At 42.3% G+C, this 43,493-nt stretch carries 40 protein-coding genes, 3 pseudogenes and 1 riboswitch; of the genes and pseudogenes, 26 read left to right on the plus strand and 17 right to left on the minus strand.

Annotation, left to right across the window (positions count from 1 at the left end):
• Together HT687_RS09700 and treR are read right to left on the minus strand one after the other, a co-directional pair.
• Positions 1 to 1,227: pseudogene (locus HT687_RS09700) on the minus strand (transposase); the annotation flags it as partial.
• 154 nt (positions 1,228 to 1,381) lie between these two features.
• Positions 1,382 to 2,092, minus strand: a complete 711-nt coding sequence (gene treR, locus HT687_RS09705) for a trehalose operon repressor (RefSeq protein WP_023936305.1) — start codon at positions 2,090 to 2,092, stop codon at positions 1,382 to 1,384.
• 297 nt (positions 2,093 to 2,389) lie between these two features.
• Here treR and treP point away from each other — a divergent pair, with 297 nt between their 5' ends.
• The 3 genes from treP to tig all read left to right on the plus strand — a co-directional run bounded on the left by treP (position 2,390) and on the right by tig (position 7,993).
• Entirely contained in the window at positions 2,390 to 4,357 is a 1,968-nt protein-coding gene (gene treP, locus HT687_RS09710) for a PTS system trehalose-specific EIIBC component (RefSeq protein ID WP_172924181.1), read from the plus strand.
• Positions 4,358 to 4,534: 177 nt separating this feature from the next.
• Complete coding sequence (gene treC, locus HT687_RS09715) at positions 4,535 to 6,160, plus strand: alpha,alpha-phosphotrehalase (protein WP_023936310.1); 1,626 nt, start codon at positions 4,535 to 4,537, stop codon at positions 6,158 to 6,160.
• A 549-nt stretch (positions 6,161 to 6,709) separates the two neighbouring features.
• A complete protein-coding gene (gene tig / locus HT687_RS09720) occupies positions 6,710 to 7,993 on the plus strand; it encodes a trigger factor (protein WP_023933102.1) in 1,284 nt (427 codons plus the stop codon).
• A gap of 153 nt (positions 7,994 to 8,146) precedes the next feature.
• Here the strand turns inward: tig and HT687_RS09725 are convergent, their stop codons facing one another.
• From HT687_RS09725 to rnhC, 3 genes are all read right to left on the minus strand, one after another.
• Positions 8,147 to 10,513, minus strand: coding sequence for an ATP-dependent RecD-like DNA helicase (locus tag HT687_RS09725; protein WP_023936312.1), 2,367 nt, complete (start codon positions 10,511 to 10,513; stop codon positions 8,147 to 8,149).
• A gap of 259 nt (positions 10,514 to 10,772) precedes the next feature.
• Complete coding sequence (gene lepB, locus HT687_RS09730) at positions 10,773 to 11,387, minus strand: signal peptidase I (RefSeq protein WP_001083986.1); 615 nt, start codon at positions 11,385 to 11,387, stop codon at positions 10,773 to 10,775.
• Between the two features lie 3 nt (positions 11,388 to 11,390).
• Positions 11,391 to 12,272, minus strand: coding sequence for a ribonuclease HIII (rnhC, locus tag HT687_RS09735; protein ID WP_023936314.1), 882 nt, complete (start codon positions 12,270 to 12,272; stop codon positions 11,391 to 11,393).
• 86 nt (positions 12,273 to 12,358) lie between these two features.
• Between rnhC and zapA the strand changes: the two genes are divergently transcribed.
• From zapA to HT687_RS09750, 3 genes are all read left to right on the plus strand, one after another.
• The gene (zapA, locus tag HT687_RS09740) at positions 12,359 to 12,661 is read left to right on the plus strand and encodes a cell division protein ZapA (protein ID WP_031222907.1); all 303 of its coding nucleotides are present in this window, start codon (positions 12,359 to 12,361) and stop codon (positions 12,659 to 12,661) included.
• Positions 12,658 to 13,206 carry a CvpA family protein gene (locus HT687_RS09745; protein ID WP_023936318.1) on the plus strand — a complete coding sequence of 183 codons (549 nt, stop codon included), beginning with the start codon at positions 12,658 to 12,660 and terminating at the stop codon, positions 13,204 to 13,206. The genes zapA and HT687_RS09745 overlap by 4 nt, the downstream gene beginning before the upstream one ends.
• A 103-nt stretch (positions 13,207 to 13,309) precedes the next feature.
• Positions 13,310 to 15,646 (plus strand): endonuclease MutS2, encoded by a 2,337-nt coding sequence (locus HT687_RS09750; RefSeq protein WP_054388009.1) that lies wholly within the window; start codon positions 13,310 to 13,312, stop codon positions 15,644 to 15,646.
• 287 nt (positions 15,647 to 15,933) lie between these two features.
• Here the strand turns inward: HT687_RS09750 and HT687_RS09755 are convergent, their stop codons facing one another.
• Positions 15,934 to 17,100 carry an IS30 family transposase gene (locus HT687_RS09755; protein WP_054388008.1) on the minus strand — a complete coding sequence of 389 codons (1,167 nt, stop codon included), beginning with the start codon at positions 17,098 to 17,100 and terminating at the stop codon, positions 15,934 to 15,936.
• 254 nt (positions 17,101 to 17,354) lie between these two features.
• A riboswitch (glycine riboswitch) is annotated at positions 17,355 to 17,443 on the plus strand.
• A 90-nt stretch (positions 17,444 to 17,533) separates the two neighbouring features.
• Between HT687_RS09755 and HT687_RS09760 the strand changes: the two genes are divergently transcribed.
• From HT687_RS09760 to HT687_RS09770, 3 genes are all read left to right on the plus strand, one after another.
• Positions 17,534 to 18,856, plus strand: a complete 1,323-nt coding sequence (locus tag HT687_RS09760; RefSeq protein ID WP_054388007.1) for a sodium:alanine symporter family protein — start codon at positions 17,534 to 17,536, stop codon at positions 18,854 to 18,856.
• Between the two features lie 322 nt (positions 18,857 to 19,178).
• Positions 19,179 to 19,727: a carboxymuconolactone decarboxylase family protein gene (locus HT687_RS09765; RefSeq protein ID WP_023933115.1), complete on the plus strand. Its 549-nt coding sequence runs from the start codon at positions 19,179 to 19,181 to the stop codon at positions 19,725 to 19,727.
• A gap of 110 nt (positions 19,728 to 19,837) precedes the next feature.
• Entirely contained in the window at positions 19,838 to 20,737 is a 900-nt protein-coding gene (locus tag HT687_RS09770) for a TDT family transporter (RefSeq protein ID WP_023933117.1), read from the plus strand.
• A gap of 24 nt (positions 20,738 to 20,761) precedes the next feature.
• Here the strand turns inward: HT687_RS09770 and serS are convergent, their stop codons facing one another.
• The 3 genes from serS to HT687_RS09785 form a co-directional block, all read right to left on the minus strand.
• Positions 20,762 to 22,036, minus strand: a complete 1,275-nt coding sequence (gene serS / locus HT687_RS09775; RefSeq protein WP_023933119.1) for a serine--tRNA ligase — start codon at positions 22,034 to 22,036, stop codon at positions 20,762 to 20,764.
• Between the two features lie 213 nt (positions 22,037 to 22,249).
• Positions 22,250 to 22,621, minus strand: coding sequence for a DUF956 family protein (locus HT687_RS09780; RefSeq protein WP_000079356.1), 372 nt, complete (start codon positions 22,619 to 22,621; stop codon positions 22,250 to 22,252).
• Between the two features lie 2 nt (positions 22,622 to 22,623).
• Positions 22,624 to 23,988, minus strand: a complete 1,365-nt coding sequence (locus HT687_RS09785) for an aspartate kinase (protein ID WP_023936333.1) — start codon at positions 23,986 to 23,988, stop codon at positions 22,624 to 22,626.
• Between the two features lie 187 nt (positions 23,989 to 24,175).
• On the opposite strand from HT687_RS09785, the gene HT687_RS12235 reads away from it, so the two are divergent.
• From HT687_RS12235 to HT687_RS09850, 14 genes are all read left to right on the plus strand, one after another.
• Positions 24,176 to 24,298 carry a hypothetical protein gene (locus HT687_RS12235; protein WP_001839798.1) on the plus strand — a complete coding sequence of 41 codons (123 nt, stop codon included), beginning with the start codon at positions 24,176 to 24,178 and terminating at the stop codon, positions 24,296 to 24,298.
• A 59-nt stretch (positions 24,299 to 24,357) separates the two neighbouring features.
• Positions 24,358 to 25,143: an enoyl-CoA hydratase gene (locus HT687_RS09790; protein ID WP_000400065.1), complete on the plus strand. Its 786-nt coding sequence runs from the start codon at positions 24,358 to 24,360 to the stop codon at positions 25,141 to 25,143.
• 93 nt (positions 25,144 to 25,236) lie between these two features.
• Positions 25,237 to 25,671 (plus strand): MarR family transcriptional regulator, encoded by a 435-nt coding sequence (locus HT687_RS09795; protein WP_000386348.1) that lies wholly within the window; start codon positions 25,237 to 25,239, stop codon positions 25,669 to 25,671.
• Positions 25,671 to 26,645: a beta-ketoacyl-ACP synthase III gene (locus HT687_RS09800; protein WP_000852944.1), complete on the plus strand. Its 975-nt coding sequence runs from the start codon at positions 25,671 to 25,673 to the stop codon at positions 26,643 to 26,645. Before HT687_RS09795 ends, HT687_RS09800 begins: the two co-directional genes overlap by 1 nt.
• 58 nt (positions 26,646 to 26,703) lie before the next feature.
• Positions 26,704 to 26,928: an acyl carrier protein gene (locus HT687_RS09805; protein WP_000257838.1), complete on the plus strand. Its 225-nt coding sequence runs from the start codon at positions 26,704 to 26,706 to the stop codon at positions 26,926 to 26,928.
• 222 nt (positions 26,929 to 27,150) lie between these two features.
• Entirely contained in the window at positions 27,151 to 28,125 is a 975-nt protein-coding gene (gene fabK / locus HT687_RS09810) for an enoyl-[acyl-carrier-protein] reductase FabK (protein WP_023936336.1), read from the plus strand.
• Positions 28,118 to 29,038, plus strand: coding sequence for an ACP S-malonyltransferase (gene fabD / locus HT687_RS09815; protein ID WP_023933124.1), 921 nt, complete (start codon positions 28,118 to 28,120; stop codon positions 29,036 to 29,038). Before fabK ends, fabD begins: the two co-directional genes overlap by 8 nt.
• A 33-nt stretch (positions 29,039 to 29,071) precedes the next feature.
• Positions 29,072 to 29,803 carry a 3-oxoacyl-[acyl-carrier-protein] reductase gene (gene fabG, locus HT687_RS09820; protein ID WP_023933126.1) on the plus strand — a complete coding sequence of 244 codons (732 nt, stop codon included), beginning with the start codon at positions 29,072 to 29,074 and terminating at the stop codon, positions 29,801 to 29,803.
• 21 nt (positions 29,804 to 29,824) lie between these two features.
• Positions 29,825 to 31,060 (plus strand): beta-ketoacyl-ACP synthase II, encoded by a 1,236-nt coding sequence (gene fabF, locus HT687_RS09825; protein ID WP_000774063.1) that lies wholly within the window; start codon positions 29,825 to 29,827, stop codon positions 31,058 to 31,060.
• 2 nt (positions 31,061 to 31,062) lie between these two features.
• Positions 31,063 to 31,548, plus strand: a complete 486-nt coding sequence (gene accB, locus HT687_RS09830) for an acetyl-CoA carboxylase biotin carboxyl carrier protein (RefSeq protein WP_023936338.1) — start codon at positions 31,063 to 31,065, stop codon at positions 31,546 to 31,548.
• Complete coding sequence (gene fabZ, locus HT687_RS09835) at positions 31,545 to 31,967, plus strand: 3-hydroxyacyl-ACP dehydratase FabZ (protein WP_031233589.1); 423 nt, start codon at positions 31,545 to 31,547, stop codon at positions 31,965 to 31,967. The genes accB and fabZ overlap by 4 nt, the downstream gene beginning before the upstream one ends.
• Before the next feature lie 11 nt (positions 31,968 to 31,978).
• Positions 31,979 to 33,346 carry an acetyl-CoA carboxylase biotin carboxylase subunit gene (accC, locus tag HT687_RS09840; RefSeq protein WP_023933130.1) on the plus strand — a complete coding sequence of 456 codons (1,368 nt, stop codon included), beginning with the start codon at positions 31,979 to 31,981 and terminating at the stop codon, positions 33,344 to 33,346.
• Between the two features lie 36 nt (positions 33,347 to 33,382).
• Entirely contained in the window at positions 33,383 to 34,249 is an 867-nt protein-coding gene (accD, locus tag HT687_RS09845) for an acetyl-CoA carboxylase, carboxyltransferase subunit beta (protein WP_023933131.1), read from the plus strand.
• Positions 34,246 to 35,013, plus strand: coding sequence for an acetyl-CoA carboxylase carboxyl transferase subunit alpha (locus tag HT687_RS09850; protein WP_001017397.1), 768 nt, complete (start codon positions 34,246 to 34,248; stop codon positions 35,011 to 35,013). The genes accD and HT687_RS09850 overlap by 4 nt, the downstream gene beginning before the upstream one ends.
• Positions 35,014 to 35,126: 113 nt before the next feature.
• Here HT687_RS09850 and nusB read toward each other — a convergent pair whose 3' ends face one another.
• The 6 genes from nusB to gatC all read right to left on the minus strand — a co-directional run bounded on the left by nusB (position 35,127) and on the right by gatC (position 39,857).
• On the minus strand, positions 35,127 to 35,552 hold the full coding sequence (nusB, locus tag HT687_RS09855; protein WP_000203649.1) for a transcription antitermination factor NusB: 426 nt from the start codon (positions 35,550 to 35,552) through the stop codon (positions 35,127 to 35,129).
• The gene (locus HT687_RS09860; RefSeq protein ID WP_000510572.1) at positions 35,545 to 35,934 is read right to left on the minus strand and encodes an Asp23/Gls24 family envelope stress response protein; all 390 of its coding nucleotides are present in this window, start codon (positions 35,932 to 35,934) and stop codon (positions 35,545 to 35,547) included. The genes nusB and HT687_RS09860 overlap by 8 nt, the downstream gene beginning before the upstream one ends.
• A 21-nt stretch (positions 35,935 to 35,955) precedes the next feature.
• A complete protein-coding gene (efp, locus tag HT687_RS09865; RefSeq protein ID WP_000568643.1) occupies positions 35,956 to 36,516 on the minus strand; it encodes an elongation factor P in 561 nt (186 codons plus the stop codon).
• A 130-nt stretch (positions 36,517 to 36,646) separates the two neighbouring features.
• On the minus strand, positions 36,647 to 38,089 hold the full coding sequence (gene gatB / locus HT687_RS09870; protein ID WP_023936344.1) for an Asp-tRNA(Asn)/Glu-tRNA(Gln) amidotransferase subunit GatB: 1,443 nt from the start codon (positions 38,087 to 38,089) through the stop codon (positions 36,647 to 36,649).
• Entirely contained in the window at positions 38,089 to 39,555 is a 1,467-nt protein-coding gene (gatA, locus tag HT687_RS09875; protein ID WP_023936346.1) for an Asp-tRNA(Asn)/Glu-tRNA(Gln) amidotransferase subunit GatA, read from the minus strand. Before gatA ends, gatB begins: the two co-directional genes overlap by 1 nt.
• Positions 39,555 to 39,857, minus strand: a complete 303-nt coding sequence (gene gatC, locus HT687_RS09880; RefSeq protein ID WP_023936348.1) for an Asp-tRNA(Asn)/Glu-tRNA(Gln) amidotransferase subunit GatC — start codon at positions 39,855 to 39,857, stop codon at positions 39,555 to 39,557. Before gatC ends, gatA begins: the two co-directional genes overlap by 1 nt.
• 212 nt (positions 39,858 to 40,069) lie before the next feature.
• Between gatC and HT687_RS09885 the strand changes: the two genes are divergently transcribed.
• From HT687_RS09885 to HT687_RS09895, 3 genes are all read left to right on the plus strand, one after another.
• A complete protein-coding gene (locus HT687_RS09885) occupies positions 40,070 to 41,614 on the plus strand; it encodes a peptide chain release factor 3 (protein WP_001025442.1) in 1,545 nt (514 codons plus the stop codon).
• 753 nt (positions 41,615 to 42,367) lie between these two features.
• Positions 42,368 to 42,565 carry a glycosyl transferase family 8 gene (locus HT687_RS09890; RefSeq protein ID WP_031233590.1) on the plus strand — a complete coding sequence of 66 codons (198 nt, stop codon included), beginning with the start codon at positions 42,368 to 42,370 and terminating at the stop codon, positions 42,563 to 42,565.
• Between the two features lie 110 nt (positions 42,566 to 42,675).
• A complete protein-coding gene (locus HT687_RS09895) occupies positions 42,676 to 42,852 on the plus strand; it encodes a glycosyltransferase (RefSeq protein WP_001816247.1) in 177 nt (58 codons plus the stop codon).
• A gap of 26 nt (positions 42,853 to 42,878) precedes the next feature.
• Here the strand turns inward: HT687_RS09895 and HT687_RS09900 are convergent.
• Both HT687_RS09900 and HT687_RS09905 read right to left on the minus strand, forming a co-directional pair.
• A pseudogene (locus HT687_RS09900) lies at positions 42,879 to 43,019 on the minus strand (helix-turn-helix domain-containing protein); the annotation flags it as partial.
• Between the two features lie 10 nt (positions 43,020 to 43,029).
• Positions 43,030 to 43,493 (minus strand): annotated as a pseudogene (locus tag HT687_RS09905) (transposase); the annotation flags it as partial.

The following is a 43,493-nucleotide window of genomic DNA, read 5'->3' on the forward strand; positions in this document are numbered from 1 at the left end:
TTGCGCTTGATAAGTTTGATGAGATTATTGGTTGCTTCTAATTTGGCGTTAGAATAGTGTAGTTGAAGGGCGTTGACAATCTTTTCTTTATCCTTGAGGAAGGTTTTAAAAACAGTCTGAAAAAGAGGATGAACCTGCTTTAGATTGTCCTCAATGAGTCCGAAAAATTTGTCAGGCTCTTTATTCTGGAAGTGAAAAAGTAAGAGCCGATAGAGATTATAGTGGTGTTTCAAGTCTTCTGAATAGCTCAAAAGCTTGTCAAGAATCTCTTTATTGGTCAAGTGAATACGAAAAGTAGGGCGATAAAAACGTTTATCACTCAATTTACGACTATCCTGTTGAATGAGCTTCCAGTAGCGCTTGATAGCCTTGTATTCATGAGATTTTCTATCGAATTGGTTCATGATTTGGACACGCACACGACTCATAGCACGGCTAAGATGTTGTACAATATGAAAGCGATCTAGAACGATTTTAGCATTCGGGAGTGAAACAGTCTGGGAGACTGTTTCAGCCTGAGCCTAGAAATTTGAAAGCGAATCTGTTTAGCTAAGTCATAATAAGGACTAAACATATCCATAGTAATAATTTTCACTCGACATCGGACGACCCTATCATATTTAAGAAAGTGATCTCGAATGACGGCTTATGTTCTACCTTCAAGAACAGTGATGATATTGAGCTTATCAAAATCTTGCGCAATGAAACTCATCTCCATCTCCCGATTGAAACAGTCACTCCCTGGACTGTTTCAACGTCCCAAGACATAATCTCAGGCAGATGTTTAAAATTACACTCAAAGTGGAAGTCATTGAGCTTTCGAATGACAGTTGAAGTTGAAATGGCCAGCTGATGAGCAATATCGGTCATAGAAGTCTTTTCAATCAACTTTTGCGCAATTTTTTGGTTGATAATACGAGGAATTTGGTGATTTTTCTTGACGATAGAAGTTTCAGCGACCATCATTTTTGAACAGTGATAGCACTTGAATCGACGCTTTCTAAGGAGAATTCTAGTAGGCATACCAGTCGTTTCGAGGTAAGGAATTTTCGACGGTTTTTGAAAGTCATATTTCTTCATTTGACTTCCGCACTCAGGGCAAGATGGGGCGTCGTAGTCCAGTTTGGCGATGATTTCCTTGTATGTATCCTTATTAATGATGTCTAAAATCTGGATATTAGGGTCTTTAATGTCTAGTAATTTTGTGATAAAATGTAATTGTTCCATATGATTCTTTCTAATGAGTTGTTTTGTCGCTTTTCATTATAGATCTTATGGGACTTTTTTTCTACAATAAAATAGGCTCCATAATATCTATAGGGGGGTACCCACTACAAATATTATAGAGCCGAAAAAGGCTGAGATCTAGTGTCTCAGTCTTTTATTTCTTGCGCTTTGCAAAATCTACAAAGTGAAATTTTTCTAATTTATGGCGACTTTCGGTAAACTGAAATTGGCGTCCGTCTTGGAGATAGACTTTTGATTTAATCGAAACGACATAAGGGTCTTTGCCAATGTCCATGAGAATCTTGTCTCTGTCATTTGAGTGGTCAATGGTTATTTCCTTTTGAGCATAATCAATAAGGAGTTTGAGGTCGTCCTCTATATAAGAATAGATGGACTGCTCAGCAATTTGGCGAGTGATATTTGGGATTAGTTCCATATCCAGATAGTCCGTATCCAGAACGGATACCAGATCATCCACCACACGCTGGCGGACCACCTTCCAAACCATACGAAATTCTGGGAAGCCAGTTATTAGTGAGGATTTTTTATCAATAATAATCTTGTCCAGACTGACCACGTTGGTTTTAGAGCGCAGTCCAAGTTCTTGAACTAGTTCTTGGTAGCTGGTTAGGTTGGATACAGGGAAATTGACGGTTTCTTCTTTGACGACTTGAGAACCTTGCCCTCTTATCTTTTTGATCAATCCTTCCTCTTGGAGGAGAGACAGAGCCTTTCGGACGGTATCACGACTCACTTGATATTGCTCCATGAGGTCATGCTCGCTAGGAAGGAACTCTCCGACAGCGTAAGTCTCGTTTTGAATGGTTTCGTTGATTTGCTTAAATAGTTGTTGATATTTCTTCATTTGGCTTCCTTATACTCTTCGAAAATCTCTTCAAACCACGTCAGCTCTATCTGCAACCTCAAAACAGTGTTTTGAGCAACCTACGGCTAGCTTCCTAGTTTGCTCTTTGATTTTCATTGAGTATTAAATGGCTTTTTAGTCTAGTTCAATGAACACCTGTATCTATTTTACCATACAAGTGCTAGAAAAATGACAAAAAATCCTCTTTTTACATCAAACAAGTTGCAGACAAGTTTGGTATCGTTTACAATATTCTTATCAAATCAAACTTGCTTTGACAAGTATAAGGAGAATCAAATGGGAAAATTTGAACAAGAAGCCAAGAATCTGCTTCAGGCAATTGGAGGCAAGGAAAATGTGACTGCCGTAACCCACTGTGCGACACGGATGCGGTTTGTTTTAGGAGATGATAAGAAGGCTAATGTCAAGGCTATCGAATCAATTCCAGCTGTTAAAGGAACTTTTACAAATGCAGGTCAATTTCAGGTGATTATTGGGAATGACGTGCCCATTTTTTATAATGATTTTACAGCTGTTTCAGGCATTGAGGGTGCTTCCAAAGAAGCAGCCAAGTCTGCAGCTAAGAGTAATCAAAACGTGGTCCAACGTGTCATGACCACTCTGGCGGAAATCTTTACTCCGATTATTCCAGCCTTGATTGTTGGTGGATTGATTCTTGGTTTTCGTAATGTCTTGGAAGGTGTGCATTGGTCTATGTTGGATGGCAAGACCATCACAGAATCCTCTCAGTTTTGGGCAGGGGTTAATCACTTCCTCTGGTTGCCTGGTGAAGCTATCTTCCAGTTCTTACCAGTAGGGATTACTTGGTCTGTTTCTCGTAAGATGGGAACCAGCCAAATTTTGGGAATTGTTCTCGGAATCTGTTTGGTATCGCCTCAGTTGCTCAATGCCTATGCGGTTGCTTCAACGCTAGCAGCTGATATCGCAGCAAACTGGGTTTGGAATTTTGGTTATTTTACTGTTAATCGTATTGGTTACCAAGCCCAAGTTATCCCAGCCTTGCTTGCAGGTTTGAGTCTGTCTTATCTTGAAATTTTCTGGCGCAAACATATCCCAGAAGTCATTTCCATGATTTTTGTACCTTTTTTGTCATTGATTCCAGCCTTGATTTTGGCTCATACTGTTTTGGGACCAATCGGTTGGACAATTGGACAAGGACTTTCATCAGTTGTCTTGGCAGGTTTAACTGGTCCAGTTAAATGGCTCTTCGGTGCAATTTTTGGTGCCCTCTACGCTCCATTTGTCATCACAGGTCTGCACCATATGACCAATGCCATTGATACACAATTGATTGCGGATGCTGGTGGCACTGCCCTATGGCCAATGATTGCTCTTTCTAATATTGCTCAAGGCTCAGCCGTGTTTGCCTATTATTTCATGCATCGCCATGATGAGCGTGAGGCTCAGGTTTCACTTCCTGCAACCATTTCGGCCTATCTCGGTGTTACAGAACCAGCTCTTTTTGGAGTTAACGTAAAATATATTTATCCATTTGTTGCTGGGATGACTGGTTCAGCCCTTGCAGGCATGTTATCCGTTACTTTTAATGTAACTGCGGCTTCTATTGGTATCGGTGGTTTGCCAGGTATTCTCTCTATTCAATCTCAATACATGCTGCCATTTGCAGGAACTATGCTAGTTGCGATTGTTGTTCCAATGCTCTTGACTTTCTTCTTCCGCAAGGCTGGTCTCTTTACAAAAACAGAGGACGATACGGACTTGCAGGCAGAATTCGTTGCTCAAGAAGAAGCAGAATTTGTGAGTCATGAACCAGTAGAACTTACTCCAGTAGAAATTGTTAGCCCGCTGACTGGCCAAGTGAAAGAACTAAGTCAAGCAACGGATCCAGTCTTTGCTTCAGGTGTCATGGGGCAAGGTCTGGTCATTGAACCAAGCCAAGGTGAGTTGACTTCTCCAGTCAATGGGACAGTGACGGTTCTTTTTCCTACCAAGCATGCCATTGGTATTGTCTCTGACGAGGGGGTGGAATTGCTCATCCACATCGGTATGGATACAGTAGGTCTTGATGGCAAAGGATTTGAAAGTCTTGTAGCCCAAGGAGACCATGTCACAGTTGGTCAGCAACTGATTCGTTTTGATATGGATGTCATTAAGGCTGCAGGTCTGGTGACAGAAACTCCTGTTATCATCACCAACCAAGATGCTTATACAGCGACTATTCCCGGAACTTATCCGACAACGATCCAAGCTGGAGCATCTCTCATGGTCGCTACACGAATCTAATACTCTTCGAAAATCTCTTCAAACCACGTCAGCTCTATCTGCAACCTCAAAATAGTGTTTTGAGCAACCTGTGGCTAGCTTCCTAGTTTGTTCTTTGATTTTCATTGAGTATAATTGAAATAGCACAAATAGGGACGGAAGACTGCTTCCTCCCTTTTATCAGAAAAGGAGAAACAGATGACACTTGATAAAGGAAAAGTAGTCTATCAAATCTATCCAAAATCTTACAAAGACACCACTGGCAATGGTATTGGGGACTTCCGTGGAATTATTGAAAAAATTCCCTATTTAGCCAAACTAGGTGTGGATATGGTCTGGCTCAATCCATTCTATCCAAGCCCTCAACGGGATAATGGTTACGATATTTCAGATTATATGGCAGTAGATCCTCTTTTTGGTGATATGGCTGATTTTGAGGAAATGGTGCGTGTCGGTCAAGAGCACAAGATTGACTTTATGCTGGACATGGTACTCAATCATTGTTCGACAGAGCATGAATGGTTTCAGAAAGCCTTAGCTGGGGACAAGTATTATCAAGACTTTTTCTTCATCCAAGACCAACCAACAGATTGGCAGTCTAAGTTTGGTGGCTCTGCATGGGCGCCCTTTGGGAATACAGGGAAATACTACCTTCACCTCTTTGATGATACCCAGGCTGACCTTAACTGGCGCAATCCCAATGTCCGTAAGGAGCTTTTCAAGGTTGTTAATTTCTGGCGCGACAAGGGTGTCAAAGGTTTCCGATTTGATGTGATCAATTTGATTGGCAAGGATGAAGTCTTAGTGGATTGTCCTGAAAATGAAGGAAAGCCAGCTTACACAGACAAGCCCATCGTTCATGACTATTTGCGTATGATGAATCAAGCCACTTTTGGATCAGACGATAGTTTTATGACAGTTGGGGAAATGTCCTCAACCACCATGGGAAATTGTGTCCTTTATTCGTCGCCTGACCGTCAGGAATTATCCATGACCTTTAATTTTCATCATCTCAAGGTGGACTATAAGGATGGACAAAAGTGGACCTTGGCTCCCTTTGATTTTGAAGAGTTGAAGAGTCTTTACCATAGCTGGGGCAAGGAAATGAGTGATAAAGGTGGTTGGAGTGCTCTCTTCTGGAACAATCACGACCAACCACGCGCTTTAAACCGTTTTGTTGATATTCAAAACTTCCGCAAGGAAGGAGCTACCATGCTAGCGGCCAGTATTCACCTTTCACGTGGGACACCTTATATCTATATGGGCGAGGAAATCGGGATGATTGACCCAGACTATGATTCTATTGCTGATTATGTGGATGTCGAATCGCTCAATGCCTATCAGATGCTCTTAGAGGAAGGGAAGAGTCAGGAAAAAGCCTTCCAGATTATTCAAGCTAAGTCGCGTGATAATTCACGAATTCCTATGCAGTGGGATGCTTCTGAAAATGCAGGCTTCACAGTAGGGACTCCTTGGCTCAATGCAGGAAAATCCTACCCTCACATCAATGTAGAAAATGAAATCCAAGGTCCGATTTTCACCTTCTACCAAGACTTGATTCGACTGCGTAAGGAAATGCCTATCATCTCAGAAGGAAGTTACAAACCAGCCTTTGAAGATAGCAAGCAAGTCTATGCTTTTGAACGTCAGTATGAGGCTGAAAAGTTACTTGTGCTCAATAATTTTTATGCCACAGAAGTGGAAATCGATTTGCCAGTAGCCTACCAAAATGGACAAATTTTGATTTCAAACTATGAAGACGCAGAAGTGTCTGAGAAAATTCTACTCAAACCCTATCAAACACTGGCTATTTATGTAAATTAATACTCTTCGAAAATCTCTTCAAACCGTGTCAGTTTTATCTGCAAACTCAAAGCGGTGCTTTGAGCAACCTGTGGCTAGCTTCCTAGTTTGCTCTTTGATTTTCATTGAGTATAAACTTAGCAAGAAGACCTCTTTTTCAGAAAAGCAGGGTTCTTTTTGATGTCTATTCCATCCTTGAAAGTGTAGAACAAACTGTCAATCGAAAGTGATTATGTCCCAAAAAAATGGTGAGATTGAGGGCAATTATTTTGCTTTCATTTGACAAGAGGAACCCTTGAAGCAGTTTTGTCAGCTAAACCAAGGCTAATCTTAGCCTTGGCTTGTCAGCCTAACAGCATCAAGCATCTTATCAAATGAAATAGAGGGCTAGCTATCAGCTAGTTAAAACATCTAATTTTTAGGAGGGCTGGGTGACTAACTTCATTATAGAACTTTCATTTAGTTAGCAAAAAGGCTTGTTGTCTATAATTGTCTGCATTAGTCTAGATTTTATTTATAGAAAATGTTATAATAGACTGTATTTAAAAAATTTTAAGGAGAAATGACAGAATGTCTGTATCATTTGAAAACAAAGAAACAAACCGTGGTGTCTTGACTTTCACTATCTCTCAAGACCAAATCAAACCAGAATTGGACCGTGTCTTCAACTCAGTGAAGAAATCTCTTAATGTTCCAGGTTTCCGTAAAGGTCACCTTCCACGTCCTATCTTCGACAAAAAATTTGGTGAAGAGTCACTTTATCAAGACGTTATGAACGCTCTTTTGCCAAATGCTTATGAAGCAGCTGTAAAAGAAGCTGGTCTTGAAGTGGTTGCTCAACCAAAAATTGACGTAACTTCAATGGAAAAAGGTCAAGACTGGGTTATCACAGCTGAAGTCGTGACAAAACCTGAAGTTAAATTGGGTGACTACAAAAACCTTGAAGTATCAGTTGATCTAGAAAAAGAAGTAACTGACGCTGACGTTGAAGAGCGTATTGAACGCGAACGCAACAACTTGGCTGAATTGGTTATCAAAGAAGCTGCTGCTGAAAACGGCGATACTGTTGTTATTGACTTTGTTGGTTCTATCGATGGTGTTGAATTTGATGGCGGAAAAGGTGAAAACTTCTCACTTGGACTTGGTTCAGGTCAATTCATCCCTGGTTTTGAAGACCAATTGGTAGGTCACTCAGCTGGCGAAACTGTTGATGTAGTTGTAACATTCCCAGAAGACTACCAAGCAGAAGACCTTGCAGGTAAAGAAGCTAAATTCGTAACAACTATCCACGAAGTAAAAGCTAAAGAAGTTCCAGCTCTTGATGATGAGCTTGCAAAAGACATCGACGAAGAAGTTGAAACACTTGCTGAATTGAAAGAAAAATACCGCAAGGAATTGGCTGCTGCTAAAGAAGAAGCTTACAAAGATGCAGTTGAAGGTGCAGCAATCGATAAAGCTGTAGAAAACGCTGAAATCGTAGAACTTCCAGAAGAAATGATTCACGAAGAAGTTCACCGCTCAGTAAATGAATTCCTTGGAAACTTGCAACGTCAAGGTATCAACCCTGACATGTACTTCCAAATCACTGGAACTACTCAAGAAGACCTTCACAATCAATACCAAGCAGAAGCTGAGTCACGTACTAAGACTAACCTTGTTATCGAAGCAGTTGCCAAAGCTGAAGGATTTGACGCTTCAGAAGAAGAAATCCAAAAAGAAATCGAGCAATTGGCAACAGACTACAACATGGAAGTTGCTCAAGTACAAAGCTTGCTTTCAGCTGATATGTTGAAACATGATATCACAATCAAAAAAGCTGTTGAATTGATTACAAGCACAGCAACAGTTAAATAATCTTATACTCTTCGAAAATCAAATTCAAACCACGTCATCGTCGCCTTACCGTACTCAAGTACAGCTTACGGCTATCTTCCTAGTTTGCTCTTTGATTTTCATTGAGTATTCATAAACAAAAATCCCACCTGAATTGGTGGGTTTTCTTGTGCACTATTTTCCAAAAATCTCTTTGAGATCTGCATCTGTAATCCCAATCATGGCCGGGATGCTGTCCCAGTTTTCTTCGGTTAGGATGTAGGATTGTTCAGAGGTACTTGATGTGGCTGTTTCAGAGACAGCTGGTTGCTTTTCTTCAACATTCTCCAATAAATCACTGAAGCGTTCAATCAGATAGGTTTTTCGGGCAGTTCCGATATGTTGAGTAGCATAGTCGAAGGCCTGTAATTCGCCTAGTAAGATAAGCTTGCTTTTGGCGCGTGTAATGGCTGTATAGATGAGATTGCGCTCCAGCATACGCCTACTAGCACTGGTGATCGGTAGGATGACAACAGGGAACTCACTTCCCTGTGATTTATGGATGCTCATGGCATAGGCCAGGCGAATCTTGTACCATTCGTTACGTGGGTAAGAGACTTCATTGCCATCAAAATCAATAACAATCTCGTCTTGTTTCGACTCGGTGTATTTACCAGGAATCAGGTCTGTGATGGCTCCTAAATCTCCATTAAAGACATTGATTTCAGCATCGTTGACCAAGTGAATGACCTTATCTCCCTTACGATAGTGGCACTGGGGAGCTTCAAAACTGAGTTGGTCTTTTTGTGGTGGGTTCAGGAGGTCTTGCATGAGTTGGTTGATGGCATCAATCCCTGCCGTCCCTCGGTACATGGGAGCCAGAACTTGGATATCACGGGCAGGAATGCCACTTCTGAGGGCAGCGCCTAAGATTTTCTCAATCGTAGCAGGAATATGGCCACTAGCAATTTCAAAGTAGGAACGGTCAGCTTTTTTCTGGGTGAAATCGGCTGGCAAGATGCCCTGTCGGATTTGACTAGCTAGGGTGACGATGGTTGATTCTTCGCTTTGCCGATAAATTTTTTCCAAGCGAGTCTGAGGAATTAAAGGAATATGAAGGAGGTCAGCTAGAACTTGTCCAGGGCTGACAGACGGTAGCTGATCGCTATCTCCCACGATGAGAATCTTACTGTTAGAAGAGATGTTGGAGAAGAGTTGATTGGCCAGCCAAGTATCCACCATGGAAAATTCATCCACGATAATAAAGTCAGCATCCAGATAATCTTCCAGATGACTAGTATCATCGTCACCTGTCATTCCCAAGTGGCGATGTATGGTCGCGCTAGGCAAACCTGTCAATTCATTCATGCGACGAGCAGCTCGACCAGTTGGAGCAGCAAGAAGAATGGGCAGATTGCTTTTCTTCCTGAAGTCAAGTCCTTCTAAAAGGGCATAAACAGCGATGATTCCATTGATAACAGTTGTCTTACCAGTACCAGGCCCACCTGTCAGGATAAAGACCTTGTTCTGGATAGCGTCACAAATAGCTTGTTTTTGAATGTTATCATACTCAATCCCCAGTTCTTGCTCGACAGTAGTGATATGCTTTTGAATAGTTTCTAAATCTTGTCTCTTCTGTTCTCCTTTTTCAAGGATACGAATCAAGTGACTGCGGATACCTTCCTCAGCGAAAAAGAGGCTGTTGTCAAAGATCTTGGTATCAATCTGCTGAACCTTGTCTTCTTCAATCAGGTAGGAGAGCTCTTGGGCAACTTGGCTGGGGTCTAGTTCCACGGGACGGGAAGACTCAAGGAGAGTAAGGGTTTGTTCCAGCAAATCCCGTGCTTCAACATAGGTGTCCCCTGTTTCCATACAGGCCTGAAAAAGACTGTGAACTAGACCGGCGCGGAAGCGTTCAGGAGCCTGACTTTCGATGCCTAGTTCCTCAGCTAGTTGGTCAGCAATGGTAAAGCCCAAACCCTTGATATCCTCAACTAGCTGGTAGGGATAATTTTCAACCACATCAAGGGTTTCTTCCTTGTAAAAGTCTTGAATCTGAAAGGCTAGTTTGTTGGGAATGCCGTAGTTGGCCAGTTTGGCCAAAACCATCTCCGTTCCGTAGTTGAGACGAAGAGTGGAGACGAAAGCCTCGCGATTTTTGGCAGATAGTCCTGCGATGCCTTCTAACTTTTCTGGGTGTTGCAGAATTTCGTCAATGGTATTGTCGCCGTAGGTATCCACAATTTTCTGAGCTGTCTTGAGACCAATCCCCTTGAAATGACTACTTGAAAAGTACTTGACCAATCCCTTGCTAGTTGGTTTTGCACGTTCATATCGGCTGATTTGCAGTTGTTCTCCATACTTGGAGTGCTGGACAATTTGCCCCCAAAAAGTATAGTCTTCGCCCTCAATTACATCAGCCATGGTTCCTGTGACAATGATTTCAAAGTCATCAAAATCCTCTGCGTCCGTATCGTCGATTTCTAGGAGGAGGATGCGATAAAAATTGCTGGGATTTTCAAAAATAATCCGTTCAATGGTTCCTGAAAAATAAACTTCCATAAAATTCCTTTGCATGAATAGGTGAGAGTTGGGATTGTTTTTATTTTATACTCTTCGAAAATATCTTCAAACCACGTCAGCTTCCATCTGCAACCTCAAAACACTGTTTTGAGCAACCTGCGGCTAGCTTCCTAGTTTGCTCTTTGATTTTCATTGAGTATAACTTTGTTTCTATCTTAATCAAACTGAGTAGTAAATAATCATCTTCTCACGATAGAAGAAGAGGCTGAGATTGGTGACTCTCGGCCTCTTCGATTTCTTAAAATGTTCCGATACGGGTGATTGGCCAGAAGCGGAATTTAGCTTCTCCTGTGATATCTTTTGCTTTGAAAGTACCTACGTGGCGGCTGTCGCTCGAAACCAAGCGGTCGTCTCCGAGGAGAAGGTATTCTCCTTCTGGAACAGTAAAGCTAAAGTTGGTGTTATAGTTGACATCAACTGTGAAAGCTTGGGCTTTTTGAGCGATACTTCTAAAGAAAGTGCCTTTATTTCCTTCAAATCCCTTGCCTGAGTAAGTGCTTTGGAGTTTGTCATCCTTGAAACGTTTGATGTAGTCAGCTAGGTAAGGTTCGTCCGTCTCTTTATCATTGATGTAAAGTTTATCGTTTTCGTAACGGATAGTGTCGCCAGGCATTCCAATCACGCGCTTGACGATGTCCTTATTGCCATCTTCCTCATGGGCAACCACGATATCAAATCGGTCAATAGGGAGGTGCTTAACGACAAAGAGAATTTCGCCATCCGCTAGGGTAGGATCCATGGAGTGTCCTTCTACGCGGACATTACTCCAAAAAAAGATACGACTTAAAGCTAGTAATGACAGAATCAGGAGGAACAATCCCCACTCTTTTAAGAAATTTTTAAATGAATTCATAATTTACCTTTCTAAGCGTTTTTTCGCTTTTTCAGTATTTTTAAAGTGCAGTTTGGCGCAGAAATTGAGTCCCTGCATACCATAGGCTTGTAAAATCTGGCTAGCTACCTTATCAGAAGCCGTTCCAGCTCCACTTGGAAGTTGATAGCCCAGTTCTCGTCCTAGATTTTCTAGATTTTCCAGAAAGAGATCACGCGCAATGATAGAAGAAACTGCGACAGCCAAGTATTTTCCCTCAGCCTTTTCTTCTAAGCTGATAGGATTGCTGAAACGATTGGCCTCTTGTGCCAAGTACTTGTCATAATTTTTAGCACTGGTAAAGGCATCAATCACAATTTTCTCAGGCTGAACACCTTTTTGAAGGAGGAGATAAATAGCCTGATTATGGAGGGCAACCTTAACAGAAACAGCATTGTAGCGTTCTCCGATGACCTCGTTGTACTTGCTGGGTGAGAGAAGCAGTGCCTGGTGCTGGATTTTTTCTTTGAGGATAGGGGCAATCTGACGAATCTTTTGGTCGGTCAGAGTCTTAGAATCCCCCACACCGAGTTTTCGTAAGAAGTCGTGCTGGTCTGGTGTGACAAAGGAAGCCACAACTGCAAGCCCACCAAAGTAGGAACCATTTCCCACCTCATCTGTCCCAATCAAAGGGAAATTTTGTCCGCTGGTTTCTTCTACCATTTGATAGCCAAAGAAACGAGCGTATTTCTCGGCTCCCTCACCCTGAAGCAAGACCTTTCCAGAAGTATAGATAGAAACCGTTGCTTGAGGTAGTCGCAAAAAGTAGCGAATATAGGGATTCTTGCTGGGAGCTAGACTGCTTTGATAGTGTTCAAGAAAAGCCTGAATCTCCTTTTCGCTTGGTGTGAGTGTTATACTTGCCATAGTTTCTATTGTACCATAAAAGCAGGCAAATTTGTAAAAACTGACAAAATTAGCGAATTTTGGTATAATATCGTGAGGTGAATTTTATGGCAAATCTAAATCGATTCAAATTTACATTCGGGAAAAAATCATTAACCTTGACAAGCGAGCATGATAACCTTTTTATGGAGGAAATCGCCAAGGTTGCGACAGAAAAATACCAAGCAATTAAAGAACAAATGCCTAGTGCAGACGATGAAACCATCGCTCTTTTGTTGGCAGTCAACTGTTTGTCAACTCAACTCAGCCGTGAGATTGAATTTGACGATAAGGAGCAAGAGATAGAAGAACTCCGCCACAAGCTTGTGACTTGCAAGCAAGAACAGAGCAAGATTGAGGACTCCTTATGATTTCGCTCCTTCTTCTATTGGTCTTGGCTTGGGGATTTTATATCGGCTATCGGAGAGGCCTGCTCTTACAGGTTTATTACCTGATTTCAGCTATGGCATCTGCTTTTATGGCTGGTCAGTTTTACAAGGGGCTTGGCGAGCAGTTTCACTTATTGCTCCCTTATGCAAATCCGCAGGAAGGTCAGGGAACTTTCTTTTTCCCATCGGATCAACTCTTTCAGTTGGATAAGGTTTTTTATGCAGGTATCGGCTACTTGCTTGTATTTGGGATTGTCTATAGCATCGGTCGTTTACTTGGTCTTCTCTTACACTTGATTCCTAGTAAAAAACTGGGTGGTAAGTTGTTTCAAGTTTCAGCAGGGATCTTGTCCATGTTGGTGACCTTATTTGTCTTGCAAATGACCTTGACCATACTAGCAACCATTCCCATGGCAGCTATACAAAATCCTCTTGAAAAGAGTATTGTCGCAAAACACATCATCCAGAGCATACCAGTAACAACCAGTTGGCTCAAACAAATCTGGGTGACAAATTTAATCGGATAAAAAGGGCAGGAATTTTCCTAGCCCTTTGTTTACAGATTTGACTCGAATCTATCAGAATGTAAAAAGCTACCACACCTAGACATTCAAAGACAAGGAAATAACGATGAACAAGAAAATATTAGAGACATTAGAGTTCAATAAGGTTAAGGCCTTGTTTGAACCCCATTTGTTGACCGAGCAGGGCTTGGAGCAATTGAGACAGCTGACTCCGACTGCCAAAGCAGATAAAATCAAACAGACTTTTGCTGAGATGAAGGAAATGCAGGCTCTTTTCGTTGAGCAACCGCATTTTACCATTCTCGCAACCAAGGAAATTGCAGGAGTCTGCAAACGGCTGGAGATGGGGGCAGACCTCAATATTGAGGAGTTCCTACTCTTGAAGCGCGTGCTTCTTTCTAGCAGAGAACTGCAAAGTTTTTATGCCAATCTGGAAAATGTCAGCTTGGAAGAATTAGCCCTTTGGTTTGAGAAATTACATGATTTTCCGCAATTACAAGGAAATCTCCAAGCCTTTAATGATGCAGGTTTCATTGAAAATTTTGCCAGTGAAGAATTGGCGCGCATCCGTCGAAAAATCCATGATAGCGAGAGTCAGGTACGCGATGTTTTACAAGACCTGCTCAAGCAAAAAGGGCAGATGTTGACAGAAGGGATTGTTGCCAGCAGAAATGGCCGTCAGGTTTTACCTGTCAAAAACACCTACCGCAATAAGATTGCAGGTGTCGTTCATGATATTTCTGCTAGTGGAAATACCGTCTATATCGAACCCCGTGAGGTGGTCAAACTGAGCGAAGAAATTGCCAGTTTACGAGCAGATGAGCGCTATGAAATGCTTCGCATTCTCCAAGAAATTTCTGAGCGTGTTCGCCCTCATGCGGCTGAGATTGCTAATGACGCTTGGATTATCGGTCATCTGGACTTGATTCGTGCTAAGGTTCGCTTTATCCAAGAAAGGCAAGCAGTCGTTCCTCAGCTATCAGAAAATCAAGAAATTCAACTGCTCCATGTCTGCCATCCTTTGGTCAAAAATGCCGTTGCAAATGATGTCCATTTTGGACAAGATTTAACAGCTATTGTCATTACAGGTCCCAATACTGGTGGTAAGACCATCATGCTTAAAACTCTGGGCTTGACGCAGGTCATGGCTCAGTCTGGTTTGCCGATTTTAGCAGACAAGGGAAGTCGTGTTGGTATTTTTGAAGAAATCTTTGCCGATATTGGAGATGAGCAGTCTATTGAGCAGAGCTTGTCTACCTTCTCTAGTCACATGACCAATATCGTGGATATTCTTGGCAAGGTTAACCAACATTCACTCTTACTCTTGGATGAGTTGGGGGCTGGTACTGATCCCCAAGAGGGAGCAGCCCTTGCCATGGCTATTCTGGAGGACCTTCGCCTGCGTCAGGTCAAGACCATGGCGACCACCCACTATCCAGAACTCAAGGCCTACGGTATTGAGACAGCCTTTGTGCAAAATGCCAGCATGGAGTTTGATACTGCAACTCTTCGCCCAACCTATCGCTTTATGCAGGGTGTGCCTGGCCGAAGCAATGCCTTTGAAATTGCCAAACGTCTAGGTCTATCTGAAGTTATCGTAGGGGATGCCAGCCAGCAGGTCGATCAGGACAATGATGTCAATCGGATTATTGAGCAGCTGGAAGAGCAGACGCTAGAGAGCCGCAAACGCTTGGACAATATCCGTGAGGTGGAGCAAGAAAATCTCAAGATGAACCGTGCTCTCAAAAAACTTTACAACGAACTCAATCGTGAAAAGGAAACCGAGCTTAATAAGGCGCGTGAACAGGCCGCTGAGATTGTGGACATGGCTCTAAGTGAGAGTGACCAGATTCTTAAAAATCTCCACAGCAAATCTCAACTTAAACCCCACGAAATCATTGAAGCCAAGGCCAAGCTGAAAAAATTGGCTCCTGAAAAAGTAGATTTGTCCAAAAATAAGGTTCTTCAAAAGGCTAAGAAAAAACGAGCTCCAAAGGTGGGCGATAATATCGTAGTTCTTAGTTATGGCCAGCGTGGTACCTTGACCAGTCAACTCAAGGACGGCCGTTGGGAAGCACAAGTCGGCTTGATTAAGATGACTTTGGAAGAGAAAGAGTTTGACCTTATTCAAGCCCAGCAAGAAAAGCAAGTCAAGAAGAAACAGGTCAATGTCGTGAAACGAACCTCTGGTCGTGGCCCACAAGCCAGACTGGACCTTCGAGGCAAACGCTATGAAGAGGCTATGAATGAGCTAGATGCCTTTATCGACCAAGCCCTGCTTAACAATATGGCGCAAGTTGATATCATCCATGGTATCGGAACAGGAGTCATCCGAGAAGGTGTCACCAAATACCTACAAAGAAATAAGCATGTCAAGAGTTTCGGCTATGCCCCACAAAATGCTGGAGGGAGTGGCGCAACTATTGTGACTTTTAGAGGATAAGAAATATTTCGGAATTCATAAAGTAAAAACTGTTGGGTAAATTCCCAAACTAAGTTCCACCGCTAATCCAAGTGGAAGTTAGTCTGATAAAAATCCTAAAAACCAGTGGAAATCCGTGTCAGGGTAAGTTCCACTGGTTTTACTCATGCTTGATTTCATCGCTTTTGTAGCCAAAATGAATCGAAAAAAAGAGCGCACAAAATCCCCTCATCTGAAAGCGTTTCAGATTAAGTTCCGCTATGGTGGAAGTTAGTGTGAGACGTTTGAATGCGGTTAAAGATTAGTTTTTAGAACTTATGTTGGAGTAATTTAGACGACTGGCAGACGTCTTCTGCAGGTATTTTAGAAATGCCGAGAAGCTTAGGAATCTCTTCTCCATAGGTAAATGCAAAGAGTTCATAGGCTGACTCTCCATTCAAAGCAGCACGTTTGACGCTGTTGACATGCGAACAGACGAGATTGATGTCCTCTTGAGTTAAATTGTCAAAAGAAGTTCCCTTAGGTAGAATGTCGCGAATCAGCGTGTGATTTTTCTCAATTCTGCCTTTCTGGTCAGAGCGATTAGGGTCACAAAAGAATAGCTTACTCTCTCCTCGCACATCCATTTCGATATCATCAACCCTGGCAAACTCTCCACCATTATCTGTCAGGATGACAGGAAAGAGTTGGAAGAAATCTTTGGCAGCTTGGTGAAGAGTGTTCTTGATGTCATAGAGGTGTTTGGTAACCTCAAGGGTAGTTTTATTATCCAGAAGTCTAGCGAAGATAAAGTTACAGAAAGAGAGATTGAAGGTGAGTAGGACTTTACCTCCCATCCTCCCCATAACTGTATCCATTTCCAGCCAAGAGTCTAGTTGATTCAGTGCTAAATAGTTTTGGAAATCCTCATAGGAACGGCCTTTTTTAGCTTCTTTAGGGATGGAAGGTAGCTTACTTTTCCGTCTTTCTTTGAATTTAACGGCTCTGGCTAGGTCAATAGGAGCGATAGATAGGTATCCTTTTCGGATGTGTCGATAGACGGTTGAGGAGCTGACATCAAGATTGTGAGTTTTGAGGATATGATAGATGTGTTGTCCTTTTTTAACACCCTCAGAAATGACTTTGTCCATGTCCCAGAAGGTCTTGGAATTGAGGGGAGTTCCTTCACGAGATTCAACCAGAGTTTGTTCGTACTGCTTTTGAGCTTGCTTAGCGAGGTAGAAGATCTTTTTATAGCCACAATTCTGTCTTCTTTGAGGACATCCATTACAGACAAAGGGAGTTTTGTCAAGTAGAGGGCAAGGAAGGTTATGGCATGTAGACTCTCGGACTCGTCTGTTTCGTTTGACTTCTTTGGAGACAGTGGTCGGGTCTTTTAGAATGGACTGTCCGATAGCTTTGAAGGTTTCACCGCGCTCTAAGCCTAATTGGATATCATTACGGTCTGAAAGGGTAAGGTGTTTATGTTTTGTCATAGTGAGCCTCATTTCTAACTCAAACGTCTCACACTTAATTCCACCATAAAAATCCGTTTTAGACTAATTTCCACTTTGGTCAAGCAAGTGGAAGTTACTTTGAGAAGTTACCGTAAAAACTGTTGAACTAATTTTTACTAATAAACACATTGACAAAAGCCAACATTTTTTGTAAAATAAGAATCAATTAAATACCAACACCGAATGAAGTTTAATAGAAGTGGGGAATCGTTTGATTTTCCATGACTGTAAATGGACGGAACTCTGGAGAGACCGTAAAGGCACCGAAGGGGCAAGGCAGGCAACTGCTCAAACTCTCAGGTAAAAGGACAGAGCTAGGATAGACCGCTTTTTAGCATTTATCTAAGCATTCCAGAGTACATGTATCTTGCATGTGCTCTTTCTTTTGGGGTTGAAACGATAGGAGAAGGAAATGTTAGAATTGCTTAAATCAATCGATGCTTTTGCTTGGGGACCGCCCCTCTTGATTTTATTGGTCGGAACAGGGCTTTACCTAACTATTCGGCTAGGACTCTTGCAAGTTTTGCGTCTGCCCAAGGCCTTTCAGCTTATTTTTATCCAGGATAAGGGACATGGGGATGTATCCAGTTTTGCAGCTCTGTGTACAGCCTTGGCATCAACTGTTGGAACAGGAAATATCATAGGAGTTGCGACGGCTATCAAGGTTGGTGGACCAGGAGCTCTATTTTGGATGTGGATGGCGGCTTTCTTTGGAATGGCTACCAAGTATGCGGAAGGACTCTTGGCCATCAAATACCGCACCAAGGACGACCATGGTGCAGTAGCGGGAGGTCCCATGCACTATATCCTTCTAGGGATGGGAGAAAAGTGGCGACCACTTGCTGTTTTGTTTGCAGTAGCAGGAGTATTGGTTGCTCTCTTGGGAATCGGAACCTTCACCCAAGTCAACTCGATTACAGAATCTATCCAAAATACAACGATGATTTCACCAGCCATCACAGCTCTCGTTTTGTCTGTTTTTGTAGCGATTGCAGTCTTTGGCGGACTCAAGTCCATTTCAAAGGTTTCAACTACTGTTGTTCCTTTTATGGCTATCATTTATATCTTAGGAACTCTTACAGTTATTTTCTTTAATATCGGGAAAATTCCTTCTACAATCGCTTTAATCTTGACATCGGCTTTTAGTCCCCTTGCTGCGGTAGGTGGATTTGCTGGTGCTAGCGTTCGGATGGCTATTCAAAATGGTGTGGCGCGTGGTGTGTTCTCAAATGAATCTGGTCTAGGTTCTGCTCCCATTGCAGCGGCTGCGGCTAAGACAAATGAACCAGTAGAGCAAGGTTTGATTTCTATGACAGGAACCTTTATTGATACTCTCATTATCTGTACTCTGACTGGTTTGACCATCTTGGTGACTGGTGTTTGGAGTGGTGACTTAAATGGGGTTGCCTTGACTCAGTCAGCCTTCTCAACAGTCTTTTCACACTTTGGGCCTGCCCTCTTGACCATCTTCCTTGTACTTTTTGCCTTCACAACGATTCTAGGTTGGAACTATTACGGAGAACGCTGTTTCGAGTTCCTCTTTGGTGTTCGTTTTATCTGGCTCTACCGTGTGGTCTTTGTGCTCATGGTCTTGTTGGGAGGATTTATCGAGTTGGATATGGTCTGGATTATCGCAGATATCGTCAACGCCTTGATGGTTCTGCCAAACTTGATTGCCCTCTTAGTCTTGTCGCCAGTCGTTATTGCTGAAACTAAAAAGTATTTTGACAAATAATGAAATCACACATGGCGTGTGATTTTTTTGCCTATAAATGATTTTTATCAAGCTGATATATAATATATATTATGCAAATGATTGGAAGTGTGATAAACTAATACTCAATGAAAATCAAAGAGCAAACTAGGAAGCTAGCCGCAAGCTGTACTTGAGTACGGTAAGGCGACGCTGACGCGGTTTGAATTTGATTTTCGAAGAGTATAATATACAACGAAAATCTTATGAGAGAATAAACCTTTGTCTTAAATAAACTTAGGAATCAGGATTTTATAAGATTTTCCAATAATATTAGTGTCAATAACAAGAAAAGAGGTATCTTATGACAACATTTACAATCCATACAGTAGAATCAGCACCGGCAGAAGTGAAAGAAGTTCTTGAAACAGTAGAAAAAGACAACAATGGCTATATTCCCAACCTAATCGGTCTCTTGGCCAATGCACCGACTGCTTTAGAAGCCTACCGAACTGTCGCATCTATCAACCGTCGCAACAGCCTGACACCCGTTGAGCGTGAAGTGGTGCAAATCACGGCAGCCGTGACCAATGGTTGTGCCTTCTGTGTCGCAGGTCACACAGCCTTTTCCATCAAACAAATCCAGATGAATGATGACTTGATTCAAGCTCTTCGCAATCGTACTCCAATTGAAACAGATCCTAAATTGGATACCCTAGCTAAGTTTACTTTGGCAGTTATCAATACCAAGGGTCGTGTAGGAGATGAAGCCTTGTCTGAGTTTTTAGAAGCTGGCTACACCCAACAAAATGCCTTGGATGTGGTTCTTGGTGTCAGCCTAGCAAGCCTCTGTAACTATGCCAACAACCTAGCCAATACCCCAATTAACCCAGAATTGCAATCTTATGCTTAATTCATATCTGAGTAAAAAATGAAGTCTGAAATCAACGGACTTCGTTTTTTATCCCCTCATTTAAGCGCTTTTATGCTATACTGAAACTAACATGATTATTGGAGGTTAGGATGAAAAAACTCCCCTTGGTATTTTCTGGTTGTTTGCTAGGTTTAGCAGGATCTGGAAATCTTATTTTAGATACGTTGCCGGTTCTGTCACATCTTTTTAGTCTGACAGGTTTGATTTTGTGGATTTACTTTCTGCTTCTGCATCTTTTTAATTGGAAAGAAACCAAGCAAGAGTTGACCAAGCCCCCTCTTTTATCAGGAATGGCCACCTTTCCCATGGCTGGGATGATTTTATCGACCTATGTCTTTCGCGTCTTCCCTCATCTTCCTTTGGTAGCGCAAGGGCTCTGGTGGTGTTCATTTCTCTTGGATTTGGCCTTGATTGCTGGTTTCACTATCAAGTTTGCTTGTCCGGGTCGGAGGGTTCATGCTACTCCTAGCTGGACGGTGCTTTATGTAGGGATAGCGGTAGCAGCCTTGACTTATCCTCTGGTGGGTATCATTGAAATTGCCTATGTGACCTTGAGTTTTGGTTTTCTTCTTACCTTCTATCTCTATCCCCTTATTTATAGTGATTTAAAGAAGCAACCACTCCCACTAGCCTTGCTTGGGCAAGAAGGTATCTACTGTGCTCCCTTTTCTTTGCTTTTGGCTTCTCTGGTTCGAGTTGGAGGAGCTAGCCTACCGACTTGGGTCTTGATTTTCATGCTTTTGGCTTCCCAATCCTTCTTTTTCTTTGTTTTGACTCGCCTACCCAATATTTTAAAACAAGGTTTTCAACCAGCCTTCTCAGCCCTCACCTTCCCGACTATTATCACAGCTACTTCGCTTAAGATGGCTCAGGGAATCTTGAAACTTCCATTTTTGGATTATTTGGTACTGGCTGAAACTGTTATTTGCCTAATCATTTTGCTCTTTGTATTAGGCGCTTATCTGATTTGGTTACGAAAAAAGGTCTAGCTAGAAATAGCTAAACCTTATTTTTTATGGTCTGATAACTTCAGCTCCACCCATGTATGGACGAAGAGCTTCTGGAATGGTCACAGAACCATCTGCATTTTGGTAGTTTTCAAGAATAGCAGCCACTGTACGTCCAACTGCAAGTCCAGAACCGTTTAAGGTATGGAGCAATTTCACCTTGCCATCTGCTTCATCACGGTAACGGATTTGGGCACGACGGGCTTGGAAATCTTCTGTGTTTGAACAGCTTGAGATTTCACGGTAAGTATTTTGGGCTGGAATCCACACTTCCAAGTCGTAAGTCTTCGCAGCTGAGAAGCCCATATCTCCAGTAGAGAGAGCAACGACACGGTATGGAAGGTTGAGTTTTTGAAGAATGTTTTCAGCGTTGGCCGTCATTTTTTCCAATTCTTCGTAAGATTCTTCTGGTTTGGCAAATTTGACCATTTCAACCTTGTGGAATTGATGCAAACGAATCAAGCCACGAGTATCACGGCCAGCTGAACCAGCCTCAGAACGGAATGATGGACTCATAGCAGTGAAGTAGATTGGAAGATCTTTGCCGTCCAAGATTTCATCACGGTAGTAGTTTGTCAGAGGAACTTCAGCTGTAGGAATAAGGACATAATTGCTGTCGCTGAGTTCAAAAGTATCTTCCTTGAATTTTGGATATTGACCAGTACCAAACATAGAGTCATGGTTAACCATATAAGGTGTGATGACTTCAGTATAGCCTTCTTTTCCATGTTCATCCAACATAAAGTTGTAGATAGCACGTTCCAAACGAGCACCGAGGCCTTTATAGAAGAGGAAGCGAGCGCCTGTTACCTTACCACCGCGTTCCCAATCAAGGATACCAAGCTCTTCACCAAGATCCCAGTGAGCTTTTGGCTCAAAGTCAAACTCGCGTGGAGTCCCCCAACGGCGAACTTCCACATTGTCGTCTTCGTCCGCCCCAACAGGAACGCTGTCAGCTGGGATATTTGGAAGAGTAGTGGTAAATTCTGTCAATTTAGCATCGATTGCTGCCAATTCAGCATCCAAGGCTTTGACCTCAGCAGATAGAGTTTGCATGGCAGCAATCTTGTCATCTGCATTTTCCTTGTTACGTTTGGCTTGGGCAATCTCAGCAGAAACTGTGTTACGTTCTGCCTTGAGAGTTTCAACCTTGACCAAGATGTCACGACGCTTAGCATCGATTTCTTTCATCTCATTCAAGACAGCAGCATCTACACCACGTGTAGCCAATTTTTCTGCGACAGCATCAAAGTCTGTACGAATACGTTTGATATCTAACATAAGAACTCCTTTATGAAAAAAGCACACCTGACAAAGCGTTGGAGTGGCAGGGCCACGGTTCCATCCAACTTCACAGGTGTGCACTTGATTGTGTATGTAATTGTTATTAACGGTAGAATTTCACCTATCCCTCCTATCTGCTCGCAGCATCCGCAGACTTTCTGAAAGAAGAAGATAACCTACTTATCCGTTGCTATGATTATACTAAAGTTTCTACTTTTTTGCAAATAGATTTTTAAATTTTTGACCAATTGTCTGAATCAGGGTCGGAAGTTTGATGACCTTGTCATTACCCAGTTTTTCACGAGCAATTTTGAGAATGGCACCTGAGTCTTTTGAAGCAAAGAGGAATTTTCCTTTGTCTGTAAAGACTTCGAAGTGGCGACTGATTTTCCGCCCAGTGACATTGGCTCCAATTTGGTTGATATGGCTCCAAGGAATCTGGATAAATTGTTCAACATTGACATCGGGGTAAAATTCCAAAGCCTGATCTCCGACAAGGAATTTCCCAACTTTCCCAGCGATAGAGAGGTAGGAAGTGCCTGTCGTACTGAGGAGTACTGTTTTGTTAAGTGATTGAGCCATGCTTAGTCTTCCTTACTTTCTCCAAAAAAGGCATTGTAGAGGGCTTTAATTGCTGCTTTCTCTTGGTCTTTATTGACAACAAACATAATAGAAACTTCACTAGAACCTTGAGACATCATCTGGATGTTGATTTTGTTTTCAGATAGAGCGCGTGTCGCAGTAGCAGTCACTCCGATATGGCTCTTCATTTTTTCACCAACAATCATAATGATAGAAAGGTCGTGTTCGATTTCTGCATGATCTACTTTAGCCTTTTGAACCAACTGACGCAGGATTTCTTCTTCCTTGATGGGAGTTAGTTCGCGAGAACGGAGAATGATAGAAAGATTGTCGATACCTGTTGGCATATGTTCCCAACCGATGTTAAGTTCTTCCAGGATTTGCAGAACCTTGCGGCCAAATCCAACCTCACGGTTCATGAGGTATTTCGACATGTTAATGCTGACAAAGCCTGAGTCACCAGCAATTCCCACAACTGGAAATTCATCACTACTGTGTTTTAGAACGATACGAGTACCCGGATGGTCAGGGTTGTTGGTATTCTTGATAACCAGAGGAATTTTTCCACGGTAGGCAGGAAGAAGAGCCTCGTCATGAAGGACTGAGAAGCCTGCATAGGCCAACTCGCGCATTTCACGGTAGGTTAACTTAGGAATCGAGTGTGGTTGGTGAATGATTCCAGGGTGGGCTGCAAAGATACCATCAACGTCCGTAAAGTTTTCATAGAGGTCGGCTTTTACACCGGCAGCAATGATAGAACCTGTAATGTCTGATCCTCCACGTGAGAAGGTACAGATTTGATTTTCCTTAGTGACACCAAAGAAACCAGGAATGACAAGGACTTCATTGGTGTTTGTCAATTCTTCAATCTTGTCATAACTTGATGGAATGATGCGAGCGTGACCAGGTTCACTTGTGACCACAATCCCAGCTTCTCTAGGGTGCATATAGCGTGCATCGATACCATTTTGGTTAAAGTAGGCAGCAATCAATTTGGCATTGTTATTTTCACCGGCTGCTAGGAAAGTATCGTAGAGAAATTCATTTTCTTCAATAGGAAGAGTGGCCAAGGCGTGAATGCTTTTAGAAATTTTTTCTAGCACAGCTGGTTTTAGTCCCAATTCACTAACCATAGCAGCATAGCGGTCGATAATCCAGCTTTGGCTCTTGCTAATATCGTTACCCGCAACATAGTCGCGGTAGTATTTAATCAGGGCATCCGTAACCTTAGTATCTTCAGCATTGCGTTTACCAGGCGCAGAAACGACTACAAAACGACGCTCTGAATCGCTTTTGACGATGTTTAAAACTTTTTCTAATTGACTAGCAGAGGCAAGAGAACTACCTCCAAATTTAACAACTTTCATAAGAACTCCTAAAGTAAGTATTTTATACGATTATAGCAGAAAGAAAGGCTTTTTTCAATGAAGAAAATAAGATGCTTTATAGGATAAAGCGAGCCTTTCCAATCGGCTGAGACACTTTCAGTCAATTTTTTCTTGCTTTCTGTTCCCAAAAAAGATATACTTTGAAAATAAAATAATTCAATACTCAATGAAAATCAAAGAGCAAACTAGGAAGCTAGCCGTAGTCAGCTCAAAGCACTGCTTTGAGGTTGTGGATAGAACTGACGAAGTCAGCTCAAAATACTGTTTTGAGGTTGCAGATGGAAGTTGACGTAGTTTGAAGAGATTTTCGAAGAGTATAAACTGCTTATAAAATAAAAAGGAGTCCAGATGGAACATATTATTTATCAGCTTGAAGAGGATTTGGCAATTATTACTTTAAACCGTCCTGATGTCGCTAATGGTTTCCATATTCCCATGTGTGAGGAGATCTTAGAAGCCTTGACTCTGGCAGAAGAAAATCCAGCTGTGCATTTTATCTTAATCAATGCCAATGGAAAGGTCTTCTCAGTTGGGGGAGATTTGGTAGAGATGAAGCGGGCAGTGGATGAGGATGATATTCCATCATTGACAAAAATCGCAGAGTTGGTCAATACGATTTCTTATAAAATCAAGCAAATAGCCAAACCTGTTTTAATGGAAGTTGACGGTGCTGTTGCAGGTGCCGCAGCGAATATGGCTGTTGCGGCAGATTTCTGTTTGGCGACGGATAAGGCTAAGTTTATCCAAGCCTTTGTTGGTGTTGGTTTGGCTCCAGATGCAGGGGGAATTCATCTCTTGAGCCGCAGTATCGGTGTGACGCGTGCTGCTCAATTAGCTATGACAGGAGAGGCTTTAACGGCAGAAAAAGCCCTAGAATGGGGGTTGGTTTACCGCGTTTCTGAAGCTGAAAAACTTGAAAAGACGAGAGAACAGCTTCTTAAAAAATTAAGACGTGCTTCAAGTAATTCCTATGCTGCCATTAAGAAGTTGGTTTGGGAGAGCCAGTTTAAAGACTGGCAGGGTTACGCTACTTTAGAACTGAACCTACAGAAATCCTTAGCTCAAACAGAGGATTTCAAAGAAGGAGTGCGAGCTCATTCGGAGAGAAGAAGACCTAAATTTACAGGAAAATAAAAAATACTTGCATCATTCTTTGAATTTTGATATAATTCTTTCTGTCAAATGTTTTGATTGTAAAAGTTTTTTGAAGAAGGAGGGATATGAAAAATGGACTACCAACGAATCAATGAATATTTAACATCTATATTTAACAATGTCCTTGTAATTGAGGAAGTGAACTTGAGAGGTAGTCGTTTTAAGGATATCTCCATCAAAGAAATGCATACGATTGATGTCATCGGTAAGGCTCCAGATGTGACTCCAAGTCAAGTGTCAAAAGAGTTGATGGTAACTCTTGGAACTGTTACGACAAGTTTGAACAATTTAGAGCGTAAGGGCTACATTGAGCGAGTTCGGTCAGAACAGGATCGTCGTGTGGTGCATCTGCATTTGACAAAGAAGGGGCGCTTGATCCATAGACTGCATAAACGCTTCCACAAGGCCATGGTAGAAAAAATTATTGATGGCATGAGCGAGGAAGAAATTGATGTTATGAGCAAAGGTTTGACTAATCTTTACCAATTTTTGGAGGATTTGAAATAATGGCTTTTGCAAAAATAAGCCAGGTTGCTCATTATGTGCCAGAGCAAGTGGTTACAAATCACGACTTGGCTCAGATTATGGATACCAATGATGAGTGGATTTCAAGTCGAACGGGAATACGACAAAGGCATATTTCAAGAACAGAATCTACCAGTGATTTGGCTACGGAAGTTGCTAAGAAACTGATGGCAAAAGCTGGAATAATAGGAGAGGAACTGGATTTTATCATCCTAGCTACCATTACTCCAGATTCGATGATGCCCTCTACAGCTGCTCGTGTTCAAGCTAATATTGGTGCTAATAAAGCCTTTGCTTTTGACTTAACCGCGGCTTGCAGTGGATTTGTATTTGCTCTTTCAACTGCTGAAAAGTTTATCGCTTCTGGTCGCTTTCAAAAAGGCTTGGTGATTGGTAGTGAAACCCTCTCTAAGGCAGTCGATTGGTCGGATCGATCAACAGCTGTGTTGTTTGGAGATGGTGCTGGTGGTGTCTTGTTAGAAGCTAGCGAGCAAGAGAATTTCTTAGCTGAGAGTCTCAATAGCGATGGAAGTCGCAGTGAGTGTTTAACTTATGGGCATTCAGGTTTGCATTCTCCATTTTCAGATCAAGAAAGTGCAGATTCATTTTTGAAGATGGATGGACGCGCAGTCTTTGATTTTGCCATTCGAGATGTAGCCAAGTCTATCAAGCAGACTATTGAAGAATCTCCTATAGAGGCGACAGACTTGGATTATCTGCTATTGCATCAGGCTAATATCCGTATTTTGGATAAGATGGCTAGAAAAATTGGTGTTGACCGAGACAAACTTCCAGCCAATATGATGGAATATGGCAATACCAGTGCAGCCAGTATCCCGATTTTACTTTCAGAGTGTGTAGAACAAGGTCTCATCCCTTTAGATGGTAGCCAGACTGTTCTTCTATCAGGCTTCGGTGGAGGCTTGACCTGGGGCACGCTCATTCTTACAATTTAGGTAATCATGTGGTGAACACATTGTTATAAAAAACTATTTATTTTAAAGGAGTCCTATCATGGCAGTATTTGAAAAAGTACAAGAAATTATCGTTGAAGAACTTGGAAAAGATGCATCAGAAGTAACACTTGAATCAACTTTTGATGATTTGGACGCTGATTCATTGGACTTGTTCCAAGTAATCTCAGAAATCGAAGATGCTTTTGATATCCAAATCGAAGCAGAAGATGACTTGAAAACAGTTGGTGACTTGGTTGCCTACGTTGAAGAGCAAACAAAATAATACTCAATGAAAATCAAAGAGCAAACTAGGAAGCTAGCCGCAGGCTGTACTTGAGTACGGCAAGGTGACGCTGACGTGGTTTGAATTTGATTTTCGAAGAGTATAAGCAGAATATAGATAGAAGGAGTAGGGAAACCCGCTCCCTCTTGTTTAGGCAATAGTTTGATTGTCAAATTATGACAGTATCGAACTATTACGTAAGCAAGAAACGATGGAGGCACTATGAAAACGCGTATTACAGAATTATTGAACATTGATTATCCTATCTTTCAAGGAGGAATGGCTTGGGTTGCTGATGGTGATTTGGCAGGGGCTGTTTCTAAAGCTGGAGGACTAGGGATTATCGGTGGGGGAAATGCCCCGAAAGAAGTTGTCAAGGCAAATATTGATAAGATCAAATCATTGACGGATAAACCCTTTGGTGTCAACATCATGCTCTTGTCTCCCTTTGTGGAAGATATTGTAGATCTCGTTATCGAGGAAGGTGTTAAGGTAGTGACAACAGGTGCAGGAAATCCTGGTAAATACATGGAACGTTTCCATGAAGCTGGGATAATCGTTATTCCTGTCGTTCCTAGTGTTGCTTTAGCTAAACGCATGGAAAAAATCGGTGCAGACGCTGTTATTGCAGAAGGAATGGAAGCTGGGGGGCATATCGGTAAATTAACAACCATGACCTTGGTGCGACAGGTAGCCACAGCTGTATCTATTCCTGTTATTGCTGCAGGAGGAATTGCGGATGGTGAAGGTGCTGCGGCTGGCTTTATGCTAGGTGCAGAGGCTGTACAGGTGGGGACACGGTTTGTAGTTGCAAAAGAGTCGAATGCCCATCCAAACTACAAGGAGAAAATTTTAAAAGCAAGGGATATTGATACTACGATTTCAGCTCAGCACTTTGGTCATGCTGTTCGTGCTATTAAAAATCAGTTGACTAGAGATTTTGAACTGGCTGAAAAAGATGCCTTTAAGCAGGAAGATCCTGATTTAGAAATCTTTGAACAAATGGGAGCAGGCGCCCTAGCCAAAGCAGTTGTTCACGGTGATGTGGATGGTGGCTCTGTCATGGCAGGTCAAATCGCAGGGCTTGTTTCTAAAGAAGAAACAGCTGAAGAAATCCTAAAAGATTTGTATTACGGAGCAGCTAAGAAAATTCAAGAAGAAGCCTCTCGCTGGGCAGGAGTTGTAAGAAATGACTAAAACAGCCTTTTTATTTGCTGGTCAAGGTGCCCAGTATCTAGGGGTGGGACGGGATCTCTATGATCACTACCCTATTGTCAAAGAAACGATTGATCGAGCGAGTCAGGTGCTCGGTTATGATTTGCGTTATCTCATCGATAGGGAAGAAGACAAACTCAATCAGACCCGCTATACGCAACCAGCCATTCTAGCGACTTCGGTTGCTATCTACCGTTTATTGCAAGAAAAGGGCTATCAGCCTGATATGGTTGCTGGTTTATCTCTTGGAGAATACTCTGCCTTGGTGGCAAGCGGCGCCTTGGATTTTGAAGATGCGGTTGCCTTGGTAGCTAAGCGTGGAGCCTATATGGAAGAAGCGGCTCCTGCTGACTCTGGTAAGATGGTAGCAGTTCTCAATACGCCAGTAGAGGTCATTGAAGAAGCCTGTCAAAAAGCTTCTGAACTTGGAGTGGTTACTCCAGCCAACTATAACACACCTGCACAAATCGTCATTGCTGGAGAAGTGGTTGCAGTTGATCGAGCGGTTGAACTTTTGCAAGAAGCAGGTGCCAAACGCTTGATTCCTCTCAAGGTGTCAGGTCCCTTTCACACCGCTCTCCTTGAACCTGCTAGCCAGAAACTAGCTGAAACTCTAGCTCAGGTAAGTTTTTCAGATTTTACTTGTCCCCTAGTCGGCAATACAGAAGCTGCTGTGATGCAAAAAGAGGACATTGCTCAGCTCTTGACGCGTCAGGTCAAGGAACCCGTTCGTTTCTATGAAAGTATTGGGGTCATGCAAGAAGCAGGCATAAGCAACTTTATCGAGATTGGACCGGGGAAAGTCTTGTCAGGTTTTGTTAAAAAAATTGATCAAACTGCTCACTTAGCTCATGTGGAAGATCAAGCGAGTTTAGTAGCACTTTTAGAAAAATAGACTAAAATAAGTAGAAGTTTTGAAAGGAAAAAAATGAAACTAGAACATAAAAATATCTTTATTACAGGTTCGAGTCGTGGAATTGGTCTTGCCATCGCCCACAAATTTGCTCAAGCAGGAGCCAACATTGTCTTAAACAGTCGTGGGGCAATCTCAGAAGAATTGCTCGCTGAGTTTTCAAACTATGGTATCAAGGTGGTTCCCATTTCAGGAGATGTATCAGATTTTGCAGACGCTAAGCGTATGATTAATCAAGCTATTGCAGAACTGGGTTCAGTAGATGTTTTGGTCAACAATGCAGGGATCACCCAAGATACTCTTATGCTCAAGATGACAGAAGCAGATTTTGAAAAAGTGCTCAAGGTCAATCTGACTGGTGCCTTTAATATGACACAATCAGTCTTGAAACCGATGATGAAAGCCAGAGAAGGTGCTATCATTAATATGTCTAGTGTTGTTGGTTTGATGGGGAATATTGGTCAAGCTAACTATGCTGCTTCTAAGGCTGGCTTGATTGGCTTTACCAAGTCTGTGGCACGCGAGGTCGCTAGTCGGAATATACGAGTCAATGTGATTGCTCCAGGAATGATTGAGTCTGATATGACCGCTATCTTATCAGATAAGATTAAGGAAGCTACACTAGCTCAGATTCCGATGAAAGAATTTGGGCAGGCAGAGCAGGTTGCAGATTTGACAGTATTTTTAGCAGGCCAAGATTATCTAACTGGTCAAGTGGTTGCCATTGATGGTGGCTTAAGTATGTAGCGAAAGCTAGAGGTGAAAAGAATGAAACTAAATCGAGTAGTGGTAACAGGTTATGGAGTAACATCTCCAATCGGAAATACACCAGAAGAATTTTGGAATAGTTTAGCAACTGGGAAAATCGGCATTGGTGGCATTACAAAATTTGATCATAGTGACTTTGATGTGCATAATGCGGCAGAAATCCAAGATTTTCCGTTCGATAAATACTTTGTAAAAAAAGATACCAACCGTTTTGATAACTATTCTTTATATGCCTTGTATGCAGCCCAAGAGGCTGTAAATCATGCCAATCTTGATGTAGAGGCTCTTAATAGGGATCGTTTTGGTGTTATCGTTGCATCTGGTATTGGTGGAATCAAGGAAATTGAAGATCAGGTACTTCGCCTTCATGAAAAAGGACCCAAACGTGTCAAACCAATGACTCTTCCAAAAGCTTTACCAAATATGGCTTCTGGGAATGTAGCCATGCGTTTTGGTGCAAACGGTGTTTGTAAATCTATCAATACTGCCTGCTCTTCATCAAATGATGCGATTGGGGATGCCTTCCGCTCCATTAAGTTTGGTTTCCAAGATGTGATGTTGGTGGGAGGAACAGAAGCTTCTATCACACCTTTTGCCATCGCTGGTTTCCAAGCCTTAACAGCTCTCTCTACTACAGAGGATCCAACTCGTGCTTCGATCCCATTTGATAAGGATCGCAATGGGTTTGTTATGGGTGAAGGTTCAGGGATGTTGGTTCTAGAAAGTCTTGAACACGCTGAAAAACGTGGAGCTACTATCCTGGCTGAAGTGGTTGGTTACGGAAATACTTGTGATGCCTACCACATGACTTCTCCACATCCAGAAGGTCAGGGAGCTATCAAGGCCATCAAACTAGCCTTGGAAGAAGCTGAGATTTCTCCAGAGCAAGTAGCCTATGTCAATGCTCACGGAACGTCAACTCCTGCCAATGAAAAAGGAGAAAGTGGTGCTATCGTAGCTGTTCTTGGTAAGGAAGTACCTGTATCATCAACCAAGTCTTTTACAGGACATTTGCTGGGGGCTGCGGGTGCAGTAGAAGCTATCGTCACCATCGAAGCTATGCGTCATAACTTTGTACCAATGACAGCTGGGACAAGTGAAGTATCAGATTATATCGAAGCTAATGTCGTTTATGGACAAGGCTTGGAGAAAGAAATTCCATACGCTATTTCAAATACTTTTGGTTTTGGAGGCCACAATGCAGTTCTTGCTTTCAAACGTTGGGAGAATAGATAAGTATGAATTTAAACGATATTAAAGACTTGATGACTCAATTTGACCAGTCAAGTTTGAGAGAATTTTCTTATAAAAATGGGACGGATGAGTTGCAGTTTAGCAAGAATGAAGCGAGATCTGTGCCTGAAGTTGCAACTCAAGTCGCTCCAGCACCCGTTCTAGCAACACCGAGTCCAGTAGCTCCTACATCTGCTCCAGCAGAGACTGTAGCAGAAGAAGTTCCAGCTCCAGCTGAAGCAAGTGTGGCTACTGAGGGAAATCTTGTAGAGAGTCCACTTGTTGGAGTGGTTTACTTGGCTGCTGGACCAGATAAACCTGCCTTCGTTACAGTTGGTGATAGTGTCAAAAAAGGTCAAACATTGGTCATTATCGAAGCCATGAAAGTCATGAATGAAATCCCAGCTCCTAAGGATGGTGTGGTAACGGAAATTCTCGTCTCTAACGAAGAAATGGTTGAGTTTGGTAAAGGATTGGTATGTATCAAATGATCGATATTCAAGGAATCAAAGAAGCCCTTCCCCACCGTTATCCTATGCTTCTAGTGGACCGTGTCTTGGAAGTGAGCGAGGATACCATTGTTGCTATCAAAAATGTGACCATCAACGAGCATTTCTTTAACGGTCATTTTCCTCAATACCCAGTTATGCCAGGTGTTCTGATTATGGAAGCCTTGGCGCAAACTGCTGGTGTGTTGGAGTTATCAAAACCTGAAAATAAAGGAAAACTGGTCTTTTACGCTGGTATGGACAAGGTTAAGTTCAAGAAGCAAGTTGTACCAGGCGACCAATTGGTTATGACAGCGACTTTTGTAAAACGTCGTGGCACCATAGCTGTGGTTGAAGCAAAGGCTGAAGTGGATGGCAAGCTTGCAGCCAGTGGTACCCTTACTTTTGCAATTGGGAACTAAGGAGGTTCTCCATGTTTCGAAAAATTTTAATTGCCAATCGTGGTGAAATTGCGGTTCGTATTATCCGTGCGGCACGTGAATTGGGGATTGCGACGGTAGCGGTTTATTCAACTGCTGATAAGGAAGCCCTCCATACGCTTTTAGCAGATGAAGCGGTTTGTATCGGCCCTGGCAAGGCTACAGAGTCTTATCTCAATATTAATGCGGTTCTATCAGCTGCAGTCTTGACTGAGGCAGAAGCTATTCACCCAGGTTTTGGATTTCTCAGTGAAAATTCCAAATTTGCAACCATGTGTGAAGAGGTGGGAATCAAGTTTATCGGTCCATCTGGCCATGTTATGGATATGATGGGGGATAAGATCAATGCGCGTGCTCAGATGATCAAAGCTGGTGTTCCAGTCATTCCAGGTTCGGATGGAGAAGTGCATAACTCTGAAGAAGCTTTGATTGTTGCTGAAAAAATTGGCTATCCTGTTATGCTCAAGGCTTCAGCAGGTGGAGGTGGTAAAGGGATTCGTAAGGTTGAAAAACCAGATGACCTCGTTTCTGCCTTTGAAACTGCCTCTAGTGAGGCCAAGGCCAATTATGGCAATGGTGCCATGTACATAGAACGGGTTATCTATCCAGCTCGGCACATTGAGGTTCAAATCCTAGGTGATGAGCATGGACATGTGATTCACTTGGGTGAACGGGATTGTTCTCTTCAAAGGAATAACCAAAAGGTTTTGGAAGAAAGTCCCTCGATTGCAATCGGAAAAACGCTGCGTCATGAAATAGGTGCTGCTGCTGTTCGAGCGGCAGAGTTTGTTGGCTATGAGAATGCAGGGACTATTGAGTTTCTTCTTGATGAAGCAAGTAGCAACTTCTACTTCATGGAAATGAATACTCGTGTTCAGGTGGAACATCCAGTAACAGAATTTGTTTCAGGTGTGGATATCGTTAAGGAACAGATTCGCATTGCGGCAGGTCAGCCCCTGTCTGTTAAGCAAGAAGATATTGTCCTACGCGGTCATGCCATCGAGTGTCGTATCAATGCAGAAAACCCAGCCTTTAACTTTGCTCCAAGTCCAGGTAAGATTACCAATCTCTATCTGCCAAGTGGTGGAGTTGGCTTGCGCGTGGATTCAGCAGTTTATCCAGGCTATACTATTCCGCCTTATTATGATAGTATGATTGCCAAAATCATCGTACACGGCGAAAATCGTTTTGACGCCTTGATGAAAATGCAACGTGCCCTCTATGAATTAGAGATTGAAGGAGTGCAGACCAATGCAGATTTCCAGCTTGACCTCATTTCAGATCGCAATGTCATTGCTGGGGATTATGATACTTCCTTCTTGATGGAAACCTTCTTACCTAAATATCAAGAAAAAGAATAAAATGACTTTAAGAGTTTAAACCGAAAAGGGGAATCAATGGCTCTATTTAGTAAAAAAGATAAGTATATTCGAATCAATCCCAATCGTTCGGTTAGGGAAAAACCTCAAGCTAAGCCAGAGGTTCCAGATGAATTATTTTCCCAGTGTCCAGGCTGTAAGCATACCATTTATCAGAAGGATCTGGGAAGTGAGCGTATCTGTCCGCACTGTAGCTATACCTTTCGTATTTCTGCCCAAGAACGCTTGGCTTTGATGATTGATATGGGAACCTTCAAGGAATTGTTTACAGGGATTGAAAGCAAGGATCCCTTGCATTTCCCTGGTTATCAAAAGAAACTAGCAACTATGCGTGAAAAAACAGGTCTGGATGAAGCCGTTGTGACAGGAACAGCTCTTATAAAAGGTCAGACTGTGGCTCTTGGGATTATGGATTCTAACTTTATCATGGCTTCTATGGGTACGGTTGTAGGTGAAAAAATCACTCGTTTGTTTGAGTATGCGACTGTCGAAAAATTGCCAGTTGTCCTATTCACAGCCTCTGGTGGAGCCCGTATGCAGGAAGGAATCATGAGTCTCATGCAGATGGCTAAGATCTCTGCGGCGGTTAAACGCCATTCAAATGCTGGTCTCTTTTACCTGACCATTTTGACAGATCCAACGACTGGTGGTGTGACAGCTTCTTTCGCTATGGAAGGCGATATCATTCTGGCTGAACCACAGAGCTTGGTTGGTTTTGCTGGGCGTCGTGTCATTGAAAATACGGTTCGTGAAAGCTTGCCTGAGGATTTCCAAAAGGCAGAATTCCTATTAGAACATGGCTTTGTGGATGCTATTGTCAAAAGAAGAGACTTACCAGATATGATTGCTAGCCTAGTCAGATTGCATGGAGGGAGTCCTAGATGAATATTGCAAAAATAGTCAGAGAAGCGCGTGAGCAGAGTCGCTTGACAACCTTGGACTTTGCGACAGGCATTTTTGATGAATTTATCCAATTACATGGTGACCGTTCTTTTCGTGATGATGGTGCAGTTGTTGGTGGTATTGGTTGGCTTGGAGACCAAGCTGTAACAGTGGTTGGTATTCAAAAAGGCAAGAGTTTGCAAGACAACCTCAAACGGAATTTTGGCCAACCACATCCAGAAGGCTACCGAAAGGCACTGCGGTTGATGAAACAGGCTGAGAAATTTGGCCGTCCAGTTGTGACCTTTATCAATACAGCAGGTGCTTATCCTGGTGTCGGAGCGGAAGAACGTGGACAGGGAGAAGCTATTGCTCGCAATCTCATGGAAATGAGTGACCTGAAAGTTCCTATTATTGCCATCATTATCGGTGAAGGTGGTTCAGGTGGGGCTCTGGCTCTAGCCGTTGCGGACCGTGTTTGGATGCTGGAAAATTCTATCTATGCTATTCTCAGTCCAGAAGGCTTTGCTTCCATTTTATGGAAGGACGGAACTCGTGCCATGGAAGCAGCAGAACTGATGAAAATCACTTCCCATGAACTGTTAGAAATGGACGTGGTGGACAAGGTGATTTCTGAAGCAGGACTTTCTAGTAAAGAACTGATTAAGAGTGTCAAGAAAGAACTTCAAGCTGAGCTGGCTAGACTTTCACAAAAACCGCTAGAAGAGTTGCTGGAAGAACGCTATCAACGATTTAGAAAATACTAATACCTCAGAATACGCAAAAACTAGAACTGGCAGTTAGTTCTAGTTTTTATGTGGTTCTTACTCTGTATCAAGGACGAAGTAAAAGGTGCTTGGAAGACCAAACACCTTTTCGATTATTCATTTTTTTCTGTTACAAACTGGCTGAGCAGTCCGTTGATAAAGCGGGCTGATTTTTGATCTGAAAAATTCTTAGCGAGTTCAATAGCTTCATTGACTGCTACCAGCTGAGGTGTATCAAATGATGTGATTTCAAAGATACCCAAGCGTAGTAAGTTTTTTTCGACCAAAGTCAAACGTTCAACTGTCCAGCCTGACTTGAGGTGCTGGTTGATTTGTGTATCCAACTCGTCTTTTTGTGCTTGAACACCAGAAACCAAATTTAGAAGAAAGGCTGGGATTTGCACATCTGCATCTTCACGGTCATGTGTGTAGGCAAAGCGACAAGCTGTTTCCATATCTGTGTCGAATTCAAGGCTCATAAGAGCTTGAAAAGCGCCTTTACGAAGTTCGCGTCTAGATTCTAATAATGGACTAGTCATTGAGGAAGTCCTCGTTAAATAGATCTTTCAACTCTGGTTTAGGTGTTTTGTCTGGAACAATTCCTGTAACATGGATATTGACAGCAGAAAGTTCCACATCAGCCATATCATGGACAGCATCTTTGACTGCTTTTTGAATAGCAATAGCTACTTTTGGTACTTTCACACCGTACTCAAGATAGAGATAGATGTCAGCAGTTAGCTCTTCATTGTTTTCTTTTAAGTAGACGCCGCGACCAAGAGAGAGTTTTGATAGGGTGTCAGATACGGATTTATTTGAAAATGAGTGGACACCATCAACTTTAGCAGTTGCGATGGCAATGATTTTTTCAAGTACACGTGGAGCGATAACGATTTCGCCAAATTGTTCTTCAATTCCCATAGAATGACCTCTTTCTAGAGATTAGGCACGAGAAACGTAAGTTCCTTCTGCAGTGTTGATGATCAATTTTTGTCCAGCTTCGATGAAGTCTGGAACGTTGACAACAAGTCCAGTTTCCATGGTTGCTGGTTTACCAGAACCTGTAACAGTAGCACCTTTGATAGATGGTTGTGTTTCAGCAACTGTCAATTCAACAGTAGTTGGTACAGTTACACCGATTACTTCAGTTCCGTAGAATTGGATTTTCACATCAGAGTTTTCAAGGATGTAAAGCAACTCATTTTCAACATTTACGACTGGTATTTCGTATTGGTCGTAAGTTTCAGTGTTCATGAAGTAGGCAGTTTCATCCATTTTGTACAAGTATTGAGCTGGAACAGTTTCGATAATAGCTTGTTCGAATTTTTCTTCTGGACGGTAGCTTGTATCAAATGTAGAACCAGTACGGACATCACGCAATTTCATACGCATGATTGTGTTCCCTTTACCTGGTTTGTGGTGGCTAGCTTCCAAAACGCGGATCAATTTTCCGTCTGCAGTTTCAAATGTCATACCAGCTTTCAATTTGCTTGCTTCAATCATGTTTTTACCTCTTTAATAAATATTATTACTCTTCATTTTACCATAAAATCTTCTGGAAATAAAGCCAAAATAGTTATTGGGAGATGGTAGGGGAGAAAAAACCAACCTCAAGGCTGGTTTCTTTTACATATTAATCTTCTTTCAACTTCGCCAATTCCTGTGCAAGTAGTTTAAGGGCAACTTGTGGGTTGGCTTGGCCTTTGGTTGCCTTCATAAGGAATCCTGTAAAGGCCTTGTCGGAGTTACGTTTGCCTGACTTGAAGTCGGCAACAGCAGCTTCGTTATCGGCAAAGACTTGGTGGATGATTGGGATCAAGATAGCTGGATCTGAAATTTGAACCATACCTGCTTTTTCCACGTATTCACGCGCGCCACCGCCATTTTTAGCTAGATGGACAAAGACTTTCTTGGCAATCTTAGATGAAATAGTACCGTCTTCGATGATGGCAATCATTTCAACCAAGTTTTCTGGTGTCAATTCGATTTGTTCCAGTGTTTTACCTTCAGCATTCAAGAACTGAGCGACTTCCCCTTGGAGCCAGTTAGAGACTTGTTTGGCATCACCACCTAGGGCAACAGCTTTTTCAAAGAAGTCAGAAGTGACTTTATTAGCAGTCAACTGACTAGCATCGTAGTCTGATAAACCAAGGTCAGATACATAACGCGCACGACGTTCTTTTGGAAACTCTGGTAACTCTGTACGCATTTCTTCGATCCACTCGTCTGAAATTTCAAAGAGGGGTAGGTCTGGTTCTGGGAAGTAGCGGTAGTCTGCAGCACCTTCCTTGACACGCATGAGGATGGTTGCCTTGTTGGCTTCATCGTAACGGCGTGTTTCCTGGCGGATTTGACCACCTGAACGAAGGATTTCGGCTTGACGTTGAACTTCGTATTCAAGACCTTTGCGAACGTTTGAGAAGGAGTTGAGGTTTTTCAACTCAGTTTTGGTACCGAATTTTTCTTGACCATAAGGGCGAAGGGAGATGTTGGCATCCACACGCATAGAACCCTCTTCCATCTTAACGTCAGAAATGCCAGCGTACTGGATAACTTCCTTGAGGGCTGTTAGATAAGCGTAGGCTTCCTCTGGGGAACGCATGTCGGCTTCAGATACAATCTCAATCAAGGGTACCCCTTGGCGGTTGAGGTCAACGTAAGAGTAGCCATCTGTACCGTGGGTGTTTTTACCAGCGTCTTCCTCTAGGTGGGCACGTTCGATACCGATTTTCTTAGTCGTACCGTCTTCAAGCTCCACTTCAATCCAACCGTTATAACCGATTGGCTCATCAAACTGAGAAATTTGGTAGGCCTTTGGATTATCAGGGTAGAAGTAGTTTTTGCGGTCAAAGTGCATCTTTTTATGGATGTCCATGTTGAGGGCAAGAGCAGCCTTGATACCGGCATCGACAACACCTTTGTTGAGAACCGGCAGAACTCCTGGGAAAGACCAGTCAATCACGTTAGTGTTGGCGTTTTGGTCATTTCCAAAGTGGGCAGAAGTAGGTGAGAAGATTTTTGAATTGGTGTTGAGCTCTACGTGGACTTCAAGTCCGATGACTGTTTCAAAGTTCATTAGTTGTCACCTCCAAAAATCACGGGTTGTTGTTTGTGGTAGTCTGTTGTTGCTTCAAAAGCAGCAGCAGCTTGGTAAATAGTTTCCTCAGAGTACTTAGGACCAATCAATTGCAGACCAACAGGTAGACCTTGAGAGAATCCAGCAGGAATCGAAATCCCTGGAAGACCTGCCAAGTTGACTGGTATTGTCAAAAGGTCAGCTAAGTACATAGCAACTGGGTCATGGTTGAGAGAATCCAAGTCATAGGCAACACTTGGAGCAGTTGGGCCCAAAATCAAGTCGTAATTTGCGAAGACTTTTTCGAAATCTTGGATGATAAGGGTACGGACCTGTCCAGCCTTCTTATAGTAGGCATCGTAGTAACCTGATGAAAGGCTGAAAGTACCTAGCATGATACGGCGTTTCACTTCTTCACCAAAACCTTGGCTACGGCTGTTTACATAGATTTCATCAAGGTTGATTGCATCTTCTGCGCGGTAGCCGTAACGGATACCGTCAAAGCGTTGCAAGTTTGATGAAGCTTCTGATGAAGCGATGATGTAGTAAACGGCAACACCGTATTTAGAGTGAGGAAGGCTGACTTCTTCGACGGTAGCGCCCAATTTTTCAAAGTGCTTAGCAGCATTCAGAATAGTTTCCTTAACCTCTGGGTCAATTCCTTCACCTAGGTATTCCTTAGGTAAAGCAATTTTCATGCCCTTGATGTCTTGACCAATTTTTGAAGTAAAGTCGGCAATGCGGACAGGGGCAGAAGTAGAGTCTTTGGAATCTTCGCTGGCAATCGCGTTGAGCAAGAGGGCATTCTCCTTAACTGTCGGTGCGAAAGGACCAATCTGGTCTAATGAGCTACCAAAGGCAATGAGACCGAAACGTGAAACTGTTCCGTAGGTTGGTTTGAGACCAACGATTCCGTTGAAGGCAGCAGGTTGGCGGATGGAACCACCAGTATCAGAACCAAGTGACAAGCGAACTTGTCCTGAGGCTACAGCTGCGGCAGAACCACTTGATGACCCACCAGGAACCTTGCTGTGGTCCCAAGCGTTTTTAGTTGCTCCGTAGTGTGAAGTTTCACCTGAACCACCCATAGCAAATTCGTCCATGTTGGTCTTTCCAACGACAATCATGCCCTTGGTTTTTGCATTGGCAACAGCTGTCGCATCAAAGATTGGCTCATAGTTGTAGAGCATTTTTGAGGCAGCAGTTGTGAGAATACCGTCTGTAGAGATGTTATCCTTAACAGCAAGTGGAATTCCTGAAAGGACATTGTCAGCATCAATTCCAGCTTCATCAATGGCTTTAGCTTGAACAAGAGCTTGCTCCTCAGCGATGGTGACAAATGAATTGAGGGCTTCCTCACGAGACTTGATATTTTCAAGTGTTGCTTGGGTCAATTCTGTTGCAGAAATTTCCTTAGAGACAAGGAGATTGTGCAACTCTTCAATAGTTTTATCGTTAAAAGTCATTAGGCATCTCCTCCATCGTCTAGGATAGCTGGCACCTTGATATAGTAGTTGTCTTTTTCAGGTACGTTTTTAAACAAGCGATCACGGTCTGTTCCTTCTTCGGTCACATCAGGGCGGAGTACAGTCTTGCGGTCAGCCATAGTCGTAGTAGGTGCGACACCAGTTGTGTCAACTTCGCCCAGCAATTCAACCATGTCAACAATCTTAGACAAGGTGGTCGCAAAGGCAGCAGTTTCTTCTTCAGAGAATCTTAATTTTGAAAGATTGGCAACGTGTGTTACCTCTTCTTGCGTAATTTTCATCTTGCATCCTTTCGTGAAATGATGATTTTTAGTCTGTTCTATTTTACCATATTTTCCTATAAATAAGGGAGGGGGAAGTGAAAAGAAATAGAAATTGAAAAAAATGCTAAAATCCGATATAATGAAGTGTTGAAAGGAATGGTAAAATCCAATGTAAAAATCATTCTTAGCTATTGAAACAAGAAAAATAGAGAATCAAAGAAAGAGAACTTATGAATATTCAAGAAGAAATTAAGAAACGTCGTACCTTTGCCATCATCTCTCACCCAGACGCGGGGAAAACAACCATCACTGAGCAGTTGCTCTACTTTGGGGGCGAGATTCGTGAGGCTGGTACCGTAAAAGGAAAGAAAACAGGGACTTTTGCCAAGTCTGACTGGATGGATATCGAGAAGCAACGTGGGATTTCGGTTACTTCATCTGTGATGCAGTTTGACTACGATGGCAAGCGCGTGAATATCCTTGACACACCAGGGCATGAGGATTTCTCAGAAGATACCTATCGTACCTTGATGGCGGTGGATGCTGCGGTCATGGTCGTGGACTCTGCCAAGGGTATCGAGGCGCAGACAAAGAAATTGTTTGAAGTTGTCAAACACCGTGGTATTCCAGTCTTTACCTTTATGAACAAGCTAGACCGTGACGGTCGTGAGCCACTGGACCTCTTGCAAGAATTGGAAGAAGTCTTGGGTATTGCGAGCTATCCGATGAACTGGCCAATCGGGATGGGGAAAGCTTTTGAAGGGCTCTATGACCTCTATAACCAACGCTTGGAGCTCTATAAGGGGGATGAGCGTTTTGCCAGTTTAGAAGATGGGGACAAGCTTTTTAGCAGCAATCCTTTCTACGAGCAGGTAAAAGATGATATTGAACTTTTAAATGAAGCTGGAAATGAGTTTTCAGAGGAAGCTATCCTTGCTGGAGAATTGACACCTGTCTTCTTCGGTTCGGCTTTGACAAATTTTGGTGTGCAGACCTTCCTTGAGACTTTCCTTAAGTTTGCTCCAGAACCACATGGACACAAGAAAACAGATGGCGAAATTGTGGATCCTTACGACAAGGATTTTTCAGGATTTGTCTTTAAAATCCAAGCCAATATGGACCCTCGTCACCGTGACCGCATTGCCTTTGTCCGTATCGTATCTGGTGAATTTGAGCGCGGTATGAGTGTTAACCTGCCTCGTACTGGTAAGGGGGCTAAACTGTCGAATGTGACTCAGTTTATGGCGGAAAGTCGTGAGAATGTAACCAATGCCGTGGCAGGTGATATCATCGGGGTTTACGATACAGGTACTTATCAGGTTGGTGACACTTTGACAGTTGGAAAAAACAAGTTTGAGTTTGAACCGCTGCCAACCTTTACTCCTGAAATTTTCATGAAAGTATCTGCTAAGAACGTTATGAAACAAAAATCTTTCCACAAGGGAATCGAGCAATTGGTGCAAGAAGGAGCTATTCAGCTTTATAAGAATTACCAAACAGGCGAGTACATGCTGGGAGCTGTTGGTCAACTTCAGTTTGAAGTCTTTAAGCACCGTATGGAAGGCGAGTACAATGCAGAAGTAGTCATGAGCCCAATGGGTAAAAAGACCGTTCGTTGGATTAAACCTGAGGACTTGGATGAACGCATGTCATCAAGCCGCAATATCTTGGCTAAAGACCGTTTCGACCAATCAGTCTTTCTCTTTGAAAATGACTTTGCTCTCCGTTGGTTTGCGGACAAGTATCCAGATGTAGAGTTGGAAGAGAAGATGTGACTCAGTACCAACAATTGGAACTAAAGTTCCTAATTGTTGGACGCTAGTCGCTATTTGGCGAACTAGCTAATTGCCTCACTAACTGAGTTTTACAAATGGAATTGATTTGTAAAACTCAGTGTCGTAGTTCAGTAAATTTATTTGATTGTGTAACAATCTAAGTAACTAACGAGTCTGGGACAAAAGTCTAACCTTAAATATAAAAAGCGAACAAAACAAGTTATCTGACACTCAGAATTCTGTTTTGTTTGCTTTTTTGTCTAATCTATCGATTTTAAAAACTTATAATAAAGAATTCATAAAATCAAAATCTTTTTGTCCCAGACTCTAGGCGCTCCACTAGTAAAGTTTTACGAATAATATCGATTCGTAAAACTTTACGTCGTAACTGGTAGTGAGCGGTCTAGCTAACTGCCTCACTAACTACGTTTGGCAAATAGAATCGATTGGTCAAACTACGTGTCGTAGTATAACAATCGGCTTACCTAAACGCTTCACTAGGAAAAATCCACGAATAATATTGATTCGTGGATTTTTCCGTTGTAGCAGAAAGTAGGTAGCCTAGCTAACTGCCTTACTAACTACGTTTGGCAAATGAAATCGATTTGTAAAACTCCGTGTCGTAATGTAAAAATTGTAAACCGTAATGAGACTTCATCTAAAATCTCCACTGGTATGGTTTTACGAACGAATAGGCGAAAATAATGCTTACGTAGAAACATATGATGGGAATAAAAAGAAATAAGATAAAGAGTGAAAGAAGAGAAAAAAGCGATTGTCTTAAGTGCAGATAATGCTTATATGGATAAAGTTGAAACAACAATAAAATCTCTTTGTGTTCATCATTATAATCTTAAGTTTTATGTTTTTAATGATGACCTTCCGCGAGAATGGTTCCAATTGATGGAAAAAAGACTAGAGACTTTGAATAGTGAGATTGTGAATGTTTAGATTGACAGTAGTATTCTGAAAGGTTATCGTCTCCCCTTTGCGGGACTTTCATATGCGGCTTTTTTAGGTATTTTATTCCAAAGTATGTAAGCGAGTCTCGTGTACTGTATTTGGATTTAGATATTGTTGTAAGAAAATCGATAGATGAGCTGTGGGATTTGGACTTGACGGCTATACCCTTAGCTGCAGTTAGAGATGATTTTTATACACATAATTTTAATTCTGGTGTTCTGTTAATCAACAATGGTATGTGGAGAGCAGAAAATGTCACGCAAGACCTGATTTAAGACACAAATAAAAAATCTTCCAATTCTCTGTTTCCGTGTCTGAAGGTTTCTTTGCCTTTCTGTTGATAGACTAGTAGCAGACGATTGATTTGTCTTTCAGAAAGATTAAGTTCGACACAGGCTTGTTTCTTTGTTTTCTTTCCTTGGGCAATAGCTGTTATAGTCATTTAGTTTTAAAAAGCGTTCCAAACATTCAAAAATAGTTGGGACTTCCCTTAATAAATCTGTTACTTTCTTTTTCAAGATAGCCCAAGCTTGCTCAATAGGATTCAAATCTGGTGAATAAGGCGGTAGAGGTAAGAAAAAGTGTTTATCTTGGATGCAGAGTTCATCCAAAATGTTCTTGGGATCAAAACTAGCATTGTCCATGATAATAACATGAGGTGTCTTCAAAGCAGGCAGGAGTTGCGTTTTGAACCACTCCACAAAGAAATCGCTTGTCCTGCTGTTCTTGTAAATCATGGGAGCTATAAACTCTCCGTCTACTTGTCCTGCAACAATTGAAGTTCGCTCAAAACGACGTCCGCTAATCTTTTCATAGACTTTCTCCCCTCTAGGAGCCCCTGCATAAGGACGATAGAGATAGCGGTCGATTCCTGTTTCATCAATATATACGATTGGTAAATCGTTTAGGTTATCCA

It is taken from the genome of Streptococcus sp. 1449 (genome assembly GCF_013276805.1).
Lineage (GTDB): Bacteria > Bacillota > Bacilli > Lactobacillales > Streptococcaceae > Streptococcus > Streptococcus pseudopneumoniae.

Bases quoted from the DNA above. Each gene is read 5' to 3' on its own strand.
- treR (WP_023936305.1), bottom strand. From the start codon at position 2,092: ATGAAGAAATATCAACAACTATTTAAGCAAATCAACGAAACCATTCAA.
- treP (WP_172924181.1), top strand. From the start codon at position 2,390: ATGGGAAAATTTGAACAAGAAGCCAAGAATCTGCTTCAGGCAATTGGA.
- treC (WP_023936310.1), top strand. From the start codon at position 4,535: ATGACACTTGATAAAGGAAAAGTAGTCTATCAAATCTATCCAAAATCT.
- tig (WP_023933102.1), top strand. From the start codon at position 6,710: ATGTCTGTATCATTTGAAAACAAAGAAACAAACCGTGGTGTCTTGACT.
- HT687_RS09725 (WP_023936312.1), bottom strand. From the start codon at position 10,513: ATGGAAGTTTATTTTTCAGGAACCATTGAACGGATTATTTTTGAAAAT.
- lepB (WP_001083986.1), bottom strand. From the start codon at position 11,387: ATGAATTCATTTAAAAATTTCTTAAAAGAGTGGGGATTGTTCCTCCTG.
- rnhC (WP_023936314.1), bottom strand. From the start codon at position 12,272: ATGGCAAGTATAACACTCACACCAAGCGAAAAGGAGATTCAGGCTTTT.
- zapA (WP_031222907.1), top strand. From the start codon at position 12,359: ATGGCAAATCTAAATCGATTCAAATTTACATTCGGGAAAAAATCATTA.
- HT687_RS09745 (WP_023936318.1), top strand. From the start codon at position 12,658: ATGATTTCGCTCCTTCTTCTATTGGTCTTGGCTTGGGGATTTTATATC.
- HT687_RS09750 (WP_054388009.1), top strand. From the start codon at position 13,310: ATGAACAAGAAAATATTAGAGACATTAGAGTTCAATAAGGTTAAGGCC.
- HT687_RS09755 (WP_054388008.1), bottom strand. From the start codon at position 17,100: ATGACAAAACATAAACACCTTACCCTTTCAGACCGTAATGATATCCAA.
- HT687_RS09760 (WP_054388007.1), top strand. From the start codon at position 17,534: ATGTTAGAATTGCTTAAATCAATCGATGCTTTTGCTTGGGGACCGCCC.
- HT687_RS09765 (WP_023933115.1), top strand. From the start codon at position 19,179: ATGACAACATTTACAATCCATACAGTAGAATCAGCACCGGCAGAAGTG.
- HT687_RS09770 (WP_023933117.1), top strand. From the start codon at position 19,838: ATGAAAAAACTCCCCTTGGTATTTTCTGGTTGTTTGCTAGGTTTAGCA.
- serS (WP_023933119.1), bottom strand. From the start codon at position 22,036: ATGTTAGATATCAAACGTATTCGTACAGACTTTGATGCTGTCGCAGAA.
- HT687_RS09780 (WP_000079356.1), bottom strand. From the start codon at position 22,621: ATGGCTCAATCACTTAACAAAACAGTACTCCTCAGTACGACAGGCACT.
- HT687_RS09785 (WP_023936333.1), bottom strand. From the start codon at position 23,988: ATGAAAGTTGTTAAATTTGGAGGTAGTTCTCTTGCCTCTGCTAGTCAA.
- HT687_RS12235 (WP_001839798.1), top strand. From the start codon at position 24,176: ATGAAAATCAAAGAGCAAACTAGGAAGCTAGCCGTAGTCAGCTCAAAG.
- HT687_RS09790 (WP_000400065.1), top strand. From the start codon at position 24,358: ATGGAACATATTATTTATCAGCTTGAAGAGGATTTGGCAATTATTACT.
- HT687_RS09795 (WP_000386348.1), top strand. From the start codon at position 25,237: ATGGACTACCAACGAATCAATGAATATTTAACATCTATATTTAACAAT.
- HT687_RS09800 (WP_000852944.1), top strand. From the start codon at position 25,671: ATGGCTTTTGCAAAAATAAGCCAGGTTGCTCATTATGTGCCAGAGCAA.
- HT687_RS09805 (WP_000257838.1), top strand. From the start codon at position 26,704: ATGGCAGTATTTGAAAAAGTACAAGAAATTATCGTTGAAGAACTTGGA.
- fabK (WP_023936336.1), top strand. From the start codon at position 27,151: ATGAAAACGCGTATTACAGAATTATTGAACATTGATTATCCTATCTTT.
- fabD (WP_023933124.1), top strand. From the start codon at position 28,118: ATGACTAAAACAGCCTTTTTATTTGCTGGTCAAGGTGCCCAGTATCTA.
- fabG (WP_023933126.1), top strand. From the start codon at position 29,072: ATGAAACTAGAACATAAAAATATCTTTATTACAGGTTCGAGTCGTGGA.
- fabF (WP_000774063.1), top strand. From the start codon at position 29,825: ATGAAACTAAATCGAGTAGTGGTAACAGGTTATGGAGTAACATCTCCA.
- accB (WP_023936338.1), top strand. From the start codon at position 31,063: ATGAATTTAAACGATATTAAAGACTTGATGACTCAATTTGACCAGTCA.
- fabZ (WP_031233589.1), top strand. From the start codon at position 31,545: ATGATCGATATTCAAGGAATCAAAGAAGCCCTTCCCCACCGTTATCCT.
- accC (WP_023933130.1), top strand. From the start codon at position 31,979: ATGTTTCGAAAAATTTTAATTGCCAATCGTGGTGAAATTGCGGTTCGT.
- accD (WP_023933131.1), top strand. From the start codon at position 33,383: ATGGCTCTATTTAGTAAAAAAGATAAGTATATTCGAATCAATCCCAAT.
- HT687_RS09850 (WP_001017397.1), top strand. From the start codon at position 34,246: ATGAATATTGCAAAAATAGTCAGAGAAGCGCGTGAGCAGAGTCGCTTG.
- nusB (WP_000203649.1), bottom strand. From the start codon at position 35,552: ATGACTAGTCCATTATTAGAATCTAGACGCGAACTTCGTAAAGGCGCT.
- HT687_RS09860 (WP_000510572.1), bottom strand. From the start codon at position 35,934: ATGGGAATTGAAGAACAATTTGGCGAAATCGTTATCGCTCCACGTGTA.
- efp (WP_000568643.1), bottom strand. From the start codon at position 36,516: ATGATTGAAGCAAGCAAATTGAAAGCTGGTATGACATTTGAAACTGCA.
- gatB (WP_023936344.1), bottom strand. From the start codon at position 38,089: ATGAACTTTGAAACAGTCATCGGACTTGAAGTCCACGTAGAGCTCAAC.
- gatA (WP_023936346.1), bottom strand. From the start codon at position 39,555: ATGACTTTTAACGATAAAACTATTGAAGAGTTGCACAATCTCCTTGTC.
- gatC (WP_023936348.1), bottom strand. From the start codon at position 39,857: ATGAAAATTACGCAAGAAGAGGTAACACACGTTGCCAATCTTTCAAAA.
- HT687_RS09885 (WP_001025442.1), top strand. From the start codon at position 40,070: ATGAATATTCAAGAAGAAATTAAGAAACGTCGTACCTTTGCCATCATC.